The organism is Corallococcus interemptor (genome assembly GCF_003668875.1).
Taxonomy (GTDB): domain Bacteria; phylum Myxococcota; class Myxococcia; order Myxococcales; family Myxococcaceae; genus Corallococcus; species Corallococcus interemptor.
In genome coordinates this window covers 1-56,186 of the sequence record NZ_RAWM01000022.1, presented here as the reverse complement: position 1 = coordinate 56,186, position 56,186 = coordinate 1, and the positions used below count along the sequence as shown (strand labels likewise).

The 56,186-nt window shown below is 71.4% G+C and carries 50 protein-coding genes (1 of these 50 running past the window's edge); 26 read left to right on the top strand and 24 right to left on the bottom strand.

The window, feature by feature from the left end:
* The 6 genes in view from D7X96_RS11215 to D7X96_RS11190 are tightly spaced (at most 8 nt apart) and all read left to right on the top strand, a layout consistent with a single transcriptional unit that may run on beyond the window.
* Positions 1-1,466, top strand: the 3' portion of a protein-coding gene (locus tag D7X96_RS11215) for a hypothetical protein (protein ID WP_121769688.1). It extends 148 nt beyond the left edge of the window; the window shows 1,466 of its 1,614 coding nt (coding positions 149-1,614); the start codon falls outside the window, past its left edge; its stop codon occupies positions 1,464-1,466.
* Positions 1,463-4,735: a tetratricopeptide repeat protein gene (locus tag D7X96_RS11210; protein ID WP_121769687.1), complete on the top strand. Its 3,273-nt coding sequence runs from the start codon at positions 1,463-1,465 to the stop codon at positions 4,733-4,735. Before D7X96_RS11215 ends, D7X96_RS11210 begins: the two co-directional genes overlap by 4 nt.
* Positions 4,726-5,229: a hypothetical protein gene (locus D7X96_RS11205; protein ID WP_233610090.1), complete on the top strand. Its 504-nt coding sequence runs from the start codon at positions 4,726-4,728 to the stop codon at positions 5,227-5,229. The genes D7X96_RS11210 and D7X96_RS11205 overlap by 10 nt, the downstream gene beginning before the upstream one ends.
* The gene (locus tag D7X96_RS11200) at positions 5,226-5,864 is read left to right on the top strand and encodes a hypothetical protein (RefSeq protein ID WP_121769686.1); all 639 of its coding nucleotides are present in this window, start codon (positions 5,226-5,228) and stop codon (positions 5,862-5,864) included. Before D7X96_RS11205 ends, D7X96_RS11200 begins: the two co-directional genes overlap by 4 nt.
* Entirely contained in the window at positions 5,864-7,768 is a 1,905-nt protein-coding gene (locus D7X96_RS11195) for a tetratricopeptide repeat protein (protein WP_121769685.1), read from the top strand. Before D7X96_RS11200 ends, D7X96_RS11195 begins: the two co-directional genes overlap by 1 nt.
* Positions 7,769-7,776: 8 nt before the next feature.
* The gene (locus tag D7X96_RS11190; protein ID WP_147442788.1) at positions 7,777-8,499 is read left to right on the top strand and encodes a laminin G domain-containing protein; all 723 of its coding nucleotides are present in this window, start codon (positions 7,777-7,779) and stop codon (positions 8,497-8,499) included.
* Between the two features lie 8 nt (positions 8,500-8,507).
* Here the strand turns inward: D7X96_RS11190 and D7X96_RS11185 are convergent, their stop codons facing one another.
* Both D7X96_RS11185 and D7X96_RS11180 read right to left on the bottom strand, forming a co-directional pair.
* Positions 8,508-9,311, bottom strand: a complete 804-nt coding sequence (locus D7X96_RS11185; RefSeq protein WP_147468279.1) for a hypothetical protein — start codon at positions 9,309-9,311, stop codon at positions 8,508-8,510.
* Complete coding sequence (locus D7X96_RS11180; protein ID WP_120549424.1) at positions 9,308-10,939, bottom strand: hypothetical protein; 1,632 nt, start codon at positions 10,937-10,939, stop codon at positions 9,308-9,310. Before D7X96_RS11180 ends, D7X96_RS11185 begins: the two co-directional genes overlap by 4 nt.
* A 185-nt stretch (positions 10,940-11,124) precedes the next feature.
* Between D7X96_RS11180 and D7X96_RS11175 the strand changes: the two genes are divergently transcribed.
* Positions 11,125-11,811, top strand: a complete 687-nt coding sequence (locus tag D7X96_RS11175; protein WP_158616271.1) for a hemerythrin domain-containing protein — start codon at positions 11,125-11,127, stop codon at positions 11,809-11,811.
* Here the strand turns inward: D7X96_RS11175 and D7X96_RS11170 are convergent.
* Entirely contained in the window at positions 11,792-12,286 is a 495-nt protein-coding gene (locus tag D7X96_RS11170) for a hemerythrin domain-containing protein (RefSeq protein ID WP_120551054.1), read from the bottom strand. The genes D7X96_RS11175 and D7X96_RS11170 overlap by 20 nt on opposite strands.
* An 11-nt stretch (positions 12,287-12,297) precedes the next feature.
* Entirely contained in the window at positions 12,298-12,942 is a 645-nt protein-coding gene (locus D7X96_RS11165; RefSeq protein WP_120551053.1) for a hypothetical protein, read from the bottom strand.
* Between the two features lie 56 nt (positions 12,943-12,998).
* Here D7X96_RS11165 and D7X96_RS11160 point away from each other — a divergent pair, with 56 nt between their 5' ends.
* Genes D7X96_RS11160 through D7X96_RS11150 form a run of 3 tightly spaced genes read left to right on the top strand, consistent with a single transcriptional unit; the run spans position 12,999 to position 15,476 of the window.
* Positions 12,999-13,841 carry an LEA/WHy family protein gene (locus tag D7X96_RS11160; protein ID WP_199747098.1) on the top strand — a complete coding sequence of 281 codons (843 nt, stop codon included), beginning with the start codon at positions 12,999-13,001 and terminating at the stop codon, positions 13,839-13,841.
* A gap of 14 nt (positions 13,842-13,855) precedes the next feature.
* A complete protein-coding gene (gene aat / locus D7X96_RS11155; RefSeq protein ID WP_121724236.1) occupies positions 13,856-14,542 on the top strand; it encodes a leucyl/phenylalanyl-tRNA--protein transferase in 687 nt (228 codons plus the stop codon).
* A 10-nt stretch (positions 14,543-14,552) separates the two neighbouring features.
* On the top strand, positions 14,553-15,476 hold the full coding sequence (locus D7X96_RS11150; protein WP_121769683.1) for a hypothetical protein: 924 nt from the start codon (positions 14,553-14,555) through the stop codon (positions 15,474-15,476).
* 181 nt (positions 15,477-15,657) lie between these two features.
* Here D7X96_RS11150 and D7X96_RS11145 read toward each other — a convergent pair whose 3' ends face one another.
* Both D7X96_RS11145 and D7X96_RS11140 read right to left on the bottom strand, forming a co-directional pair.
* Positions 15,658-16,659, bottom strand: a complete 1,002-nt coding sequence (locus tag D7X96_RS11145; RefSeq protein WP_121769682.1) for a hypothetical protein — start codon at positions 16,657-16,659, stop codon at positions 15,658-15,660.
* 53 nt (positions 16,660-16,712) lie between these two features.
* Positions 16,713-17,513, bottom strand: a complete 801-nt coding sequence (locus D7X96_RS11140) for a hypothetical protein (protein WP_121769681.1) — start codon at positions 17,511-17,513, stop codon at positions 16,713-16,715.
* 55 nt (positions 17,514-17,568) lie between these two features.
* Here D7X96_RS11140 and D7X96_RS11135 point away from each other — a divergent pair, with 55 nt between their 5' ends.
* Entirely contained in the window at positions 17,569-18,969 is a 1,401-nt protein-coding gene (locus D7X96_RS11135) for a hemolysin family protein (protein ID WP_120551047.1), read from the top strand.
* Positions 18,970-19,002: 33 nt separating this feature from the next.
* Here the strand turns inward: D7X96_RS11135 and D7X96_RS11130 are convergent, their stop codons facing one another.
* Genes D7X96_RS11130 through glgA form a run of 3 tightly spaced genes read right to left on the bottom strand, consistent with a single transcriptional unit; the run spans position 19,003 to position 21,877 of the window.
* A complete protein-coding gene (locus D7X96_RS11130; RefSeq protein ID WP_120551046.1) occupies positions 19,003-19,491 on the bottom strand; it encodes an LEA/WHy family protein in 489 nt (162 codons plus the stop codon).
* Entirely contained in the window at positions 19,491-20,408 is a 918-nt protein-coding gene (locus tag D7X96_RS11125; protein WP_121769680.1) for a serine/threonine protein kinase, read from the bottom strand. Before D7X96_RS11125 ends, D7X96_RS11130 begins: the two co-directional genes overlap by 1 nt.
* Before the next feature lie 35 nt (positions 20,409-20,443).
* Entirely contained in the window at positions 20,444-21,877 is a 1,434-nt protein-coding gene (glgA, locus tag D7X96_RS11120; protein ID WP_121769696.1) for a glycogen synthase GlgA, read from the bottom strand.
* A gap of 71 nt (positions 21,878-21,948) precedes the next feature.
* On the opposite strand from glgA, the gene pdxH reads away from it, so the two are divergent.
* On the top strand, positions 21,949-22,548 hold the full coding sequence (gene pdxH, locus D7X96_RS11115; RefSeq protein ID WP_120551044.1) for a pyridoxamine 5'-phosphate oxidase: 600 nt from the start codon (positions 21,949-21,951) through the stop codon (positions 22,546-22,548).
* A 3-nt stretch (positions 22,549-22,551) separates the two neighbouring features.
* On the opposite strand, the gene D7X96_RS11110 is transcribed toward pdxH, so the two are convergent.
* Together D7X96_RS11110 and D7X96_RS11105 are read right to left on the bottom strand one after the other, a co-directional pair.
* A complete protein-coding gene (locus D7X96_RS11110; protein WP_121769679.1) occupies positions 22,552-24,969 on the bottom strand; it encodes a CapA family protein in 2,418 nt (805 codons plus the stop codon).
* 148 nt (positions 24,970-25,117) lie between these two features.
* Positions 25,118-25,807 carry an SDR family oxidoreductase gene (locus tag D7X96_RS11105; RefSeq protein ID WP_120551042.1) on the bottom strand — a complete coding sequence of 230 codons (690 nt, stop codon included), beginning with the start codon at positions 25,805-25,807 and terminating at the stop codon, positions 25,118-25,120.
* Positions 25,808-25,910: 103 nt separating this feature from the next.
* Between D7X96_RS11105 and hemG the strand changes: the two genes are divergently transcribed.
* The 3 genes from hemG to D7X96_RS11090 all read left to right on the top strand — a co-directional run bounded on the left by hemG (position 25,911) and on the right by D7X96_RS11090 (position 29,389).
* Positions 25,911-27,311, top strand: a complete 1,401-nt coding sequence (gene hemG / locus D7X96_RS11100) for a protoporphyrinogen oxidase (RefSeq protein ID WP_120551041.1) — start codon at positions 25,911-25,913, stop codon at positions 27,309-27,311.
* Between the two features lie 255 nt (positions 27,312-27,566).
* A complete protein-coding gene (locus D7X96_RS11095) occupies positions 27,567-28,625 on the top strand; it encodes a sensor histidine kinase (RefSeq protein ID WP_121769678.1) in 1,059 nt (352 codons plus the stop codon).
* On the top strand, positions 28,622-29,389 hold the full coding sequence (locus tag D7X96_RS11090) for a LytR/AlgR family response regulator transcription factor (protein ID WP_121725027.1): 768 nt from the start codon (positions 28,622-28,624) through the stop codon (positions 29,387-29,389). The genes D7X96_RS11095 and D7X96_RS11090 overlap by 4 nt, the downstream gene beginning before the upstream one ends.
* 28 nt (positions 29,390-29,417) lie before the next feature.
* On the opposite strand, the gene D7X96_RS11085 is transcribed toward D7X96_RS11090, so the two are convergent.
* Positions 29,418-30,884: a hypothetical protein gene (locus D7X96_RS11085; protein ID WP_147468278.1), complete on the bottom strand. Its 1,467-nt coding sequence runs from the start codon at positions 30,882-30,884 to the stop codon at positions 29,418-29,420.
* Between the two features lie 105 nt (positions 30,885-30,989).
* Entirely contained in the window at positions 30,990-32,477 is a 1,488-nt protein-coding gene (locus tag D7X96_RS11080; RefSeq protein ID WP_120551037.1) for a glutamate-cysteine ligase family protein, read from the bottom strand.
* A 163-nt stretch (positions 32,478-32,640) separates the two neighbouring features.
* On the opposite strand from D7X96_RS11080, the gene rlmN reads away from it, so the two are divergent.
* Together rlmN and D7X96_RS11070 are read left to right on the top strand one after the other, a co-directional pair.
* The gene (gene rlmN / locus D7X96_RS11075; protein WP_120551036.1) at positions 32,641-33,717 is read left to right on the top strand and encodes a dual-specificity RNA methyltransferase RlmN; all 1,077 of its coding nucleotides are present in this window, start codon (positions 32,641-32,643) and stop codon (positions 33,715-33,717) included.
* Positions 33,718-33,925: 208 nt separating this feature from the next.
* Positions 33,926-34,312 (top strand): hypothetical protein, encoded by a 387-nt coding sequence (locus D7X96_RS11070; protein WP_120551035.1) that lies wholly within the window; start codon positions 33,926-33,928, stop codon positions 34,310-34,312.
* A 16-nt stretch (positions 34,313-34,328) separates the two neighbouring features.
* Here the strand turns inward: D7X96_RS11070 and D7X96_RS11065 are convergent, their stop codons facing one another.
* Positions 34,329-35,939 carry an adenylate/guanylate cyclase domain-containing protein gene (locus D7X96_RS11065; RefSeq protein WP_120551034.1) on the bottom strand — a complete coding sequence of 537 codons (1,611 nt, stop codon included), beginning with the start codon at positions 35,937-35,939 and terminating at the stop codon, positions 34,329-34,331.
* Between the two features lie 33 nt (positions 35,940-35,972).
* Entirely contained in the window at positions 35,973-36,827 is an 855-nt protein-coding gene (locus D7X96_RS11060; protein ID WP_121725174.1) for a metallophosphoesterase family protein, read from the bottom strand.
* Positions 36,828-36,915: 88 nt separating this feature from the next.
* On the opposite strand from D7X96_RS11060, the gene gluQRS reads away from it, so the two are divergent.
* The 5 genes from gluQRS to D7X96_RS11035 all read left to right on the top strand — a co-directional run bounded on the left by gluQRS (position 36,916) and on the right by D7X96_RS11035 (position 41,228).
* Positions 36,916-37,854: a tRNA glutamyl-Q(34) synthetase GluQRS gene (gene gluQRS, locus D7X96_RS11055; RefSeq protein WP_167510829.1), complete on the top strand. Its 939-nt coding sequence runs from the start codon at positions 36,916-36,918 to the stop codon at positions 37,852-37,854.
* Between the two features lie 161 nt (positions 37,855-38,015).
* Positions 38,016-38,966 (top strand): hypothetical protein, encoded by a 951-nt coding sequence (locus D7X96_RS11050; RefSeq protein ID WP_121769675.1) that lies wholly within the window; start codon positions 38,016-38,018, stop codon positions 38,964-38,966.
* 74 nt (positions 38,967-39,040) lie between these two features.
* Positions 39,041-39,682 carry an AgmX/PglI C-terminal domain-containing protein gene (locus tag D7X96_RS11045; RefSeq protein ID WP_120551030.1) on the top strand — a complete coding sequence of 214 codons (642 nt, stop codon included), beginning with the start codon at positions 39,041-39,043 and terminating at the stop codon, positions 39,680-39,682.
* A gap of 46 nt (positions 39,683-39,728) precedes the next feature.
* Positions 39,729-40,568 carry a GNAT family N-acetyltransferase gene (locus D7X96_RS11040; RefSeq protein WP_121769674.1) on the top strand — a complete coding sequence of 280 codons (840 nt, stop codon included), beginning with the start codon at positions 39,729-39,731 and terminating at the stop codon, positions 40,566-40,568.
* A gap of 33 nt (positions 40,569-40,601) precedes the next feature.
* A complete protein-coding gene (locus tag D7X96_RS11035) occupies positions 40,602-41,228 on the top strand; it encodes a MiaE family protein (RefSeq protein WP_121769673.1) in 627 nt (208 codons plus the stop codon).
* Here the strand turns inward: D7X96_RS11035 and D7X96_RS11030 are convergent.
* Positions 41,225-43,018 (bottom strand): SLC13 family permease, encoded by a 1,794-nt coding sequence (locus D7X96_RS11030; protein ID WP_121724681.1) that lies wholly within the window; start codon positions 43,016-43,018, stop codon positions 41,225-41,227. The two genes, D7X96_RS11035 and D7X96_RS11030, sit on opposite strands and share 4 nt — an antisense overlap.
* A 215-nt stretch (positions 43,019-43,233) precedes the next feature.
* On the opposite strand from D7X96_RS11030, the gene D7X96_RS11025 reads away from it, so the two are divergent.
* The 3 genes from D7X96_RS11025 (at position 43,234) to D7X96_RS11015 (ending at position 47,436) form a co-directional block, all read left to right on the top strand.
* Positions 43,234-45,027, top strand: a complete 1,794-nt coding sequence (locus tag D7X96_RS11025; RefSeq protein WP_121724680.1) for a phosphoenolpyruvate carboxykinase (GTP) — start codon at positions 43,234-43,236, stop codon at positions 45,025-45,027.
* Between the two features lie 139 nt (positions 45,028-45,166).
* The gene (locus tag D7X96_RS11020) at positions 45,167-45,997 is read left to right on the top strand and encodes a tetratricopeptide repeat protein (RefSeq protein ID WP_121769672.1); all 831 of its coding nucleotides are present in this window, start codon (positions 45,167-45,169) and stop codon (positions 45,995-45,997) included.
* Positions 45,997-47,436: an ABC transporter substrate-binding protein gene (locus tag D7X96_RS11015; protein WP_120552250.1), complete on the top strand. Its 1,440-nt coding sequence runs from the start codon at positions 45,997-45,999 to the stop codon at positions 47,434-47,436. The genes D7X96_RS11020 and D7X96_RS11015 overlap by 1 nt, the downstream gene beginning before the upstream one ends.
* Here the strand turns inward: D7X96_RS11015 and D7X96_RS11010 are convergent.
* From D7X96_RS11010 to D7X96_RS10985, 6 genes are all read right to left on the bottom strand, one after another.
* The gene (locus D7X96_RS11010; RefSeq protein WP_121769671.1) at positions 47,414-48,592 is read right to left on the bottom strand and encodes a pyridoxal phosphate-dependent aminotransferase; all 1,179 of its coding nucleotides are present in this window, start codon (positions 48,590-48,592) and stop codon (positions 47,414-47,416) included. The two genes, D7X96_RS11015 and D7X96_RS11010, sit on opposite strands and share 23 nt — an antisense overlap.
* Entirely contained in the window at positions 48,589-48,867 is a 279-nt protein-coding gene (locus D7X96_RS11005) for a hypothetical protein (protein WP_120552248.1), read from the bottom strand. Before D7X96_RS11005 ends, D7X96_RS11010 begins: the two co-directional genes overlap by 4 nt.
* A gap of 115 nt (positions 48,868-48,982) precedes the next feature.
* Positions 48,983-49,678 carry a dethiobiotin synthase gene (bioD, locus tag D7X96_RS11000; protein ID WP_121769670.1) on the bottom strand — a complete coding sequence of 232 codons (696 nt, stop codon included), beginning with the start codon at positions 49,676-49,678 and terminating at the stop codon, positions 48,983-48,985.
* Positions 49,668-50,837, bottom strand: a complete 1,170-nt coding sequence (bioF, locus tag D7X96_RS10995; RefSeq protein ID WP_120552246.1) for an 8-amino-7-oxononanoate synthase — start codon at positions 50,835-50,837, stop codon at positions 49,668-49,670. The genes bioD and bioF overlap by 11 nt, the downstream gene beginning before the upstream one ends.
* Positions 50,834-51,859, bottom strand: a complete 1,026-nt coding sequence (gene bioB, locus D7X96_RS10990) for a biotin synthase BioB (RefSeq protein ID WP_120552245.1) — start codon at positions 51,857-51,859, stop codon at positions 50,834-50,836. Before bioB ends, bioF begins: the two co-directional genes overlap by 4 nt.
* A 174-nt stretch (positions 51,860-52,033) precedes the next feature.
* Entirely contained in the window at positions 52,034-52,303 is a 270-nt protein-coding gene (locus D7X96_RS10985) for a GlsB/YeaQ/YmgE family stress response membrane protein (protein WP_120528245.1), read from the bottom strand.
* A 185-nt stretch (positions 52,304-52,488) separates the two neighbouring features.
* Here D7X96_RS10985 and radA point away from each other — a divergent pair, with 185 nt between their 5' ends.
* Positions 52,489-53,850, top strand: a complete 1,362-nt coding sequence (gene radA / locus D7X96_RS10980) for a DNA repair protein RadA (protein ID WP_120552244.1) — start codon at positions 52,489-52,491, stop codon at positions 53,848-53,850.
* 12 nt (positions 53,851-53,862) lie between these two features.
* Here the strand turns inward: radA and D7X96_RS10975 are convergent, their stop codons facing one another.
* Positions 53,863-54,642: a hypothetical protein gene (locus D7X96_RS10975; RefSeq protein WP_147442947.1), complete on the bottom strand. Its 780-nt coding sequence runs from the start codon at positions 54,640-54,642 to the stop codon at positions 53,863-53,865.
* Between the two features lie 9 nt (positions 54,643-54,651).
* Positions 54,652-56,186, bottom strand: a 1,535-nt coding sequence (locus D7X96_RS10970) for a hypothetical protein (RefSeq protein ID WP_208647296.1), incomplete at its 5' end; no start/stop codon positions are given.

Here is a 56,186-nt window from a genome sequence, read left to right as displayed (position 1 = left end):
ACGCGGGCACCGCCGGCCCCACCGACGCAGGCACCGCCGCCGGTGCGCCCGCGCCCGCCAAGGCCGCCGTCGCGGAGGCGCCTCCGGCGCCGCCGCAGAAGGTGCCGCCGGAGACCTTCGACAGGGCGCTCAAGGCGTACTTCGCCGGCAATCCGCGCAAGGCCGCGGGCCCGCTGTACGCGTGGCTCCAGGCCACGCCCCGCACGGACGACAACTACGCCTGGGGCCAGTACTTCCTCGCCCGCAGCCTCATCGACCTGGGCCTCACGCACGCGGGCGCGACGTACCTGGCCCGCATCGCGCGCGAGCGCTCCAACCCCAACGTGCTGCCGCGCGCTCTGGACGCACTGAAGGGCCTGACGGACCGGCCGCACGACGAGGTGATGATCGACGAGCAGGTCTTCGGCGCGCTCGACCTGGGCTTCCTCCCGGACGAGACGGGCGCCTACGCGCACTACCAGCAGGGCATGGTGGACCTGCGCGTGGGCAACGAGCGCTGGGCCAACACGCACTTCTCCAAGCTGCCGGAGACCAGCGCTGAAGCGAGCCGCGCGAAGTTCGCGCTGCTCGTCACGCGGCTCAAGCAGGTGAAGGACCCGCCGGAGGAGATGGTGAAGGACTTCCTCGGCCTGTCCGAGGACGAGAAGCTCACCCGCGAGGCGCGCAACGAGGCGGCGCTCGCGGTGGCCCGCCTGCGCTACGAGAAGAAGGACTTCCCCGGCGCGCTGGAGGCGTACGGCAAGGTGAAGCTGCCGGACCTGGACCCCGGCCGCGCCAGCCTCTACCTGGAAGAGGCGTGGACCCGCTACAAGCTGGGCGAGCTGCGCACGGCGCTGGGCATCCTCACCACGCTGGACGCGCCGTCCTTCCGCGATGAGTTCATGCCGGACAAGTACCTCTTGCGCGCGCTCATCTTCCGCGACCTGTGCCACTACCTGCCCGCCAAGCGCGCGGCGAAGGAGCTGACGCGCCGGTACGCGGACTCGCTGGAGTCCGTGCGCAACCGCGAGGACCTGAGCCAGGACGCGCGCCTGCGCCGCGCCGCCAACGCGCACGGTGGCACCCAGCGCGCCGCGAAGTTCGTGGCCGTCCTGGACCTGGAGGGCGAGCGCCTGGGCCGCTACGCCGGCAGCTTCGGCGAGCGGCTCTTCGGGCACCTGACGCGCCTGTATGACCTGTCCCACGCGGAGGCCGTGCGCGTGTACGACGCGCGGCTGCAGGACGCCGTGCGCGAGGAGGCGGACACGCTCCTGCGCGCCGCGGAGCAGGTGCGCCTCATGGAGTACGAGGTGGGCCTCAAGCTGTACGAGCGCGTGAAGAAGGGCGCGCAGGTGGTGGCCGCGCAAGAGGAGGAGTTGCTGTCTCCCGCGCAGGTCGCCTTCAAGTTCGACAACGAATACTGGAACGACGAGCTCAAGTCCTACCGGGTCCGCATCGAGAGCCGTTGCATCGAGGAAACCCCATGACCGGCCCGTTCACCGGCCTCATCACCGCAGCGCTGCTCGCCGCCGCGGCCCCCGGCCCCAGCGGCCGCGTGGGGCCCAACACCAACCCCATCGTGTCCAAGGCGAAGGAGCGCGAGGAGCTCATCGCCAAGCTGAAGCGCGACATCTTCAAGGTGGACCGCGCCATCGGCGAGACGGAGAAGCTCATCTCCAAGAGCCGCAACGCCCCGTACCTGCCGGACCTGCAGTTCCGGCTGGCGGAGCTCTACGTGGAGAAGAGCCGCTACGTGTACTACCTCCAGGCGGAGTCCCGGCCGGAGGGCGCCTCGGGCGCCATCGTCTCCCCGGAGACGCGCCTGATGAAGCAGAAGGCGGTGCAGATGTACTACCGCCTGCTGCGCGAGTACCCGGACTTCAAGGACGGGGACCAGGTGACGTTCTATCTGGCGCACGAGCAGCGCGAACTGGGCCAGTTCGACGAGATGCTCAAGACGCTGGGGGACCTGACGCGCAAGTACCCCAACAGCCCGCTGCGCCTGGAGGCCGAACAGATTCTCGGCGACCACTTCTTCGACAAGGCGGACCTGGTCGAAGCGGAGAAGCACTACCAGGCCATCCTGGAGCTGCCGCCGTCGCCGGTGCACGACCTGGCCCGCTACAAGATGGGTTGGATCCGCGTGAACCAGGCCAAGCACGCGGAGGCCGTGACGTTCTTCGAGGCGGCGGCCGCCAGCGCGCCCCTGCCCGGCGTGGACGTGAAGAAGGCGCTCAACGTCAAGCGCGAGGCGCTGCTGGACCTGGTCTACAGCTACACGGAGGCCAAGCCCCCCAAGGGCGCGCTCAACTACTTCGAGAAGCTCAGCGACAGCCGCGCCACGTACGCGCTCGCGCTGGACAAGCTGGGCAACCGCTACTTCATCAAGCAGCAGTACGAGTGGGCCATCCCCGCGCTGCGCAAGCTGATGGAAGTGCAGCCGGACCCGGAGATGGACCTGGAGCGCGGGCAGAAGCTGTACGACTCGCTCAAGGCCGCCAAGGGCAAGGTGATGCCGGAGCCGGAGGACATCCGCTTCCTCGTGCGCGCCGCGGTGCAGAGCAAGACGGACCCGGAGATGACGGAGTCCGACCGCAAGAAGCAGCTCGCGGAGACGGAGGAGATGGCGCGCGACCTGTCCACGCAGGTGCACCTGGCCGCGCAGAAAGCGGACTCGCGCGAGCTGTACCTCAAGGCCGCGGCCGCCTACCGCGAATACCTGGGCCTGTTCCGGCCGGAGCAGTACGTGCGGCCCATCATGAAGAACCGCGCGGACGCGCTCTTCGCCGCCAAGGAGTTCCCGGAGGCCGCGCGCCAGTTCGAGGAGCTGGCCCGCTACGAGGACAAGGCCAAGGACAACAAGGCCGTGGACACCGCCATGTACGGCGCGCTGCTGGCCCACTTCTCCACGCTCAAGCCGGAGGAGGCCCAGAAGCGCAACGCGTTCGAAGTGGCGGACGCGCGTCAGGCGCTGAAGCTGCTGGGCGCGACCTACGTGTCCCGCTACCCGCAGAGCCCGCACGTGCTGGACGTGAAGTTCAACATCGCGCGCGCCTACTACGAGGACGGCGAGTACCCGAAGGCGGCGGAGCTGTTCACCGCGTTCGCGCTGGCGCACCCGCAGTACAAGGACGCGCCGGTGGCCGGCAACCTGGCCCTGGACAGCCTGCGGCAGGTGAACGACTTCAAGAAGCTGGACGAGACGGGCCGCAAGTTCCTCGCGTCCGCGCTGCCGTCCAACTTCCGCGGGGAGGTGCAGAAGATCCTCACGCAGAGCAAGGCCGAGGCCCTGGACGAGCTGGCCCTGCAGAGCGCGCAGGAGACGGGCGACGTCATCGAAGGCCTGATGAAGGTCGCGGACGAGAACAAGAACAGCGACATCGGCGAGAAGGCGCTCTACGGCGCGTTCACCGCCGCGCGTGAGAAGCGCGACCTGCCGCGCGAGCGCGAGCTGGGCGCGAAGCTGGTGCAGTCCTATCCCAAGAGCCAGTACCTGTCGGACGTGCTCCTGACGCTGGGCCGTCACGCGGCGGAGGCCGCTGCCTTCAACGAGGCGGCCGGCTGGTTCGAGCAGGTGGGCCAGAAGCTCACGGGTGACCTGGCGTCGGTGGACGGCTGGATGGCCGGCGCCCGCCTGCGCATCGCGCTGGGTGAGTACAGGGAAGCATCCCGCAACCTGGAGACGGCGTCGGAGGCCGCGGGCGCTCGCAAGGGCGAGGTGCTGTCGCTGCTCGCGGAGACGCGCCTGAAGCAGAAGGACTACTCACGCGCGAAGACGGCGGCGGAGACCGCGCTCAAGCTGGACAAGAACAACGTGGCCGCCGCGGCGGTGCTCGCGGAGGTGCAGGCCACCACCGCGCCCACCGCTCCGCCGGACGCGCTCATCTCCACCCTCACCGCCGCGGTGCAGGGCCCCAACGGCCAGACGGAGGAGGCCGCGAAGGGCCTCTGGTACCTGGGGGAGATCCTCTACCGCGGCTACAAGGACCTGCCCGCGGACAAGGTGGAGGAGAAGGTCGCCGCGCTCCAGGCCATGGAGGGCGTGTACACGCAGGCCGCGTCGCTCGGGTATCCGGAGTGGGCGGTGGCGTCGCTGTGGAAGATCGCCCTGGCATACGGCCACATCGCGGACGTGGTGGACCAGACGCCGGTGCCCGGCGGGCTGTCCGCCGCGGAGACGAAGCAGTTCCAGGACGCGGTGAAGCAGCAGGTGGGCCCGCTCAAGGCCCGCTCCGACGAGGCCTTCAAGGCCTGTCTGTCCCGCGCGGAGTCGCTGGAGGTCTTCAACGCGGCCGTGGTGGGCTGCCGCAACCGCACGGACGTGGCCGCGCTGCCGGTGCCGCAGCCGGCCGCGCCCACGCAGCCCGCGGCGCTGGAGGACCTGCGCAAGAAGGCGGAGAAGGTGCTCACCGCCGAGGCGCTGGAGGCCCTGGGCATGGGCTACCTGGACGCGCACCAGTACGGCATGGCGCAGCTGACCTTCGGGCGCGTGACGGAGCTGCAGGACACGCGCGCCTCCGCGCACGCGGCGCTGGGCTGGGCCATGCTGAACCTGGGCGATGCCATGGGCGCGCGCGCGGCGTACGCCAAGGCGCTGGAGGCGGACCCCACCTACGACAAGGCCCGCCTCAACCTGGCCGCGCTGCGCTGCCGCTTCGGCGACACGGACGGCGCGCGCCGCGAGCTGGCCGTGCTCAAGGACATGGGCACGCTCAACGGTCCGGACGTGGACGCGGGGTGGAAGGCATGCAAGTGACCAGCCCCTTGCGCCGCATCGCCCCGGTGCTGTTCGCGCTCGCCGCCACCGCGTGTGGTGACGAGGGCGGCAGGCTGGAGGGCAGCGTGACGGAGCTCATCGACCTGCGCTACCAGCGCACGGAGGCGGCCCTGGCGGAGGGCACGCTGGCGGTGAGCTTCGTCAACACGCAGGGCAGCGGGCAGGACGTGGTGTTGAAGGTGAGCGCGCGCGTGGCGGACATGCTGCCGGACGCTGAATACGCGGGCTCGCTGGACATCGACCTGGCGGAGGCACTGGAGGACGGCTCGCAGCGGGGCAGCGTGGACCGCAGCGTGCTGGATGAGCCGGTGCGTCCGTTCCCGCCGCTCGTGCGCGGCAACCTCTTCGTGAAGTCCCTTCCGAAAAACCCCGGGGACCGGGTGTCGGGCGAGTTCAACGTCACGTTCACCAACGGCACCGACGTCTACTCCGGCCGGACCATCTTCAGCCGTTTCGAGGCCACTGCTCCATGAAGCGCCACCTGCTCCTCAGCCTGTCCCTCCTGACCGCCGCCTGCGGCCCGAGCTACGGCATGCGCGTGCCGGACGCGCTGGTGAAGAAGCTGCCGTACGAGACCCGCATCGAGCTGCTGGAGGCGGAGAACGACCTGGCGCTGGCCATCGACCGGGTGGACGAGGCGGACAACGAAATCAACCGCGCGCGCGACAACATCCGCCGCGCGAAGTCCCGCCAGGAGGCCGCCGAGGACGAGGAGGACCGCGCCCAGGACGCGTCCTCGCGCGAGGTGGCGCAGCTGGCCATCGCGGAGTCCGAGGCCCGCGTGGAGTACCTGCGCGCGCACCAGCGCCTCAACGTGGGGCTGCGCGAGGTGGAGCAGCTGTCGCTGCGGTGTGCCTTCGCCCGCTTTGAATTGGCGCGGCTGACGGCGGCGCGCAAGGCGAAGGTGCAGGGCAGTGAGCGTCTGGAGCCGAAGGACTTCGAGCAGCAGGTGTCCGAGTGCGAGGCCGCCGTGAAGGAAGAGCGCGCGAACCTCGGGGGGGACACGAAGGAAGCGCAGGCGGCGAAGGAGGCGTGGGAGGCGAAGAAGGCCGCCCTGGCCAAGAAGACCTTCGACGCGCGCGCCAGCCCGTACGTGGAGAACCTGTGATGACGAAAGCCGGAGTCCTTCTCCTCCAGTTGTTGACGGCCCAGGCTCCCGCTCCGGAGGCAGCTCCACCGGAGAAGCCCGCCGCCGCGCGCGCGGACAAGCTGCCGGACGACCCGGACGCGCTCTACAAGCTGGGCACCGCCTTCCTGTCCCAGAACCAGCCGCGCCGCGCGGTGGCGCCGCTGACGAAGCTCGTCGGCCTTACGCCGGACGGCGTGCCGGCGAAGGTGGCGCTCGCGCGCGCGCTGCGGCTGTCGGGTGACGTGCCCAAGGCCAAGGCGGTGCTGGACGCGGCGCTGGCGGCCTTCCCGGAGGAGGCCACGCTGCGCTCGGAGCGCGGCATGCTGGCGCGCATCCAGGACGACACGGACGAGGCGATTACCCAGTACTCCGTGGCCACGGAGCTGTCGCCCAAGGACGCGGAGCTGCGCTTCAACCTGGGCGAGGTGCTCCAGCGCGCGAACCGCACGGATGACGCCATCGAGGCGTACCGAGAAGCGCTGAAGCTGGACGGCGCGCTCCAGGTGGCGCGGGTGAACCTGGGCAAGGCGCTGGCGGAGAAGGGCCTGGCCGCCGAGGCGAAGGAGACGCTGCGCGAGGCCATCCGGCAGAAGGACTCGGACGCGGAGGCGCACTACAACCTGGGCGTCGTGCTGATGCGGGAGAACGACGTCACCGGCGCGTTCGCGGAGTACCAGGCGGCGCTGAAGGCGGATCCGAAGCACGCGCGCGCGCAGAACAACCTGGGCGTGGTGCTGGACGGCCAGGGCAACGCGCGCAAGGCGGCGGAGGCGTTCCAGAAGGCCATCTCGCTGGATCCGAAGTACGCGGAGGCGCACTTCAACCTGGGGCTCGCGTGCTTCCAGCTGGGGGAGAACGCCCGGGCGACGAAGGCCTTCGAGAAGGCGCTGCTGCTGGAGCCCCGCCGCGCGAGCGGTCCGTACACGCAGCTGGGCCAGCTGTACCTGGCGCAGGGCAAGAAGACGCAGGCGGTGTCCGCGTTCCAGAAGGCCATCGAGAAGAGCGCGGACGACGGCAAGAAGACGACGGAGGCCTACCAGGGCCTGGCGCGCGCCTATCTGGAGTTGGGCAAGGTGGACGACGCGGTGGCCACGCTGAAGACGGCGGTGGAGACCTTCCCGGACGAGCCCGGCGTGCGCGCGGGCTACGGCGACGCGCTCAAGGCCAAGGGCGACCTGGACGGCGCCATCGCGCAGTACCAGGCCTGCGTGAAGCTGCAGCCCACGGTGGACAACCGGCTGATGCTGGCGGAGGCGTACGCGAAGAAGCACGTGGGCGCCCAGGCGCGGCCGCTCTACGAGGCCGTGCTCCAGGAGGACCCGAAGCACCGCGCGGCGAAGCTGGGCCTGGCGGACCTGCTGCTTTCCATGGGCGACTACGCGGCGGCGGAGAAGCTGCTGACGCCCGCGGATGGCGAGGAGGCGGACACGGCGGCCCTGGCGCGGCTGGGCATCCTGCACTCGCGGCGCGGCCGGCCGGAGCTGGCGGTGCCGGAGCTGGAGTCGGTGGTGGCGAAGGACCCCGCGCAGCTGGAGGCCCGCGCGGAGCTGGGCTTCCTGTACCTGCGCGGCGGTGACGAGGCCAAGGCGCTCCAGGTGCTGAGCGACGTGCTGGCGGTGGAGCCTCGCAACTCGCTGGGCCTCTTGTACCTGGGGCACACGCTGTACCGGCAGGGCAAGCTGCCGGAGGCGGAGAAGGCGTTCCGGGGTTCGGCGCAGGTGGACGCGGGCGCGGGCGAGCCGCACTTCGCGCTCGCGCAGCTCCTGGAAGCCACCAACCGCAAGGCCGAGGCCAAGAAGGAATACGAGGCCACGGTGAAGCTGCAGCCGGACCACGCTGACGCGAAGTCCGCCCTCCAGAAGCTGGCCGTGGACGTGCCGTGAGGAACATCATGCGAAACCAACCGATGCGTGTGGGACTGTCTGCCCTGTTGCTGCTGGGGCCGGTGACGGCCGGAGCGGTGAGCCAGAAGCTGCGTTACAAGTTCGAGTCGGTGTCCGACCCTGTGACCACCGTGGTGGACGACAGCGGCAAGGGCCACACGGGCACCGTGCAGGCGGCCAACGGCGGCACCGTGACGGTGGAGGCGGCGGGCTACGAGGGCCAGGGCGTGCGCTTCCCCGCCGTCTGTGCCGGGACGACGTGCGCGAAGGCGTTCATCAGCGCGGCGGACTCGGCGGCGCTCAACCCGGGCACGGCGCTGTTCTCCTTCGGGGCGCGCGTGAAGGTGACGCTCGCGGAGCTGAGCGCGGACCACGGCTCCAACCTGGTGCAGAAGGGGCTCTCCTCCACGCCCCAGTGGAAGCTGCAGCTGGACGACGCGGTGACGGGCAAGCCCAGCTGCGTGGTGCGCACCACCGGCGGCGCGGACGCCGTCATCGTCAAGGCGTCCGTGGGCATCGCGGATGGCGTCTGGCACAAGGTGACGTGTCAGCGCACCAGCACCACGTTGACCATCCTCATCGACAACGTGGCCCGTGGCAGCGCGCTGCTCGCCAGCACCTACGACATCAACCCCACGGGCCAGTCCGTCGGCATCGGGGCCAAGAGCGCGGGGAACAACAACGACCAGTTCCACGGCGCCATCGACGAGGTGTACTTCAACCTGGATTGAGCCCGGGGCTATTCGCGGGAGCGCATGAGCGCATCCGGCAGCGGAGGCCCCGCCGGCGTGGGCAGGGGGGACTCCGCGAGCGTCCGGCCGAAGTGGTAGCGCGCCTCCGCGTGGACGCCGAAGGATTCACCTCCGGCGCTTGCCAGCAGCACGAGGTCGTCGTCGGGGCTGGAGCCCGCGGGCAGGCCCAGGGTCCAGGGCACTTCCTTCGTGTCTCCGTCCACGACGATGGGCGACGTGGGGCCTTCGCGGAGGACCGTGCGCGGCGGCACGCGCAGCGAGACCTGCACGGGCGCGGTGAAGCCCGGGCCGCGGTCCAACCGCGCGACGAGCCGCACCGTGTCCGCGCTCGCATCCACCACCCGCCAGGAGACGTGCAGCGGCGCGGGGATGCGCGCCGTGGCGGGGAGCACCGTAGGCTGAGGCGCCGTACTGTCGGCCTCCTGACCTCGCGTGAGAACCGTGGAGGAAGAGGCGGTCACCGTCACCGTGACCTGCGACTTCACCGGGACATGCCGCGAGTCATGAGGCTCACGCGCCGGCAGCTCCCACGTGCCCATTCCGTGGGCGGGGAGCGCCACCGAGCGCGCGGAGGCCAGGAGCGTCGGCGACGACGTGTGGACGGGCTTCTCCCGATGCGCTTGAGGCGGTGGCTCGGAAGGCCTTGGCGGCTTCTTGCGCCGCACGCGGTCCACGCCGGAGGCCATGCTGGCCGAGAGCGCTCCGACGAGTGCCAGCGCCAGCACGGCCCCCGCCACGCGCTTGCGCATCAGGGGGCGCAGAAGGAATCGTCGGCTTCGCGGAAGCTTCATGGGCACAGGGGCTCGTGGCTGGGATACGGGAACGCCGTCGCGGGCTCGGTGGCCGCGTCCACCAGGGTGCTCGGGAAGCCCTTGCACATCAGCGCGTCCAGGAAGTCCGCGAGACACGGTGACGGCCTGCCCGTGTCCACCACGTCCAGGAGCGCGCCCTTCTCATCCCGCGTCCAGGTGTGCCGCGTGTAGCCGCGTGCCCAGGGGGACCGGTTCATCGTGGGCGCTGCGAGCGCGTCGTAGAGGGGCTGGCTCGACGGGGTGCCGTTGGCCGCGCGGTAGAGGATGGCCGCCACCTCGTTCTCGTCCACGGGCTGGAGCAGACCTCCCTCCGCTCGGGGCCGCGTCCAGGGGCTCACCGAGGAGGCCCGCGCGGACAGGTCCACCCAGAACATCGTCCCGCCCTGCCGGTCGAAGTAGCGGGGACTGCGGCGCGCGTCCGCGCTGAACCACGTGGCCCAGCCTTCGCTCCACGCCTGTCCCGGGAAGGTGGGCACGCCCACGTAGTGCGGACCGCCCTCCTCCGGACTCGTCCCCCGGCTGGCCATCACCCAGTGCCCCAGCTCGTGCATCACCATCGCGTCCGACCACCACGCCGCATCCGTGTCCCCCGGCAGCCACACCTGCGACTCCCAGCTCCGCCCCACCGCCGTCACCGGCCACGGCGCGAAGCACGCACCGCAGGACCAGGTCGTCGCGAAGCCCAACCACGCCACCACCGAAAGGCCATCGCGTCCGTCGTAGCGCTCGCGCATCCGGCGCCACGCCGTGCCCAGCACGTCGAACACCGCGGCCGCGCCGGAGCCCTCGGACTCGGCGAGCGTGAACACGGGCTGCTCGGACAGCTCGCGCGTCGTGCGCGACCAGCTCCAGATGCGGGCCGAGTCCCCGGGCACCGTCTTCACGGTCTGCTCACCGGTCAAGCCGGGGTCCGCCACCGCGTAGGCCACCGCGCCATCGCGTCCCCGACCGGCCGCGTACACGACGACGCGGTCATCCTCACCGGGAGACGGCGACACCTTCAGCGTGAAGCGGCCCGCGTCATCCGTCACCTGCGAGTCCAGGACCTTCGAGCCCTGGAACGACACGATGAGGAACCCGCGCGCGGGCACCGGCTCCACGTCCGGCGTCCAGGCGCGGAACTCCGCGTCCGGGAAGCGGCGCGCGTAGCGCACCGTGCCGCTCAGCGTGGGTCCTGGTCTGCCACAGAAGCCACGGCCCGGCGCGGCTTCACAGGCCACGTCACAGGCCCGCACGACCCACCGGCCATTCGTGCACAGCTGCAACGCGCCGGACTCCGTGCACCGCGAGACGCCGTCGACACAGGCCGTCCCCGAGACACAGGCGACCTCGGGCGATTCGACGCAGGTCGTGTCCTCCGCGCAGTCCTCCCGGTGCACGGCGCCGCCTTCACAGCGCTCCAGCACCCGAGGCCCCAGGCACCGTGACGGCGCGGGGAGCTGATCACACGCGAGCGCGGGCCGGATGCTCTCCTCGGGCAGGGACGTGACGCAGGCCGCGCAGGCCGCGCCTTCGCAGTCCACGGCACAGGGCGACAGCTCCGCCCCCGGGTCGCACCCCGCGAGCGCAAGCAGCGCCACGCACCACACCCAGACACCGCGTCCCACCAGGAGGAAACCTCGTTCGAATCAACGCGAGCGAGAAGACACCACGCACACTCCAAACGCAGGCAGAGCCAGGAGGGCGACGGCCCCCCTGCCCGCCCGCCCTACCCGCCTCGCTCCGCGCAAACCTGTCCGACTGCCGGACAGGTCCGGCCGGCGAGTCCGCGATTCATACAGAGGCCATGTCCATGAACGACGCATCCAGCCGTCGCCGCTTCCTGTCCACGGTCGTCCTGCTGGGCGTGGGAGATGCCGTCGCCGCCGCGCCCAGGAACAAGCCCGCGGAGGTGAACGCCACCGAGGACCTGATGCGCGAGCACGGCATCATCCGCCGCACGCTCCTCGTGTACGAGGAGATCGCCCGTCGCCTCGGCATGCCTGAAGAGAAGGCCCCCGTGGAGGTGCTCGCCCAGGCCACCCGGCTCATGCGCCGCTTTGGCGAGGGCTACCACGAGAAGACGGAGGAGACAGAGGTGTTCCCCCGGATGGTGAAGGCAGGCCAGCAGAAGGAGCTCGTGCAGGTGCTGCTCCAGCAACACGCCGCCGGGCGCAAGCTCACCGAGTCCATCCTCGCCGCGACCTCAGGCCGCGACGCACTCACCCAACCCCAGCCCAGGGCCGCGACCGCGCGACAGCTCACGCAGTTCACCCGCATGTACCGGCCGCACGCCGCGCGCGAGGACACGGTGCTGTTCCCCGCGTTCCGCGAGCTCTTCAATGAGAAGCAATTCGGCGAGCTCGGCGAGCGCTTCGAGGAGCAGGAACACAAGGTGCTGGGGAAGGACGGTTTCGAGAACGCGCTCAAGGAGGTGGATCAATTGGAGCGCGCGCTCGACATCCACGACCTCTCCCGGTTCACGCCCCCGGAGAAGTAGGGGCCGTGCGCTCCAGGAACGCGGCCAGCAGGGCCCTCCGCTCGTCCTCGCTCAGCACTCCATCCAGCGCGGGGAACAGGTACGTCTCCTCGCGCAGGGAGTGGTGGTGCTCCAGGTGCTTGAACGTGCTCTCCATGTCGAACACGCGCAGCACCGCGCGGCGGTAGTCCGGTGCGCTCGCGTCCAGCGCGTCCACCGCGTCCTGACACTTCGCCAGCAGCTCCCGCATGCGCTGGTGCTCGCCGGTGAAGAGCTCCGGCGCGGCGCCTCGTATCCTCCCGGCGCGCGGCAGCTCCGGGAGCAGCAGCGCCTCCTCCGCCTCCAGGTGCCGCGTCAATTCCTCGCGATACCGGGTCAGCCGTTCGCGCGCGACGGGCAGGTCCATGCCCATCAGCGCTTCCTGGTGCTGGAGGAACAGCTCCTCCAGATCGCGGTGGAGCGCTCCCAGGCTGACGAAGTCGGTGGGGCCGGACATCGAAAGCCCCTTCAGTGCACCTTGTCGTCGCGCACCTGGGCCTCTCGGGCCACGCGTGGACGCGGCGTCACCATGCGGGCCACTCCGGAGTAGAGCTGTTCCTCCGTGTAGACCTTGCGCACGCGGCGGTGCGACGCGCGCGGGTGGTAGGCCGGGCCCGGACGCTCCAGCCACTGGAGCACCCGCACCTCGCCCGTGTAGGCCAGGTCCGTGAGCAGCGCCTCCGGGCACAGCTTCAGGTAGCGGCGCACCAGCGGCCGCAGGCGGCGCCCGAACTCCGCGCCCAGCTTCGCGTGGCGGCGGCCCGCGTGCAGCGTGCCGTCGAAGCGCAGCGAGATGTGGAAGAGCTCATGCATCAGCGTCTCCAGCCGCGACTTCGCGGTGGAGCCCCGGAAGAAGAGCGGGCGCAGCGTGATGCAGTACAGGATGCGGCGGCCCCGGATGCGCACCACCGGCTTGCGGCGCCCCGCCTTGTCGATGCTCTTGCCCCCCTTGAAGCACAGGGGCTTCACCGTGCCTCGAGACGCCCGGCGGGCCTCTCCGGCGACGACGAGGATGCGGCCCACCTTCACGTGGCTGAACTCGGGCATGCGCGCGGCGATGTCCCGGATGAGGGAGCGCAGGGTCCGGTTGAAGTTGGGACGTCGGGGAGCCACGGTTGGTGGACAGTCTAGCGGAAATCCCCTTGGGCCGAGCCCCTGGCCTCTCCAGAATGTCCTTTGTGAATCGCTCGACCTGCCTGATGGCCCTGGTGTCCGCGCTGTTCGCCCTCAACTCCGGGTGTGCCTCCGCCCCGGTCCGCTCCGGCGGGCCCCCCGCCCTGACGGCCCAGGAGACCACCGTCGTCTCCCAGGGGCTCACCGACGCCGCCGTGCGCTACACCGGACAAATCACCGGCACCGCCACCGGCGTCGTGGAGCGCGCCGACTACGAGCTCGTCGCCGACGGGCAGGTGGTGAAGAAGGGCTCCGCGCAGCTGGGCGTGCCCATCGCCCCCGGCACGCCCGCGGACTTCTCCATCGAGGAGAAGTCCGCCTACGTGAAGAGCCCGGAGGACCTGGCCCGCCTGAGCGCCCAGGGCGGCACGGTGCTCATCGCGCTGCGAGGCACCCTGGTGGTGCGCTCCGGCGAGAGCGAGGACGTCCTCCCCTTCGCCGCCAGCCGCGCCGTGCGCGTACCCCGGCTGCCGGAGGTCATCGTGGAGAGCCTGGACGCCGCCCGCTATTCGCCGGAGGAGGTGCAGATCAACCTGCGGCTGGGTGTGCGAAACCCCAACCCGTTCCCGCTGCGGCTGGACTCGCTGAGCTACCAGGTCTCCATCGCGGACAAGCCGCTGGAGGAGGGCACCACGGCGCAGGCGGACTCGGTGGATGCGTCCGCCACGGGCGTGTACCCGGTGGAGGTCGCGGTGACGGCCCAGTCCTTTGGCCCGGGCGTCAAGGCGCTCATCGGCAAGGGCGTGCTGCCCTACAGCGTGAAGGGCGAGCTGAAGGGCCCCCTGTTGCAGGTCCCCTACTTCCTCAAGGGTGACGTGAAGCTCAACGTGAGCCGCTAGAATGGGGCGCACGCGTGCCCATCTACCTGCTGAGTGACGACGAGCCGGAGCTGTTCCCCCCGCCCTCCAAGGCGGACAAGAGCGGCCTGCTCGCGGTGGGCGGCGACCTGCGGCCGGAGCGGCTGGTGGCCGCGTACTCGCAGGGCATCTTCCCCTGGTACAGCGAGGGGCAGCCCATCCTGTGGCACTCGCCCGACCCGCGCTTCGTGCTGGAACCGGACAAGATTCACGTCGGGCGTTCGCTGCGCAAGGTGATGAACCGGGGCACGTACACGGTGCGCTACGACACCGTGTTCGCGAAGGTCATCGACGCGTGCTCGCGCGTGCACCGGCCCGGGCAGGACGGGACGTGGATCACGGATGCGATGAAACAGGCATACATCCGGCTGCACGAGCTGGGGCTGGCGCATTCCGTGGAGGCGTGGGACGGCGAGGTGCTGGTGGGTGGGTTGTATGGCGTGTCGCTGGGCGCGGCGTACTTCGGGGAGAGCATGTTCGCGCTGGCGCCGGACGCGTCGAAGGTGGCGTTCGCCACGGCGGTGGAGCGCTTCAAGGGCTGGGGGTTCCAGCTCATCGACTGCCAGGTGGAGACGGAGCACCTGGAGCGCTTCGGCGCGGAGTCCTGGCCGCGCAAGCGGTTCCTGGCGGCGCTGGATGAGGCGTTGAAGGAACCCACGAGGCGGGGGCGGTGGACGGAGTAGTCTTCAACGGATGGACGTCCACTACACCTGGATTGGCCCTCCTCCGGCGGACCGCAACCGAGACATCAACGGGGCCAAGGCCCTGGCGACCCGCTGTGCGGGCCAGAGCGTCAAAATCTATTTCTGGTGCCTGGACGCGCAGGTCGCCACGTACGAGCGGGACTTCGCCGCGCACAAGAACGTCACCGTGCGAGGCATGCAGGCGTTCCTGAAGACGGCGGGGACGAAGTCGTATCGCTGGTACTACTGGTACCAGGAGTCGGACGACTGGGCTGTCGCGGCGATGAAGGACATCCTGGACTGGGGCCTGGCGAATGGGACGCCCACGTCGTACCGGGCCTTCGTGAAGGACGCGTGGTCGTTGTTCCTCATGTACACGTGGGGAGGCTACGTGCTGGACGCGGGCGTGGGGCCGCACGGTGGCGGCACGTTCGCCCTGCCGGAGCCCACGGCCTTCATGGCACCGTCGCTGACGCGGGATGACGCGCTGTCCATCCGCCGCTTCCAGTTCTCCCGGCTCGCGGGGTGGCAGGCGCAGGGCGACGTGACGCTCAACGACAGCCGCGCGGACGAGGTCTGCGAGGCGATGCACTACGGCGCGGCGGACGACGGTGAAGCGGAGATGTGTCCCCAGCTGGAGGTGTGGATGCTGGGGAGCCCGCGCTACGCCAAGGGCGCCTGGGCGGCGCTGAAGCAGTACTGCGTGGTGTGGAAGGAGATGCAGCAGAACAACGAACTGGTGAGCGCGACGGCGCCGCAGGTGTTCCGCTACCTCATCGCGGGCTCGGTCTACAACGGCCTGACGCGCACGCAGAAGGGCGCGGTCCAGGCCCCGCACGGTTCATTCTGGTACTGCACGGACAACAAGGACGGCACGGTGGACGTGCCGACCCTGAAGCTGCGCAAGACGTACCACGGCTCCAGCGCGCACTAACCGGACTGCAGCTGAAGCTCGTATCGAGCCTGGACCCCTGACTTCTCGAGGATGAGGTCCAACAACCTGTGTCTCACCAGCGGTGAGACTTTTCGGTTCGACCGGTACGCCCCGTAGAGCGAAAAGCCCCTGGAGGCTGACAGCAGCGTCCAGGGGCCTTGGCTTCACAGCCTGAGCGCGGCTACTTCTTGCACGGCGACAGCGTGCGCTTCGCGTGGATGAGGTCCTCTTCCGTGGGACTTCCGTAGCGGACGGCCTTCGGCGCGGCCTTCAGCTTCTGGTAGTCGTAGGCGTAGAGCACGCCCATTTCCCGGCTCAGGATGAAGCGCGGACCACTGAAGTCCCAGAGCCCTCCGAAGAGCTGGCCTCCTGGCTTGAGCGGCGTCAGCGCCGTGCTCTCCCGCCCCCGCACGAACAACATGGACAGGTCGTCCGTCGCCCAGTTGCACGGGTTGCTGCCGTTCCTGTGCAGATAGGACACCGTCAGGTCGAACGCGCCTTCGCCCTCGTCGCCCGTCACGCCGAAGTACTCCCACAGCCGCGCGCACCCCGGCGACGCGCAGTCCTGCGGCGGGATGTGCTCCGCGTAGTCCGGGGGAATGCCGTCCGTCTCCTTGCCCGTCAGGTTCCGGTTGGGCCGGCGCAGCACGCACCCCGTGGGCTCGTCCTTCTGCCTCAGCGCGATGGGCGTGCCCGCGAGCCTCCCGGGCGGCAGCACTTCACACTCCGTGGCCAGCTCCGCCATCAGGTACGTCTGGCGGTCCTCGTCCGTCCCCATCCGCACCGCCCAGTACGCGATGGGCGTCCCCTTGCACGCCTTCGACTTCTCCTTGCCGAACACCCAGATGGGCGCCTTCGCCGTGTCCAGCGCGCCCAGCTTCTTCGCCTGGTCCATGGGCACCGGCTTCACCCCGGAGCGGCTGCGCGCCCCCGCCTGGAAGAACTTGTCCTTCGAGGACGGGATGATGGCCTGGTGCACCAGCCAGCCCAGCCGGTCGATGCCCACCTGCCCCATGGGCGTCATCGGCAGGAACTCCGGCTTCACCGGGCAGCCCCGGTCCATCTCCGGCAGGTCCACCACCACCGCCGAACCGTCATCATCCGCCTGCGCCCACGCGGCCCCCGGCCCCACCGTCAGCGCCAGCACCAGCGCGAGCCCCGCGCGCTTCACTCCGTTCGTCATTCCGTCGGACCTCCACCCACGGTCATACCGCAAGCAGACGCCCTCCGGCGCGCTCAGCGCGGCTTCTTCGCCCCCGCCTTGCGCTTCACCGGCGCCCCGGCATCCGGAACCCCGGCGTCCGGCACGACGTCCGACACCGTCGCATCCAGTGCCTCCTGCGCCGCGGGGTCCACCTGCTTCGGCGGCGCCTCCACCTCCGTGCGGTCCTCCAGCGGCACGCGGCCCACGGAGCGGTTGAACAGCTCCCACAGCGCCTTGCGGTGCCCCTCGGGGTCCGTCTTCCCGGACAGCACCAGCCCCGCGCCGCTGTAGCGCACCGTCAGCCCGGGCGGCATTCCGGCCGTGAAGTCCTCCAGCTGGGCCTGGAGCTGCGGCACCGCGAACGTCACCTCCAGCTCCTTCGCCAGGTACGCGTGCGTCTTGAAGTACGTGCGCAGCGCCAGCCGGCACGCGGTGTCGTTCACCGTCACCGAGAGGCTGCGCTCCGCGCCCTCCGTGGCCTTCAGGTCCGGGCACGCCTTCTTCGCCGCCGCGAGCTGTGCCCCGGAATCCTGCGATTCGATGGGCCCCACCATCACCCGCCATACGGCAAAGCGCCCTTCGGCATACAAGAGCACCCGCGCGATGCCGGTGGCGTGGGGCGTCAGCAGCAGCTCGCCGCTCTGGGACAGCGCCTCCGCCGTCACCACGCCGGGCGCGTCCGACTCCGCCCAGTCCACCGCCGCGAGCTTCTGGAAGGTCTCCTTGCCGGGCTCCAACGTCAGGGCCTGGTCCACCGGCCAGGCCAGGGCCGCCGGGGGCGCCGCCAGCGCGCCCAGCAGTCCGCCAATGACGTACATCCGACGTCCCCGCATGGTGCCTCCCGCCAGGGTGGTATGCCCCTCTAGCACGGGATAAGAACCTCCCCCTATGCCTACCTGGACCCTCTGGGTCGCCTGCTTGGCCCTCTGCTTCATGAGGGCCCTGGTCGCCGCCGCGGAGTCCGCGCTGTACGGGACGTCCGACCTGCGCGCCCAGGAGCTCGCGGAGGAGAGCAAGAGTGTCGCCGCCCGCCGGGTGCTCCGTCACAAGACGGACCGCGAACCCGCCGCCACCGCCCTGCGCCTGGGCATGGTGCTGTCCGGTTTCCTCGCCGCCGCCATTGGCGCCTTCGTTCCGCCGCGCCTCCTGGACTTCAGCCAGTACGCCGAGGCCGCCTGGGTGCCCATCGCCACGGTGTGCGCGGGCGCCCTCTTCGTGGGCGTGCTCGCCAGCCTCATGGAGGTGACGCTGCGCGGCCTGGCCAACGGCAACCCGGAGCGCTGGGCCCTGCGCCTGTCGGGCCTGGTGTCCCTGCTGGTGGTGGTGCTCTACCCGCCCATGCGCATCATGCTGGGCCTGCTCAACCTGGGCGCCCGCACCATGGGCCGCACCCTGCGCTTCGAGCCGCCGCCGCCGCCCCTGGAGGAGCTGGAGAAGCTGCTGGCCGCGCAGGCCGCGCGCAACGAGGTGGACAAGAGCGCCCCGCAGCTCATCCGCTCCATCTTCGAGCTGTCCGACAAGCGCTGCCGCGACGTGATGGTCAACCGCACGGACGTCATCTCCGTGGACATCACCACCCCGCCGGACGAGGTGCTGCGCATCCTGGCGGAGGAGAACCACTCGCGCATCCCGGTCTACAAGGACGACGTGGACCACATCGTCGGCGTGCTGCACGCGCGCGACCTCATCCCGCTGCTCCAGCACCCGGAGCTCATCGTCCTGCAGGACGTCATCCGCCCCGCCCACTTCGTGCCGTGGATGAAGCCCGTGGGCGACCTCTTGCGCGACATGCAGAAGCGGAAGATCCACATGGCCATGGTCGTCGACGAGTACGGCGGCTTCATGGGCGTCGTCACGCTGGAGGACATCCTCCGCGAAATCGTGGGCGACATCGGCGACGAGTTCGAGGTGGAGGAGAAGCTCGTCGAGAAGATGGCCGACGGCACCTCGCTGGTGGACGCCGCCATGGAGGTGGATCAGTTCACCAAGCTCTTCGGCTTCCCGCTGCCGGAGGGCGACTTCGACACGCTGGGCGGCTACCTGTCGTCGCTGGCGGGCCACCTGCCGGACGTGGGCGAGCGCTTCACCTACAACGGCTGGCAGTTCGTCGTGGCCACCAAGGAGGGCGCCCGCATCGACCGCGTGCGGATGTCCCGCCTCAAGAGCAGCGCGCCGGGCACCGGCGACGGCGCGGGCCCCAGGGACGGCGTCCCCGCGTCGAAGGACGACGGCCAGGGCCCGCCGCGGCAGGCCGCGGACTCCGGGTCGGCCCCGGACGTGAAGGGCTGACGAACGTCTCCGAGCCCAGGGAGCCCAGGGAGCTCAGGGCGCCGGGCTGGACTCGCCGCCCGGCATCCAGGCGATCTCCAGCGTGCGCGCGTCGCGGAAGGGCGCGCGCCGCTCGGAGCCTCCGAAGCGCAGCACCACGCCGCCCTCCAGCCGCACCGCGTGCGAGCCGCCTTCCAGCCGGCCGCCGCCGCGCGCCACCGCCAGTGGGAAATAGACCTCCAGGGGGACCTGGGCCCTGCCGTCCAGGGGCACGCCCACCACCTGTTCTCCGGTGGCCACGCGCCGCCCGTCCACGCGCAGGTCGAAGTCCACGCGGGTGAGCGTGGCGGCGTCCGGGGACGGGTTCTGGACCTGGAGCTTCAGCGTGAGCGCCCCGCTGCCATCGCGCGTGAAGGCCATGTCCAGCGCCTCCACCCGCACCGCCTCGTCGTAGGCGCCCGGGCGGAAGGGCACCACGCCCAGGCAGCCGGACAGGCAACAGGCCCAGGCCAGCCCGAGCACCACCGCCCGGCGCGAGCGCATCAGCCGCCCAAGAGAGGCTGCAGCGCCTCCACCGTCAGGGGCCAGCCCGCGCGGCGCGCCAGCACCTCCAGCGCCTTGATGAACTCCGCCGCGGTCTGGAAGCGGCGGGCCCGGTCCGCGAACAGCGCCTTGCGCGCCACCCGCGCCGCGTAGTCCGGCAGGTCCGGCGCCAGCGAGGAGAGCAGCGGCACGCGCGCGTCGCGCACCTGGTGCATGAGCTGCGCTTCGTTGTCGCCGGTGAAGAGGCGCCGTCCGCCCCACAGCTCCCAGAGGATGACGCCCACCGCGTACAGGTCCGTGCGCGCGTCCACCGCCTGCCCCAGCACCTGCTCCGGGCTCATGTACGGCAGCGTGCCGCGCAGCGCGCCGGAGTCGCCGCGGATCATCCCCTCCACCTCCGCCACGCCGAAGTCGGTAAGCTTCACGTCGCCCTGGACGCCGAGCAGCACGTTGGCGGGGTTCACGTCGCGGTGGACGATGGTGGCGCCGTTCTCCCCCACCTTGGCGCGGTGGATGTAGTCCAGCGCCTTGAGGATGCACCACGCGATGTAGCAGGCGGACTCCGGCGGCATGGCGGCGCCGGCCTTGATGAGCAGCTCCTGCATGTAGCCCAGCGTCCGGCCACTCACGAGCTCCTGCACCATGAGGTAGTCCGGCCCGGCGCGGAACAGCCGGAACGTCCGCACGATGTGCGCGTTGCGCAGGCGCACCGTCAGCTTCGCCTCGTCGACGAAGGCCTTCACATACGCGGGGTCGTTGCGGAAGGACGGGTGCAGCCGCTTGATGACCACTTCGTCGGGCTCGCCCGGGGAGCGCTGCGTCGTCTCACGGGGACGCGCCTGATACACCTCGGCCATGCCGCCGACCGCCAGCCGGCCGACCACTTCGTAGCCACCCAGGTCCGGAGCTTCCGCCACGGGGCAAGTTTAGCGCGGATCCAGAAGCCGCCCCACTATTCCTCCACCAGGGTGTGGAAGAGGGCGTCGTACTTCCGGGCGGACGCGGTCCAGGAGAAGTCCTTGCCCATGCCCCGCACCTGGAAGTCCCCCAGCCGTGTGGGGTCCGCGTACAGGGAGAGCGCCCGGCGGATGGCGGCCAGCAGCGCCGCGCGGTGGAAGGACTCGAAGAGGATGCCGTTGCCGTCCAGCCCCCCCTCCACCGTGTCCACCAGCCCGCCCGTGGCCCGCACGATGGGCACCGTGCCGTATCTCAGCGAATACATCTGGTTCAGGCCGCACGGCTCGTAGCGGCTGGGCATGAGGAAGAAGTCCGACCCGGCCTCCACCAGGTGTGACAACTCCGGGTCGAACCCGACGTGCACGCCCACCTGCTTCGGGTAGCGCTCCCGCAGGGCCTTCAGCCCCTCCTCCAGGGTCGGGTCGCCGTTGCCTACCGCCACGAACTTCAGGTCCGCCTGGAGCGCCGCGGGCAGCGTCTCCAGGAGCAGGTCCACGCCCTTCTGCCACGCCAGCCGGCTGACGATGCCGAACACCGGCGCGTTGCCCCCGGTGGACAGGCCGAAGCGCTCCAGGAGGGCGCGCTTGCACATGGCCTTGCCCGTCATGTCGTCCGGGCCGTAGCGCGCCGGCAGGAAGGCGTCCGTCTGGGGGTTCCACTCGTGCGCGTCGATGCCGTTGATGATGCCGGTGAGCGCGTGCGAGCGGCGGCGCAAGAGGCCATCCAGCCCGTAGCCCTGCTCCGGCGTCTGGATTTCACGCGCGTAGGTGGGCGACACGGTGGTGAGCGCCTCGGAGTAGACGAGCCCCGCCTTGAGGAAGTTGACGTGGTCGTAGAACTCCACGCCCTCCGGGGTGAAGAGGTCCCACGGCAGCCCCAGGTCCTCCATGGTCCGCTTGGGGAACTGCCCCTGGTAGGCCAGGTTGTGGATGGTGAAGACGCACTTCGCGCGGGCCAGCGGCGTGCCCTGGAAGCCCCGGCGCAGCGCCACCGGGACGAGTCCCGTCTGCCAGTCGTGCAGGTGGATGATGTCCGGGAAGAAGCGCAGGCGCTGCGCGGCCTGGAGCGCGCCCACGCACAGGTAGGCGAAGCGGCGGGGGTTGTCCGGGAACTCGCCGCCCGCGTCGCCATAGAGCCCCTTGCGGCCGCCGTAGAAGGCCTCGTTCTCCAGGAAGAGGACCTCCAGGCGTTCAGAGAGGCGCGCGGACAGGATGGGGCCGCCCGTCTCACCGAAGGGGAAGCGCAGCACCAGGGACTGCCCGGTGGGCAGCAAGTGTCCGGTGTTGCGCACGTCCTGGTAGCGGGGCGTGACGATCTTCACGTCGTGCCCCAGCCCGGCGAGCGCCGTGGGCAGGGCCCCGGCCACGTCGCCCAGTCCCCCCGTCTTCGAGAAGGGGGTGACCTCCGAGGCGATGAAGAGGATCTTCATGAGTCCCGCCATTGCGTGCGAGTCCCGACAGGGAGTCAACCGCGAACGTGCGCGGCGGGGCGCGGTTTCCTATGGTGCGCCGCGTGACGACGATCCCACCCGACCCCATCCAGCGCTTCGCGGACCTCTTCGCCCAGGCGAAGGCCGCCATCCCCGTGGACCCCAACGCCATGGTCGTGGCGTCCGTGGACGACCAGGGGCGCCCCAGCTCGCGCGTGGTCCTGCTCAAGGACTTCGATGCGCGCGGCTTCGTCTTCTTCACCAACTTCCACAGCAGGAAAGGCCAGCAGCTGCGGGCGCACCCGTACGCGGCGCTGTGCTTCCACTGGCAGCCCCTGGAGCAGCAGGTGCGCATCGAGGGCCGCGTGGAGCAGGTGAGCGACGCGGAAGCCGACGCGTACTTCCAGAGCCGCGCGCGCGGCAGCCAGATTGGCGCGTGGGCCAGCCTCCAGAGTGAGGAGCTGCCCTCGCGCGAGCTGCTGGAGCAGCGCGTGGCGGAGGTGGAGGCGCGCTTCCAGGGCCGGGCGGTGGAGCGTCCGCCGCACTGGAGCGGCTTCCGCGTGGTGCCGGACCGCATCGAGTTCTGGCACGCCCGCCCCAGCCGGCTGCACGAGCGCAACGTGTACCTGCGCGACGGCGCGGGCTGGAAGACGCAGCTGCTGTATCCCTGAGCTTCAGGGCACGCGGTGCTCGCGGAAGGTGACGCGCAGCGTGTACGTGCCCGCCGGGGCCTCCACCCGCACGAAGTCCCGCGCGTGCGGCGTGGCCAGCGTCAGCGTGCCGCCCGTGGCCTGCTTCTCCCAGGCCACCAGCGCCAGGTCGTCCACCGCCGTCACGCCCTGGCCGGACTTCGGGGGCGCGGTGTTGAGCGTGAGGTCCAGGGCCCAGGGCGCGTTCCACAGGTCCGGCTTCGGCGGGTCGGCGGGGAAATGCAGGTCCTCCGCCACCAGCGTCCAGTCGTAGGTGCCGCCCTCGTGGCGCAGCAGCGTCTGCTCGCCGAAGAGCGTGTAGGACTCCACGGGCAGGTACTGCACCTTCGCAAAGAACGCTCCGCCGCCCTGCCCCTTCAGCCACGCCACCGCCGTGAGGTCGCGGTTGGGCGGCCCCTCCGCGAAGCCCGGCGGACGGAAGCGGTTGACCAGCTTCACCGCCGCGCTCCTGGAATCGCCGGCCGCGCGCCGCTGGCAGAGCGCCGCCGCGCCCCGGTGCGGCCCGTCCTGGCACACGTAGCCGGCGTTGGGCCCCACGCTCCAGCGCGCCAACTCATTGGCGTCGTCGTCCACGTCGTGGTCCTCGAAGTCGCCGTGCAAGAGCACGTCGCGGCCGGCCTTGAGCTTCACGCTGCCCGCGTCCGCGCCCGTGAGCGTCGCCACCGCCACGGACTCGCCCTGATGGCGCAGGGGCCGCAGGTCCACCGTGGCGCGGCCGTTGGCCTCCACCGTCACCGGCACGTCCACGGTGCGCTCGCTCACCTTCGCGTGCGTGTCCTCCGCAAGCAGCTCGCCCCAGGAGGGCTGGGGCACCAGCTCCACCCCGCCCTCGCGGGACAGCTCCGCCAGGTTGCGCAGGAAGCTGTCCGCCAGGTCGCCCGCGACGGGCCGGGGGCGGTAGTCCTCGATGTAGACGGGCACCGCGCGGGCCCGGTCCACGCGCGCGCCCGTGGCCTCCACCTCCGCCATCAGGCCCACCATCGTCTCCATGCGGTCCTGGTCGAAGGCGAAGTTGCCCAGCGACTGCGCCATCAACACGCCTTCGTGGCGCGCGAAGCCCTGCGGGATGTGCGGGTGGTGCGCGATGACCAGCCCCGCGCCCGCGTCCACCAGGTCGCGCATGCGCTGCGCCGTGGGCGTGGAGGGCCGGACGCTGTACTCGACGCCGGTGTGCAGCACCGCCACCGGCACGCGCCCCTGCGCCTTCTCCGAGGCCAGCAGCGCGGAGGCCCGCGTCAGGTTGCGCGCGTCCGCCGCGCCGCCTTGATTCGGGCCCGCGACGTACTGCTGCTCATGCGCGCTGCCGGTGATGGAGCACATGGAGACCAGGCTGTAGCCCCCGCCCGGAAGCGACACGCGCGCCGGCACGAAGGCCTGGTCCTCGTTCTGCCCCGCGCCGCTGTAGGCCATGCCCGTCGCGGCCACGTGCGTGAGCGTGTCCGCCAGCCCCGGCGCCAGGTAGTCGTAGACGTGGTTGTTGCCCAGGCTCACGTAGTCCACGCCCAGCCACGGCAGCGCGGGCAGTGAGCCCGGCAGCGTGAAGAAGGCGTAGGCCTTCTCGTCGTGGGGCGATACCGGGTGGTCCGTCACCGGCGTCTCCAGGTTCACGGCGCGGAAGTCCGCCGCCTGGAAGTAGGGCCGCACGTGGGTGAAGACGGCCTTCGTGCCCGGCAGCGGATCCGACACGCGGATGAGCGCCGCCGGGTCATCCTTGGGCATCTGGTTGCGCGGCGTGGTGTCGTCCGGATCCAGGAAGCGCCGGCCCAGGGACACGTCGCCCGCGAAGAGCATCCGCACGCCGTCCTTCGGAGACAGGCGCACCGGCGGCAGCGTCACGCGCGTCTCGGTCAGGCTCCGGCGCAGCTCCACCGCCACCACCGCCGGGCGGAAGGCCTCCGCCTCCACGGTGAGCATCCGGTTGTGTCGCGGCAGCACGGGGAACCTGAAGTGTCCGGCCGCGTCCGTGCGCGCCTGCGCGTCACCGGCCTTCACCACCGCGTCCGCCACCGGCGTGCCCGCCGTGGAGACCAGCGAGCCCTCCAGCGCGATGCCGGTGCAGGCGTAGTCATGGCGCGCGGTGCGCTCGGCTTCAGGCAGCGAGGCGTCCGTCGGGGGCTCCGGCGCGCACTCCGTCAGCACCGGGGATTCCTCGTCCGGCGGGGGCGGCTCCTCCGCCGTCTCGTCGGGAGGTGGCTCCTCGCCCGGTGGAGGCTTGGGTGGGGGCTGCTCCTCGTCGGCCGGGTCGTCCGGAGGCGTCACCGGCGTCGTGGGCTCGTCGCCCGGCGTCACCGCGTCCTGCCCCTGCTTCGGCGGGGACGCGCTCGGACCGCACGCCACGAGACACGCCGCCACCCACGCCACGGACCACCGCCGCCACGCCATCCCACCCTCCCCCGCGGACTGCCTCGCGAGGAGATGGGGACGACGGCAGGCAGGCGCCAGCGACGGGCTCGCCCCCCGGGGCTGCCTGCCTGCCCCTGGGGGCCGGGCCGTGTTCAGCGAAGAACAGCGGCCCTGTCCCCGCCGGCCACTACCAGGGCACTTCCGCGCCCTCGTAGTCGAAGAACCGGCCGGAGTGCTCCAGCGAGATGCTGTCGATGACCCGCAGCATCCCGCGCACGGACTCCTCCGGCGGCAGCGGCGCGTCCTGGCCGCCCATGTCCGTCTGCACCCAACCCGGATGCAGCAGCACGCACGCCAGGCCCTCGCGGCGCAGGTCGTTGGACATGGAGCGCACGCCCATGTTCAGCGCGGCCTTGGACATGCGGTAGGCGTACGCGCCGCCCTCCGTGTTGCTGGAGAGCGACCCCATGCGCGACGTGACGTGCGCCACCTTGCGCCCCGTGCCGTGGCGCAGCGCGGGCAACAGCGCGGAGGTGATGCGCAGCGGCCCGAGCGCGTTCACTTCAATCGTGCGCGCCAGGTCCTCGTAGTCCAGCTCATGCAGCCCCGACCACTGGCCGGCCACGCCCGCGTTGTTGATGAGCACGTCCACCGGCTCGCGGCAGATGCGCTCCGCGAAGGCCTGGACGCTCTCCGGGCGGGTGACGTCCAGTGGGTGGATCCTCAGGCGGCTGCCCGCCTCCAACAGCAGCGGCTCCAGCCGGCGCGCCAGCTCTGGAGCACGCACCCCCGCATCCACCGTTTCTCCGCGCCGCAGCAGCTGCTGGACGAATTCGAAACCGATGCCACGGCTTGCTCCCGTGATGACATAGCGCATGCCTTTATTAACGCGCCGGTCGGCGTCCCTTGGCAAAGCTCTTGCCTTCGCACTAAGGCGCCCGGGGTTGCTCAGCTCAGGACAAGCTCGGGAGTAGGACGTCATGACGGTCGCGGTCATTGGGGGAGGAATCACCGGCCTGGCCCTGGCCTACCAATTGCGGGCTCGCGGTACGGCTGCCGTGGTGCTGGAGTCAACGTCACGCGTGGGTGGAAACGTGCAGACCCATGCGCGTCAGGGGTACCTGTTGGAGACCGGGCCCAACAGTTTCCTGGACCGGGAGGCGACAACCCGTGAACTGGCGGATGCGCTGGGAGTGTCAGCCCGGATTCGTCCGGCGGACGCGGCGGCAAAAAAACGTTACGTCTTCACGCGCGGTGCACTGCGGGCCCTGCCCACATCGCCTCCGGCGTTTCTGAAATCCGACATCCTGCCCCTCGCGTCCCGCCTGCGGGTGGTGGGCGAGCTGTTCAGCGGACGCAACCCCACGGGTTCGGACGAGTCCCTGGCCCAGCTGGGGCGGCGCCACCTGGGACGTGAGGCGACGGCGGTGCTACTCGACGCGATGCAGACGGGCACCTACGCGGGTGACCCGGAGCAGCTGAGCGCGGAGGCCACGTTCCCGCAGCTGGTGAAGTTCGAGCGCGAGCACCGCAGCCTCATCCTGGGCGCCATCCGGGCGCAGCGCGCGGCGCGTCAGGCGAAGGCCCCGGGCGCGGTGGAGCCCGGCCCCCGGCTCAGCGGACAGATGAGCACGTTCGACGGCGGCCTGGGCGTGCTGGTGGACGCGCTGGCGAAGGCACTGGGCGACGCGGTGCGCACGGACGCGAAGGTGGAGGGGCTGGAGCGCGCGGCGGACGGCTGGAAGGTGCGGTTCACGCATGGAGGCCAGCCCCAGGAGCTGAGCGCGTCGCACGTGGTGCTGGCGGTGCCCGCGCACGTGGCGGCGGCGCTCGTGCGCCCGCTGGACGCGCAGCTGGCGGACGTGGCGGACCGCATCCCGTACGCGCCCATTGCCGTCGTGCACCTGGGCTTCGCGCCGGGGAGCGTGCCGAAGCCGGACGGGTTCGGGTTCCTGGTGCCGGCGGTGGAGCGCACGGCGATGCTGGGCACCATCCACGTGTCCACCACGTTCCCCTTCCGCGTGGAGGGCGGGCGCGTGCTGCTCACGTGCCTGATGGGCGGCGCGCGCAGGCCGGAGGTCGTCGACCGGGACGAGGACGCGCTGGCGGCGCTCGCTCGCGAGGAGCTGAAGACGATGACGGGGCTCACCGCGGCGCCGGAGCTGACGCAGGTGTATCGCTGGCCGCGCGGGATTCCGCAGTACACCGTGGGCCATCTGGAGCGCGTGGCGGCGATGGAGGAGCGGCTGAAGCGCTGGCCCGGCCTGCACCTCACCGGCAACGCGTACCGGGGCGTGGGCGTCAACGACTGCATCCGGGAGGCGTCGCGGCTGGCCCAGGCGCTGGGAGGGCCGGCGGCACCTGCCACCCGGAGCGCCTGAGCGACCGCTCACCCAGTGACTCCGACGGCCGGGGGCAACCCTCCCCGAAGGGGCCCTGGGTCACGGGCAGAGTGCGTGGTCATGTTTCACGGACACTGGAGAAAGCCCCCATGTTCTCACTGCGCTCGCCGCTCCTGTTCGTGCTCGCCGTCCTCTTCTTCCCAGCGGTGCTCGCCGGGACACTCGTCCTGGACCTCGTCCCCGCGCCCGTCCCCCAGCGCTAGGACGCGGGACGGTGTAGCGTCCCGCTTCCGCATGCCGGAGACGCCGTCGGAAGGCTCCATCGTTCGCGCCACGCTGCGCGCGCTCGTCGCGCCGTGGCGGCTGGTCCCCATCGTCCTGGTGTCCATTCCGCTGCTCGCGGCGCAGGTGCGCTGGAGCCTGGATCCGCGCGCGTTCTGGATTGGCCTCCTGTTGTGCCTCTTGTGCGTCGCGGTGGCGCCCGTGTCGTACCGGGTGCTGTTCCCGGAGGGGCTGGACCTGAGCCATGGCGGCATCCGCCTGCTGCTCTACGCGGCGGTGGGCAGCGGCGTGGTGCTGTCCGTGGGCTACGCCCTGCCGCGCGTCATGCTGATGCAGCCCACGTTCCTGTCGGAGCCGTACAACCTGGCCATCTGCGGCGGCCTGTTCCTCGTGGCGGGCTGGGGGCTGGGGCGGGACATCGGCTTTGAGGAGACGCTGGCCCGCGAGCGCGCCCGCGCCACCCGCTTCGCCTGGGAGGCCGAGCAGGCGCAGCTCCTGGCGCTGCGCAGCCACCTGGATCCGCACTTCCTCTTCAACACGCTCAACGCCATCGCGGAGTGGTGCCGCGAGGACGGCGTCGTCGCCGAGGCCGCCGTGCTGCGGTTGTCCACGATGCTGCGCTCGGTGCTCGCGGGCGTGCGCAGCGTCAGCTGGCCGCTGTCGCAGGAGCTGGAGCTGATGCGCACGCTCTTCGACCTGCACCTCCTGCGAGACCCGGACCTGTTCCAGCTGCGCGTGGACGTGGCGGACGGGCTGGGGGACGTGCCCGTGCCGCCGCTGGTGCTCCTGCCCCTGGCGGAGAACGCGGTGAAGCACGGCCCGGCGGCCGGCCACCGGGGACCGCTGAGCCTGGAGGTGGCGGCGCGCGGGGAGGCGGTGGTGGTGTCCATCGACAACCCGGGCGCGTCCAGGGGGCCGCGCGAGGGCAGCGTGGGCCTGCCCACCGTGGAGCGGCGGCTGGCGCTGGCCTACGGCGGCCACGCCCTGCTGTCCCTGGAGAGCGCCGGCGGGCGCACCCGTGTCACCGTCACCCTGCCCCGCCAGGGCCCCCAACCCGGAGTCCTCACGTGAGAGAGCCCCTGCGCGTCCTCATCGCCGACGATGAACTGCTGGCCCGCAAGCGCCTGTCACGCCTGCTGGCCGCGCTGCCGGACGTGAGCGTGTGCGGTGAAGCGGTGGATGGGGACTCGGTGCTCGCGGCGGTGCGCGCGGGCGGCGTGGACGTGGTGCTGCTGGACATCCACATGCCGGGCCTGAGCGGCCTGGACGCCATGGGGCTGCTGCCGGAGGGCGGGCCGCACGTCATCTTCTGCACCGCCCACGCGGAGCACGCGGTGAACGCCTTCGAGCACGGCGCGGTGGACTACGTGCTGAAGCCCGTGGAGGCGGCGCGGCTGCAGAAGGCGCTGGAGCGCGCGCGGGCGCGGCTGCCGGCGCGGGTGAAGGCGCCCACCGCGGCGGCGCCGGCGGCGGAGAAGCAGCCACTGGCGCGGCTGCCCATCCCGACGCGGCAGGGGCTGGTGCTGGTGTCGCCGGACGCCATCTCGCACGCGTCGCTGGAGGACGAGCTGGTGACGGTGTTCACCGCGCAGGGCGACTTCCTCACCGACTTCACGCTCAACGAGCTGGCGGACAAGCTGCCCCCGGAGCACTTCCACCGGGTGCACCGCCGCGCGCTGCTCAACCTGTCCCACGTGACGCGGCTGGAGCCGCTGGAGACGGGCGGCTACCTGGCGCGCACGGCGCGGGGCCACGCGGTGGAGGTGAGCCGCCAGTCCGCGCGCGAGCTGCGCCGCATGCTGGGCCTGCGCAAGGGCGCGGAGGACGAGGGCTGAGGACGCCCCCCGCGCTTGAAGCGGGCCTTCAGTTCCAGACGAACAGGCGGTGCACCTGCGCCGCGTCGTCGCCCAGCGTGTCCAGCAGGGCCTGCTTCGCGGGGCCGGGCAGCTCCGCGCCACCGCGCGCGCAGCGAGCCGCGTCCTCCACGCCGAAGGAGGGCGCGCCGCAGTACGCCTCCTGCCAGCGCGTCAGGAGCGACGCGAAGAAGTCATGCTCGTAGCCGCGCAGCTGCGCGTCCAGCCAGTTCTCCCTGTCGGGCCGCTCGAACTTCTGGGGCCGCACGCCGCCAGGCTCGAAGGTGATGTTGTGCTCGTAGCCGGAGGCCTCGATGGAGTTCTCCGCCTTCACCGCCAGCGGCGCGTGGCGCTCCTGGAGGACGCCCTGGGCCACCACCGCGAAGTGGTACTCCACGCCCCGGCGCTGCGCGTGGTAGTCGAAGGAGCGCGACACGTCGCGGTACTTCGTCACCTCCACCGTCGTCTTGTACTCGACCGTCTTCTTCTGGTGGACGAGGCGCTTCTTCATCACGCCCTTCTCCTCGTAGGACTCCTCCACCGTGTACGGCACCTCCGCCGTCGCGGTGCGGTCCTCGTGGTCCGTGTACGGCACGCGCTCCGTCCACGGCGCCGTCAGCTTCACCGGCTCGCTGATGCGCCGCTCGCTCATGCTCCCGGCGATGGTCAGCGGCGCGTGGCGCTGGGACTCCTCCGAGTACCAGGGCGAGGCCTCGAACGCGCCCGCCAGCCGCGTCGTCAGGTACTGCACGACGTCATTGCTGATGCCATCCACGGACACCTGCCACGTGGGCACGCCCAGCGCCTCCGGGAACAGCCCGGCGCGGGGCGCGGACTGCTGGTAGTGCACGCAGTAGCGAGACACCAGCTCCGTCCAGTGCTGCGCGCCGCCGGACAGCGACTGCTTCAGCTTCGCGCACGTCGCCGCGCCGCTCTGCGCCACGGCCTCCTCCATGTCGCGGCGGATGGGCGCCATCTCGGAATGGGCCAGCAGCGTGCGCTTGCGGTCCAGGTGCGACTCCGCCGTCAGCGCGTGGCCCCGCTTCGCCTGTTCGACGATGAGCTGGCGCAGGTGCTGGTGCGTGCCCGCCATCTCCTCCAGCAGCGAGCTCTCCATGCCGCCATCCAGCTTGGAGTTCCACTTCACCCGGTAGGAGAGGAACTGCTCCAGGTTGCCCTCGGCGTCCTCGTCCCGCCCCTCCACGCGTGCCTGGCGGGCCTGGGTGAGCAGCTGCGACAGGCCGCGCCAGCGCAGGTCCTCCAGCGACGCGCGGTACTCCGGGTTGTTGGGCTCGTCCTGGACGAGCTTCAGGTAGACCTCGGCCGCCTCGACGAAGCGGCCCTTCTCCGCCAGGTCATTGGCCTTGCCCCGGGTGGTCGAGCACGCGGTCAGTACACCCGCGCACAGGAGCGCGGGCACGAGGAAGGACCTCCGGCGGGCGCCGGAGCGGAACGAAGCGAAGAGGGAGGCAATCACGGGAACGGCACCCTTCAGCACGAGGCCCAAGGCCCCGCAGGCTGACCTTCAGGATGGCCGGATTATTCACCGCGACCGCCCCGTCCCGACAAGACCCCCATCCTGTCAGCGGTCCACCGGCCAGGTGTGCACCGGCAGCCCCTCCTCGGACAGCTCCAGGTAGCGCTCCAGCATCGCCGCCAGCGCGTCCTGCCGGGGCATGTGCGCCTCCAGCCGCTCCAGCACCGCCCGCTGCCAGCGGGCCCCGGTCTGCTTCAACGCCACGCGCTGGGCGATGACGTCCAGCAGCCCGTCCGCCTCCGCGGCCTCCACCCCGGCCGCCACCAGTCCTCGCCGCGCCACGGGCAAGAGCTGCTTCACCAGCTCCACCGCCGGCAGCACCCGGGGGCTGGGCGCGGCCTCCGCCGGCCACAGCAGCGTCGCGTTCAGGCCGTACCGCGCCGCCTGCTTGAAGTTGCGCCGCGCCTGCCAGAAGGGCAGCGCCGGGAGCAGCGCGTCCACCCGCTCCGCCAGCCCCAGCGTCAGCCCCAGCATGAACGCGCCGTTGGCCACCATGTCCACGGACGTGGGGCCCGACGGCAGCGCGCGGAATTCGATGCGCACGTGGCCTTCGCCCTGCGGATCATAGACGGCCCGGTTCCACGCCCAGACCGTCCCCTGGTGCAGCCGCAGCTCCTCCAGCTTCGGCAGGCCCCCGGCGGCCACCACCTCCAGCGGGGACTCGTGGCCCATCACCGGCAGCAGCGCCGGATGGAGCGCCACGGCCTCCGCGAACAATTCATGCGGGCCCTCGCGCACCCAGCCGTGCCCGAACGTCACGCGCGGGTGCAGGTGCGCGGCCTCGTCGCTGTCGCTGCGGTCGTCGGTGGCCTGCTGGAAGAGCGCCACGCGCGTCTCCTCCCACAGCCGCTTGCCCAGGAACACCGGCGAGTTTCCGCACGCGGCCAGCACCGGCCCCGTGGCCAGCTGCGCGGCGTTGTACACGCGCGCGAAGTCCTGGGGAGACACGCGCAGGTGGAACTGGAGCGACGTGTTCGCCCCCTCCAGCGTCACGTCCTCCCAGGTGAGGTTGAGCGTGTCGTCGCCCGCGATGGCCACCTGGAAGGGCCCGTCGCGGCGCTTGCGGATGGCCGTGGCCAGCGCCCGGTAGCGCGGCTGCGGCGTGAGCGCGTTCTTGCCCAGGTCCGCCTGCCGCAGCGTGGGGAGGATGCCCACCGCCGCCACGCGCGCGCCCTCCGTGGCCGCCGCGCGCTTCAGCTCCGCCAGCACGTCGTCCAGCTGGGCCTGGAGCCCGGTGAACGGCCGCCCCGCGAGCCGCGAGGGGCGCAGGTTCATCTCCATGTTGAAGCGGTTGAGCTCCAGCGTCAGCCGGTCATCCTCCGACTTCGCCAGCACCTGCTGGTTCACCGGCAGCGGCGAGCCCGCGCTGTCCACCAGCGCCACCTCCAGCTCCGCGCCCATCGTCACGGGCCCCACGCCGAAGCCGGGGCGCTTGAGCACCTGGCGCAGCGCCTCCAGGCTCTCCGCGAGCCTCGCCACGAAGCGCGTGTGCTCCTCCGGGGTGAACTCCTCCTGCTGGATGGCCAGTCCCATAGGCCCTCCACGATTGGCACGGCGCGGCGTGCTCGCACGCGAGGTGTCACCCGCTGGACGCCCCCACGTCCCCGGGCAGCCCCCAGCGCGCGCTCCCCTGGCCGCCCCCCAGGCCGGCGGACCCGGGTGCGCCGGGGCCGGGTGTGTTATCCCAGGTCCCGTCATGCCGGACGCCACCGTCAACCTCTACGACCTGCCCCGCCCCGCGCTGGATGCGCGGCTCGCCGGCTGGGGCTTCAGCCCCCAGTACCGCGAGCGCGTGTGGACGGGCCTGTACCGCGACGGCGTCAGCGCGCCAGGCGACGTGACGGGGCTGCGCCCGGACCTCCAGGCCGTGCTCCAGGAGCGCGCGCACCTGGGCCACCTCGCCACGCACCACGAGAGCTTCAGCAGCGACGGGCTCACCCACAAGCTGCTGCTGCGCCTGCACGACGCGCAGACCATCGAGACGGTCCTGATGCGCTTCAAGGGCCGCGCCACCGTGTGCGTGAGCACGCAGGCCGGGTGCGCCATGGGCTGCGTCTTCTGCGCCACCGGGCAGATGGGCCTGTCGCGCCACCTGACGCCGGGCGAAATCGTGGGCCAGGTGCTCCACGTCACGCGCATCCTGCGCGCGCAGGGGGAAGCGCTGCGCAACATCGTGCTCATGGGCATGGGCGAGCCCCTGCACAACTACGAGCACACCATGTCCGCGGTGGACATCCTCGTGGACCCCAAGGGCCTGGCGCTGGCGCCGCGCTTCATCACCCTGTCCACCGTGGGCGTGGTGCCCGGCATCCTCCGGCTCGCGGACGAAGCCCGCCCGGTGCAGCTGGCGGTGAGCCTCCACGGCGCCACGGACGCGGAGCGCGCCGCGCTGGTGCCCGCCGGCCGCCGCTGGCCGCTGAACGAGCTGATGGACGCGTGCCGCTACTACGTGGCCAAGCGCAAGCGCCGCATCTTCTTCGAGTGGACGCTCATCTCCGGCCGCAACGACACCGCGGAGCACGCGCACCACCTGGGGCAGTTGCTCCAGGGGATGGACGCGCACGTGAACGTCATCCCGCTCAACCCCACGGTGGGCTACGACGGCGGCCCCAGCGTCCCCGACGCGGTGCGCGCGTTCCAGGACGTGCTCACGACGTACGGCGTGCCCAGCACGGTGCGCCAGAGGCGCGGCATCGACATCGACGCGGGCTGTGGCCAGCTCAAGGCCGCCGTGGAGCGCAAGCCCCGCCGCTCCCTCCCCGTCGCCTCCTGAGCAGCCCCCACGCGCGGGGTCGCGCGGCACACCACCCGACCCGCCGTGTCACCCCGCGGCGCTAGTGTCCGCCACGCCGATGCGCGCACATCACGAGGTGTGCGCTGCACGCGGATGTCCGGGGGCCCTTGCGTGGCATGGGCTCGTGGGCACATTCTTCAAGACGGCTTCCACGCAACCCCAACGGCTTCTCTGGCGGAGGTGGGCAATGCTTTCCATCCAGGAGCACGGCACGGTGGAAGAGGCGAGCAGCAACCTGCTCGACTTCATCCTGATCCCCGACAACTGGCTCGAGCAGGCGCCTCCGCAGCCGGAGGGCTCCGCCAGCTGGCCAGCGCAGGACACGCAGTACCAGCGGCGCGTGGGCCCGCTGCGCATCTGCGCGTCGGTGGACGTGGCGCCGTCCCTGGACGTGACGCTCCACATCGCCTTCCGCGCGCCGGGGCTCACGCCCATCAAGGCGGCGGACCACCTGGAGAGCTTCCTCAAGCAGCGCCTGCCGCTGACGCCCAACAGCGAGTGGCAGGTGGAGGTGGACGAGCGCCGGTGGATCCACTTCTCCCGCCGCTACGCGGGCACGCACCTGCTGGCCTGACGGCTATGGACGACGCTTACGGCATCAGCCGGTAGTGCTTGAGCGGCTGGGCCACGTTCTTCACCGGCGTTTCCGTGAGGGGGCCAAACTGGAGCTTGCGCACGAAGGGCTCCTGGGACTGCTTCAGCGCTTCGTGCACGCTCTCCATCACCAGCGTCTCGCGGAAGCCCGCCAGTGACTGCAGGCGCGCGGCCTGGTTCATGCCACTGGAGAAGGCCGTGTAGTTGCGGTTGGGCCCGAAGAGGCCGCAGTTCGCGGAGGCCAGGTTCACGCCCACCGCCACGCCCAGCCCCGGCAGCTTCACCCGCCGGCACAGCGCGGCCACCTCTTCACGTCCGCTCAGCTCCGCGGTGAAGGCCTGGATGTCCTGCGCGGCGCGCACGGCGGCCTCCGCGCGGCGCACGCGGTCCGTCTGGAAGAAGGGCGGACCGAAGAGGCCGATGACGCAGTCACCGACCATCTTGTCGAAGACGCCGCCGTGCGCCCAGATGCGGTCCACGGCGCGCGCGCTCCACTCGTCCACGAAGCGGCCGATGTTGCGCGGGTTGTCGAAGCCCTGCTCGCAGATGCGGGTGAAGCCGTTGATGTCCGCGAACAGGATGCCCACCTCCTGCTCCTGCGCGCGCAGGTGCCGCGCGTAGTCGGGGTCCTCCAGCAGCGCGTCGATGGCGCCCGTGGGGAAGAACTGCGACAGGTGGATGCGCTCGCGGTTGTAGTCCAGCAGGCGCTGGCTCAGCGTGGAGGCCAGCACGCGGATGAGGTCCATCGCGTACGCGGAGAAGCCCTCGTTGCTCCAGACGACAATCTTGCCCAGGGGCTCGCTGCGCGTGGCCGCGGAGATGAGCACCGCCTCCGTGGTGCGCCCGTCGAACAGGCGCTTGAGCACGCCCGCGTCTCCATGCAGCAGCCGCGTGCCGTGCTGGTGCAGCAGCGACTCCAGCGGGGCGCCAGGCTGCTCTCCGCTCTCGTACTCCAGCTGCCCGTGGCGGTACGTGCGGTAGTGCAGCACGTGCGGCTGCACGGCGTCGCGGTACAGCAGCAGGAAGCCCGGCAGCCGCACCCGCTGCGCCAGCGTGCGCACCGCGTGGTCCATGCCCGCCTCGAAGACGGGGTTGGCCAGGTGCTCGTTGCACTGGAGGATGAGCTGGTGCTTCTCCGACGCGGTGTGGACCAGCATCAGCACCGTGTCCAGCTCCTCCGCCACCACGTCCAGCGCGCGCAGGCGCTTCGCGGTGGTGCCCACGTCGCCGGGAGGCCCCGCGTAGAGCACGCCCAGCGTGCCCACCGGTGAGCCCGCCACGTCCAGCGTCTGGGTGAGCAGCGTGCCCGTGTCGTGGACGCTCTGGCCCATGGGCCCCGCCAGCAGGCCACCGGCGAAGACGCCGCCCCAGTCGCCCTCGCTCCAGGTCTGCTCCACCAGCTCCTCGTCGCGCGTGGTGACGGCGATGCCGCGCGCGCCCAGGTGCTGCAGCAGCGTGGGGAAGCAGCGCCGGAAGCACTGGGTGAGCGTCTCGCGCTCCCGGAGGCTCTCCTCCAGCAGGTCGTCCGTGACACGTCCCAGCTGGCGCAGGAAGCGGTACTCCTCCAGGGACAACTCAACAGGTGGGGACGAGGGCGCCGGGGTCATGTGCGCCCCTTGTACCGCCGCCCGGGGGAACTGTCACAGCGCGGGCACGTGCTTCGTCCCGCCCACGACGACGCCGTCCTGGACCTCGATGAGCCAGTAGCCCTCCTTCCCCGCCTGGGTGGAGGAGCCCGCGCCGAACAGGTGGGGCCGGTCCGCCGTGGCCGGGTGGTGGTAGCGCTGGTGGATGTGGCCATGGAGCACCGCGAAGCGCGGGCCCGGCAACAGCTTCAGGAGCGCGTCCGCGTCATGCAGGCCGTGGTGCCAGCCGTCCGCGTGGTTCGCCAAGCTGCGCGGCGCGTGGTGCACCACCACCAGGATGGCGCGGCCGTCCAGCCGGGCGTCCTTCAGCAGGGCCGCCAGGCCTTCGAGCTGCGCGGGCCCCACGGTGCCGTAGGACAGGCCCGGCGTGGGCAGCGGGCGCGCGGAGCACAGCCCCACCACGGCGGCGCCCTCCCCCACCAGCCGCACGAAGGGGAACGCGCCCTCGCGGCGGTACTCGGGCAGGTCGCTTTCGAGCAGGTCCCCGAAGTGCCGGGCGAAGCGTCCGTCCCGCGCGGCGCCCGGGGTGAAGACGTCGTGGTTGCCGGGGATGACGGTGCAGCGTTTGGGCGTGGGGGACAGCGGTGACAGCGCGGCGCGGGCGGCGCGGAACTCGCCCTCCAGGGCGTAGGCGGTGAGGTCACCGGAGAGGATGAAGTGGTCCACGCCGTGCGCTCCCGCTTCCTTCGCGATGGTGGACAGCGTGCTCTGCGCGTTGCGGTAGGCCTTCGCCCGGCCTCCCGCCGTCAGCTCCACGAGCGCCACCCAGCGGCGCCAGCCCAGCTTGTGCAGCGGCAGGGCGAAGTAGTCCTCGGTGATGTGGACGTCGGAGCAGTGCAAGAAGCGCATGGAGGCAGTCACACCCCAAGCAACGGAGGGAAGCAACGGGGCATTCTCTCCCTGCCTCCCGGGCGGGGACGTTATGGTTCCCGCCACGATGCGAGGACGCTTCGCCCCCAGCCCCACCGGCCGCATGCACCTGGGCAACGTGAGAAGCGCGCTCCTGGGCTGGCTCCAGGCCCGGGCCGCGGGCGGCGCGTTCCTCCTGCGCATCGAGGACCTGGACCGCGCGAGGTGCCGCCCCCAGTACCTCCAGGACCTCTACGAGGACCTGCGCTGGCTGGGCCTGGACTGGGACGAAACGCCGCTCATCCAGAGCGAGCGCGACGGCGTCTACCGCGAGGCCCAGGACAAACTCGAGCGCGAGGGGCTCATCTATCCGTGCTTCTGCACGCGCGCGGAGATCGCCCGCGCCGCGAGCGCCCCCCATGGCCTGTCCGACGAGGGCCCGCGCTATCCCGGCACCTGCGCGCACCTCACCGCCGCGCAGGTTGCGGAGCGCGCCCGCACGCGCGCCCCCGCGTACCGCTTCCGCGCGAGCGAAGGCGAGGTGCGCTTCGTGGACGAGCTGATGGGCCCCTACGCCCAGGACGTGCAGGCGCTGGTGGGGGACTTCGTGGTGCGCCGCAACGACGGCGTGGCCAGCTACCAGCTGGCGGTGGTGGTGGACGACGCAGCCAGCCGCATCACCCACGTGCTGCGCGGAGATGACCTGCTGCCCTCCACGCCCCGGCAGCTCCAGCTCTACGAGGCGCTGGGCCTCTCCGCGCCCGCGTTCCTCCACGTGCCGCTGGTGATGGGCGAGGACGGCAAGCGCCTGGCGAAGCGCGACGGGGCGTTCGCGCTCGCGGAGCTGCGGGCGCGCGGCCGGCCTCCCGAGCACGTCCTGGGCCTGCTCGCCGCCTGGAGCGGGCTGGGCGACGGCAGCCCGGTGACCCTGCCCGCGCTCGTCGCGCGCTACCGCACGGACGCGCTCCCTCGCGAGCCGGTGGTGGCGCGCGAGGCACTGCTCCTCGACGCGCTCGGCCTGCGCTGAGGCCACCCGGCCTTCCGCCCCGCCCTTCAGGACGGGGCGGCCGTGGGGCGGTGGAACGACGCGGCGTGCCCGGTGCACACCTTCACCCAGACACGTCCGTCCGGTGCCGCGCGGTCAAGAGCGCGGCCCGGGCGACTCACGGGAAGCGAGGGTGAAGTCCAATGGCAGCCATTGTCGAGAGCGAACGCGCCGGCATCATCCCAGCGGTGCCGGGCAGTGCGTACAAGCTGAGCTGGGGTGCCATCTTCGGTGGCACCTTCGTGGCGCTGGGCGTCTGGATATTGCTCTACACGCTGGGGCTGGCGCTGGGCCTGTCGTCGGTGAATCCCTCCGACGTGGGGAGCGCGAAGTCCGCGGGCATCTTCACGGGCATCTGGAGCGTCATCGTCCCGCTCGTCGCGCTCTTCGTGGGCGGCATGGTGGCCGCTCGCAGCGCGGGCATCGTGGACAAGGGAGGAGGCGCGCTGCACGGCGCGGTGCTCTGGGGGCTGACGACGCTCCTGGGGGTCTTCCTGGTGGGCATGCTGGTGTCCAACGTGCTGGGCGCGGTGTTCAACGTGGGCAAGGCGGCGGTGGGCGCGGGCGGCAGCGCCGTGTCGAGCGCCGTCTCGGGAGGCGGCGGCGCGGCGAAGGCGTTCGGCCTGGACGCCAACGACGCGCTCGGGCCGGTGAACCAGAAGCTCCGGCAGGAGGGCAAGCCCACCATCACCGCGAACCAGCTGGAGGCCGCGACCAAGGACATCGTCACCGAGGGCGTGCGCCAGGGCCGCATGGACCGCGAGCTGCTGGTGAGCAACATCGCGCAGAACACCAACCTGTCCCGCCAGGACGCGGAAGGCGTGGCCGACCGCGTGCAGCAGCAGGTGGACCAGGCCAAGGCCAAGGCCGGCGAGGTGGGCCAGCAGGCCCAGCAGGGCGCGCTGAAGGTGGCGGACACCTCCGGCCGCGTCTTCTGGGGCATCTTCGCGGGGCTGCTGCTGGGGCTCATTGCCTCGGTGGTGGGCGCCACGCTGGGCGTCAGCCGCAAGCAGCGCATCCGGGCCGAGGGCGCGGTGGTGCCCCCGACGACGCCCACGACGACGACCACGTCCCGGCGCGAGGTGTATCCGTAGCCTCGGGCGCTCGCGTGCATCCCCGCTTCACGGTCCCCCGTGAGGCGGGTATGACACGCGGGCACCTTTGGCCCATGGCGTCCCCGAACCGCACCCTCGTCCGCTGGCTCCTCATCCCCGGTCTGAGCCTGGGCCTGTTCCTGCTGTTCACGCTGGGGGCCGCCTGGGTGACGCGCTTCATGGAAGCGCCCCCGGCGCCGGAGCCCCCCGCGCCGCCGCCGGTCCTCCCAAGGCGGGAGGCCGCGCCCATCGCGCCGGAGCTCCCCCGGGCCACCGCCCCCGCGCCGCGGCCCACGGCTCCGGTGCGTGAGCCGCCCCGGGCACCGCCCCCGCGCGAGGACTTCGACGCCCCCGACCCGCGCCGCGTGCCGGTGGTGGAGCCGGTGGTGGAGCGCACCTCCGGCCGCATCGACCCGGAGGACCTGCGCCTGGCCGTCCAGGCGGTGACTCCGCTCGTGCAGCAATGTTTCCAGGACGCCGCACAACGCAACCGGGGCGCACAGGAAGTGAAGCTGCGCTTCACGGTGGAGGGCGAGGGCTCCGAGGGGAAGATGAACCGGGGCGTGCTCGTCTCCAGCACCATCCCGGACCCCATGGTGCAGGCGTGCGTGCTGGACTCGCTCCTGGACGCGCGCTTCCCGGCGCCCCGCCTGGGCGGTTCCGCGACGGTGCTCTACCCATTCCGTTTCACCGTGCCTGGGGACGCTGGCCCGTGAGGTCGGGTTGCGCGTAAGGTTCAGGCCCCCTTCCTCCCCCGCGCGCATGCCCGTCACCGTCGAACAGCTCGCGCCTTCCCACTCGGACGCCCTGCGCGCGCTGCTGGCGAAGGACCCCGTCCACAACCTCTACCTCCTGGGGTTGCTGGAGGAGTTCGGCATCGCGGCGCCGGAGCGCCAGGCGGCCTTCGCCTTCCACGGCCGCTTCGACAGCGGCGTCCTCACCGCGGCCGTCTTCGTGGGCGGCGAGGGCGGGCTGGTGGTGCCCAGCGCCAGCGACGCCAGCGCCACCGGCGTCATCGCGGACGCGCTCGCCCCCAGCCTCAAGCTGCGCGCCACCGTGGGGGACAAGGCCTCCGTGGACGCGCTGGTGCGAAGCCTCTGCGAGGGCAAGCCGCGCCTGTCGCGCACGCAGAAGCTGTTCAGCGTCTCCGCGGACGACCTGGGCCCCTTCACCAACCCCACCCTGCGCCTGGCCCGGGAAGAGGACGTGCCCCGGCTCTTGCCCCTGGCCCAGGGCTACGTGCGCGAAATCCTGGAGCGCGACCCGCTGGCGGAGGACCCCGCGCACTACGAGGCCCGCGTCCTCCAGCGCGTGCGCCAGCGCCGCACCTACGTGCTGGAGGAGGGCGGCGAGCTGGTGTTCAAGGTGGACATCGGCTGCCGCTCGCAGTTCGGCGCGGAGCTGGAGGGCATGTACACGCCCCCGTCCCGCCGCCGCCAGGGCCACGCCACGCTGTGCCTGGGGCAGATTTCGCGGCACCTGTTGTCCTCGCTGCCCCGGCTGGCCATGCGCGTGGACGAGCGCGACGAGAGCACCGCCCGCATCGCTCGCAAGGTGGGCTACCACGCGGGCCGCACGCAGCGGCTCGTGCTGGTGGAGTAGCCGCCAGCGGATGCCCTACAGTCCGCCGCCGCAATGAGCAGCCGCCCCACGCCCTCCCGCCGTCCCCTCTCCGGAGCGGGCCCCGTCATCCTCCACGCGCCCACCGACCCCGGCTGGCTGCCGCTGGCGCTCGCGAACTTCGACGCGGTGCTGGTGGACCACGCCCACTGCGAGAAGAAGGCCGCCGCCAACGCGCTGTCCATGCTCCAGGCCTACCCGGACCTGCCCGGCCTGCCGTCGCAGATGGCCCGCCTGGCCCGCGAGGAGAGCGCGCACCTGGCCCGCGTGCTGGACCTGATGGCCGCGCGCGGCCTCACCCTCACCAAGGACGCCGGGGACCCGTACGCGCAGGGCCTGCAGAAGCACGTGCGCACGCCCGCCCCGGAGCGGCGCGTGGACCGCCTGCTCGTGGCCGCCATCATCGAAGCGCGCTCGTGCGAGCGCCTCTCCCTGCTCGCGGAGGGGCTCACCGACCCGGCGCTCGCCCGCTTCTACGGAGAGCTGGCCCAGTCGGAGGACGGCCACCAGTCCCTCTTCCACCGCCTGGCCGTGACGGCCTCCAACGGGGACGAGGCCGCCGTGGACGCGCGCCTGCAGTACCTGCTGGAGCAGGAGTCGCGGGTGCTCGCGGACGTGGGGCTGCGCGCCGCCATCCACTAGAACGGCCACACCACGGGCACGGCGAAGACGAGGAACACCACCAGCACCGCGGTCAGCGGCGTGCCCAGCCGGAAGAAGTCGGTGAAGCGGTAGTGCCCGGGCCCGTAGACGAGCACGCAGCTGGGCTCCAGCGGCGTGATGAACGAACAGCTGGCCGCCAGCGTGACGCCCATGGCGAAGGGGCGCGCGTCCACGCCCAGCTGCGTCGCCGCGTTGAGCGCCACCGGCAGCACCACCAGCGCCGCGGCCTGGTTGCTCATGGGCGCGGACAGCACGATGGTCAGCACCATCAACAGCGCCAGCACCGCGCGGGGCCCGCCGAACGCGCCCAGCCGGGCCACGTGGTCGCCAATGAACTTCCCCGCGCCGCTCACCTCCATGGCCAGCCCCAGCGCCATCATGGAGCCGATGAGCAGCACCACCCGCCAGTCCACGCGGAACGCGGTGCGCGCGTCCACGCACCCGGTGGCGATCATCAGCAGCATCCCGGTGAGCCCCGCCAGCGACAGCGGCACCCAGCCCAGCGAGCCCGCCGCCAGCGAGCCCAGGAAGAGGACCACCGCGAGCAGCGCCTTCGCGTAGCGCGGCGGCTCGTACTCGTGGCCCTCCAGCACCATCAGCGTGTGGCCCGGGGCCAGCTCCGCCACCTTCTGCCGGGGGCCTCGCAGCAGCAGCACGTCCCCCACGGACAGGGGCAGCGTGGACAGCGAGTGCTCCTCCCGGTCGCGCCCCAACAGCTGCATCTTCGTGAGCCGCTGGATGCCGGGCCGGCGGTGCAGCCCCAGCGCCACCAGGCCGAAGCGCTCCACGAACAGCGTCTCCCGCAGGCTGCGCCCCACCAGCGCGCTGCCGGGCGGCACGCCCACCTCCGCGAGCATCGACTCCGGCCCCTCCAATTCCGCGTCCGACAGCCGCACGTCCGGCCTCAGCGCCAGGCCCTGCAGGTCCTTCACGCGCAGGATGTCCTCGCGCCGCCCCTCCACCAGCAGCCGCTCCTGGCCCGTCAGCACGTAGGACGGCTTCGCGTTGAGCGTCTCGCCGTCCTGCACCACCCCAATCACGCGCAGGCCCAGCCCTTCCGTGAGCTCCGCCAGGGGCTTGCCCACGTAGCGCGAGTCCGCCGGCAGCACCGCCTCCGTGAGGTAGTCGCGCAGCGTGAAGCCCTCCGTGCCCGGCTTGCCCTCGCGCGAGGGCAGCAGCCGCCGCCCCAACAGCACCACCACGGTGATGCCAATCAGCACCGCCGGCAGCCCCACCGGCGCCAGCTCCGCCACGCCAATGGGCGCCATCCCCTGCCGCTTCAGCGCCGCGGACACCACCAGGTTCGTGGACGTGCCGAACAGGAGCACCGTGCCGCCCAGCATGGACGCGTACGCCAGCGGCAGCAGCACCTTGCTGCGCGGCACCTTCGCCCGCGCCGCGGCGCCAATGGCCACCGGCAGGAAGGCCGCCGTCGTCACCGTGTTGGAGATGAACGAGGAGAACACCGCCACCACGCCCATCATCGCCAGCACGAACACCTGAGGACCGAAGCGCGCGAAGAACGCCATCCGCTGCCCCACCATCTGCACCACGCCCGTGGAGGCGAGCCCCTCCGTCATCGCCAGCAGGGTGAAGATGAAGATGACGGTGTCGTTGCTGAAGCCCTCGAACGCCTGCGCGGGCGTCAGCACCCCGGACAGCGCCAGCAGGCACACCACCACCAGCGAGGTGAACTCGATGGGGATGGAATCCATGGAAAACAGGACCAGGGCGACGACGATGATGGCCAGGACGAGGGCGATGGTCATGGAGAGGGCCGTTTGCCCCCTCAACCTGGGCACGCCGCGCTGCGCCGCCAGCGTGTGCCGCACCGCGCCGTTTTCTGATGGGCGCCCGGGGGCTGATAAGTGGAATTAGGCCAAAGCGGTCGAAAGTCCGGTTGACTGCCGGACGTCAGTTGATTTTGGGCCCCCGGTCCAGAAGGTTTCGTGTTCCTTCCGCGAGATACCCCGAGGAGACCTCCATGGCTTCGACGCAAGCGGCCGCCGCCACCGAGCAGGCGCCCACGAAGAACCCCACGCTCTTGGCGTGGGTGGCCAAGATGGCCGCGATGACCCAGCCGGACCGCATCGTCTGGTGCGACGGCTCGGAGGCGGAGAAGCAGCGCCTCACCGAGCAGGCGGTGAAGGACGGCACGCTCATCCCGCTCAACCCGCAGAAGCGCCCCGGCTGCTACCTGCACCGCTCCAACCCCAACGACGTGGCGCGCGTCGAGCACCTCACGTTCATCTGCACGCCCAACAAGACGGACGCGGGCCCCACCAACAACTGGATGGAGCCGGAGGCCGCCTACACGAAGCTCTCCCAGCTGTTCGAAGGCTGCATGAAGGGCCGCACGATGTACGTGGTGCCCTACGCCATGGGTCCGCTGGGCGGCGCCTCCACGAAGATTGGCGTGGAGCTGACGGACAGCGACTACGTGGTCCTCAACATGCGGATCATGACCCGCATGGGGAAGGCCGCGCTGGACATGCTGGGCGACAGCGACGACTTCAACCGCGGCCTGCACTCCACGGGCGACGTGAACCCGGACCGCCGCTACATCTGCCACTTCCCCCAGGACAACACCATCTGGAGCTTCGGCTCCGGCTATGGCGGCAACGTGCTGCTCGGGAAGAAGTGTCTGGCGCTGCGCATCGGCAGCTACCTGGGCCGCGAGGAGGGCTGGCTCGCCGAGCACATGCTCATCCTGGGCGTCACCTCCCCCAAGGGTGAGACGACCTACATCGCGGCGGCCTTCCCGTCCGCGTGCGGCAAGACGAACTTCGCCATGATGATCCCGCCCAAGGAGTACGCGGGCTGGAAGATTGAAACCGTCGGCGACGACATCGCCTGGATGCGCCCGGGTCCGGATGGCCGCCTGTACGCCATCAACCCGGAGGCCGGCTACTTCGGCGTGGTGCCGGGCACCAACTACAAGACCAACCCCAACGCCATGGAGACCATCTCCAAGGACACGCTCTTCACGAACGTGGCGCTCACGCCCGACGGCGACGTCTGGTGGGAGGGCAAGGACGGCGAGGTCCCCGAGGAGCTCATCGACTGGCAGGGCAAGCCCTGGAAGAAGGGCAGCACGGAGAAGGCGGCGCACCCGAACAGCCGCTTCACCGCGCCCATGAGCAACAACCCGGTGCTGTCCGGCAAGGCGAACGACCCCCAGGGCGTTCCCATCAGCGCCATCATCTTCGGCGGCCGCCGCTCCAACACCGTCCCGCTGGTGCTCCAGGCCTTCAACTGGACCCACGGCGTGTTCCTGGGCGCCACCATGGGCTCGGAGACGACGGCCGCGGCCACCGGCAAGGTGGGCGTCGTGCGCCGCGACCCCATGGCCATGCTGCCCTTCTGCGGCTACCACATGGGTGACTACCTCCAGCACTGGCTGGACATGCAGAAGTCCATCCCGCAGCTGCCGAAGATCTTCCAGGTCAACTGGTTCCGCCAGGACAAGAACGGCAAGTTCATCTGGCCGGGCTTCGGCGAGAACATGCGCGTCCTGGAGTGGATCGTGAACCGCGTGCAGGGCCGCGTCCCCACGCAGGAGACGCTGCTGGGCTGGGTGCCGCGCCAGGACCAGGGCCTCAACCTCAACGGCCTGGACCTGCCCGCGGAGGCCATCCAGGAGGCCACCTCCATCAAGGAGGACGAGTGGAAGACCGAGCTCAAGAGCCAGGAGGTCTTCTTCGAGCAGCTGGGCACCAAGGCCCCCGAGGCCCTGATGCTCCAGCGCAAGCTGCTCATCGCGCGCCTGGACGGCTAGCCGCCGTCTGACGGCTGAGAAGTCCCGCTCCGGGGCTGCTTCCTCCCCTGTCGCGACAGGGGTGGGGGTGGCCCCGGCGCTTTTTTGTGGGGGCCAGTGCTTCGACGGCCGGAATGTTCGGCGCTAGGCTCACCGCCCCATGAGACTGGTTTTCGTGTTGTCGCTGGCGCTGGCGCTGGCCCCGGGGTCCGCCCTGGCGCAGCGGGGTGGCTCCAAGGTCAACGTGCAGGCGCTGTTGAAGGAGGGCAAACGCCTCTACGACGCCGGCAAGTACCGCGAGGCGGCGGAGGCGCTGAAGCAGGCCAATGAGGCCCAGCCGCACCCGCGGCTCGTCTACAACATCGCCGTGGCGCTGGAGTACGCGGGCGAGCCCCGCGAGGCGATGAGCTTCTACCGGCAGTACGTCACGTCCTCCAGCGAGGACACCGACCCCGCGCTCCTGAAGAACAGCAACCGCGCCATCGACCGGCTGCGCGTGCAGCTGGACCGCGAGGACCAGGCGCAGGCCGCGGCGGACGCGGACAGGAAGCGCCTGGAGGCGGAGGCGGACGCCGCGCGCCAGCAGGCGGAGGCGGAGCAGGCCGCGGCCCGGCGCGCGCAGGATGAGAGCGAGCGCCAGCGGCAGGCGGAGCTGGACCGGACCCTCAAGTCCTACCGCAACCAGCGCATCGCGGCGTTCGCCACGGGCGGCGTGGCGGTGCTGGGCGTGGGCGCGGGCGTGCTCTTCGGGCTGCAGGCGCGCGACCAGCGCGAGCAGTTCGACAACGCCACCACGCTCGCGGAGAAGCAGCGGCTGTCGGACAGCACCAAGAGCAAGGCGCTGCTCGCGGACATCGGTTTCGGCGTGGGGCTCGCGGGGGCCATCACCGCCATCATCCTGTATCCCAAGGAAGGCCCCCCCGCGACGGGCGAGGTCCGCGTGACGCTCGCACCGCGCGGCGCCGGGGTCGGCATGGAGGGTCGTTTCTGATGCGCGCGCTGGGAATGATGACGTTCGGCATGGCGCTGCTTGCGTCCGGGTGCAGCTTCACCACGGCGGGCGGCCTGTCCGAATGCACGACGAGCAGTGACTGCGGCACCAACAGCGTCTGCACCTCCGGCTTCTGCCTGCCGCAGCCCGCCGGGTGCGACCAGGTGGTGGGCGCCACGTCCGCGGCGAACCCCATCGTGCTGGGCGCGGCGCTGCCGCTCACCAACGCGAGCGGCAACGCGGAGATTGAACAGCAGCGCTTCAACGGCCTGAAGCTGGCGCTGGACGAGGTGAACCAGGCGCAGGGCGTGGGCGGCCGCCAGTTCGTCATGTACGTCTGCGACACCGGGGCGGACTCGGACCGCGCGGTGACGCAGGCCAGCTGGATGGTGAACGACAAGGGCGTGGTGGCGATGTTCAGCGCGGGCAGCGCGCAGACGCTCGCCATCAGTGAAGTGACGACGCCCAAGAACGTGCTGCTCATGAGCCACACGGCCACGAGCTCCGCGTTCACCACGCTGTCGGACAAGAACGGCGGCAGCGTGGGGCTGGTCTGGCGCACCACGCCCTCGGACGTGCTCCAGGGCCGCGTCATCGCGAACGTCATCCAGGGCGTCACGCCCATCAACGACCCGGGCGTGACGTTCACCCCGCCGGCGAAGGTGGGCGTGGCGTACGTCTCCGACTCGTACGGCACGGGCCTGTTCGACGCCATCCAGAACCGCATCCCCAACAAGGACAACGTCGCGGGCGCGCAGTACAGCCGCAACGAGGCCGTGAGCGGCGCGGTGACCCGGCTGGTGTCCTTCGACCCGGACATGACGGTGCTGGCGGGCTTCCCCGAGGACAACTCGCGCCTCTTGCTGGAGGCCATGGACAAGGGCGTGGGCACGGCGCACGGCAACCGGTGGTTCCTCACCGACGCCAGCAAGGACCGCACGCTGCTCACCTCCCGCAAGGAGGTCGAGACGGAGCTTTCAGGCACGTACGGCACGGCGCCGGCTTCCGCGCGTCCCAACGACGCCACGTACAAGCTCTTCGCGGACCGCTTCATCACGGCCTACAGCACGGACCCCGGGCAGTACTCCTTCACCGCGCACGCGTACGACGCCATGTACCTGGTGGCGCTGGGCTCGGCGTACGCGGTGGGCAACGACGCGGGCAACCCGCAGCCGGTGACGGGCCCGCGCATCGCGGAGGGCCTCACGAAGCTGACGCCCGCGGCCGGCCAGACGGCGCCGAGCTACCCGCTGGGCTCCACGCAGTTCACCGCGGCGCGCGAGGCGCTGCGCGCGGGCAACGTCATCGACGTGAAGGGCGCCAGCGGCGAGCTGAACTTCAACAACGAGACCGGCGAGGCGCCCTCCCCCTACGAGCTGTTCAAGGTCACGGGCACCACCTTCCGGACGGTGCAGCTCATCGACCCGCCGACGGACTGAGCACGCGCACCAGCGGAGCCAGGGCGGCGGTGAAGACCTCGGGCGTCGGCAGCAGCGACAGCACGAGGTACGCACCGCCGCCGAAGTCGTAGAAGTACCCCGGCTGCACGCGCACCCCCTCCTCCAGGAGCCGCAGGCAGGTGGCCTCCTCGCCGGGGTGATGGGGGATGCGCAAGAGCGCGCTCCAGCCGCCGTGCGCGGGCACCACGTCCCACGCGGCGTCCGCCGGACGCGCCTGGAGCAGCCGCTCCCGGTTGCCCCTCACCCGCTCCATCAAGGCCTGCTGGAAGCGCGGCGCGTGCTCGAGCAGCGCCGGCAGCGCGAGCTGCACGGGCGTGCCCACCGACAGCGCCGCGTCCGCCACGTCCTCCAGCCGGGCCAGGGCCTCGTCGCGCGCGTGCGCGGGGCCGCCCACGTGCAGCCACGCCAGCTTCAGGCCGGGCAGGCCCGCGACCTTGGACAGGCCGGACAGCGAGAACGTCAGGCACGGCAGCCTCCGCCCCGCCACGGACGTCACGCGCCCTGCTTCCTCGTCCCACGCGAAGCCGGAGAACACCTCGTCGCAGAGGAGCGCCAGCCCGTGGCGCGCGCACACGTCCGCGAGCGCGTGGAGCTCGTCCTCGTGGAGGAAGTGGCCGGTGGGGTTGCCGGGGTTCACCACCACCACCGCGCGCGTGCGGGCGTCCACGGCGGCCTCCACGAGGCCCGCGTCCAGGCCGAAGCCGTGCACGGCGGGCAGGCGGTAGGAACGCGTCTGGACGGCCTCCAGGCGCGCCAGGACGTCCACCAGCGGGTAACCCGGCGCGGGGACGAGGACGTTGTCCCCCGGGTCGCACAGGAGCTTCAGCAGCCACCCGTAGGCCTCGCTGGTGCTGGCGGAGAGGACGACGTGCGCGGCGTCCACGCGCGTGCCTTGCCGGGACAGGTGCGCGGCCACGGACGCGCGCGCCGCGGGCAGGCCGAAGGGCTCCGGCGCGTAGTGGAACGGCCCGGGGAGGGCCCCGAGGTCCACGTCCGGTGGGGGCAGCCCCACGCGGGTGGGGTTGGTCTCCGCCAGGTCCCAGAGGGGCAGCCCGCGCGCGTGGCGCCCGGCGGCGGCCTGGGAGAGCGGGTTGGGGGTGCGCGGGAAGGCGGTGCGGAGCGAGAAGCGGCTCACAGCCCCGTCTGGAGCATGGCGCTGGCCACGCGGCGGATCAGCTCGCGGCGCAGCTCCAGGCGGCAGTGCTCGATGGCCTTCTCGTGCGGCCTGGGCAGCTCGGGGTTCCGGGTGCGGATCGCGGTGCGCAGGACCAGCTCGACCTTCGTCGGCTCAATCTGGAACAGCCGCGGACCGTCCTTCTGGAGGAAGTAGGACAGCCCGCGCTGTTCGATGAGCTTCTGGAAGAAGCGCCGGACGTCCGCGAGGAGCGTGATGTCGATGATGTCCGCCATTCGTGCCGGCTTTCTCGCGCGGAAAAAACAGCACGTCCAGATCACGGCCACCACCACGCGAAAACTTGCGCGGCCTGTAGCACGCGCCTTTCCGCCGAACGCGCCGGAGGCCGATTTATCGGGCCCGCGCGCGTTCGGGCACCAGCGGCGCCAGCGCGCGCCGGAACGCGATCCGGCGCTTTCTTGCATCCTCCACATACGGCACGGGCCCCAGCACCTCCACCCCGTGGCGGGCCTCCAGGTAGCGCCGGTTGTCCCGCTCCGCCAGGTCACGTCCGGGCACGCCGCGCGACAGCACCACCGCGCGCACGGACACGCTGCGCGCCGCCAGCGCCTCCAGCGACAGCGCCACATGATTGAGCGTGCCCAGCCCCGCGCGCGCCACCAGCACCACCGGCAGGCGGAACGCCTGGATGAGGTCCACCACGTCGCGCTTCGAATCCACCGGGACGAACAGCCCCCCTGCCCCCTCCACCACCACCGAACCGCCCTTCAGCCGCTTCCACGCCTCCAGCGTCACGCGGAAGTCCGGCTCCCTCCCCAGCCGCGACGCCGCGATGCCCGGGGCCAGCGGCGCCTTGAAGCGGTGGGGACACACGGCGTCCACCGGCAGCGAGCTGCCCGCGGCCTCGCGCATGGCCAGCGCGTCCGCCGGGGCCTTCAGGGAGGCACAGCCGCTCTCGTAGGGCTTGAAGCCCTGGGGCGCGTGTCCCGCGTCCTCCAGGAGCGACAACAGCGCGCACGACACCTGCGTCTTGCCCACGCCGGTGTCCGTGCCGGTGACGAAGAAGCGCAACGGCTCAGGGGCCACGGGAGACTCCCACCCGGCGCAGGGCCTCCAGCGCCAGGTCGATATGGCCCGTCGTATGGGCCGCGGAGAGACAGAAGCGGAGCCGGCTGGTGCCGTCCGGCACGGTGGGCGGGCGGATGGCCTTCACCAGCAGGCCCGCCTCGCGAAGGCGCCTCGCCGCGTCCAGCGCGCGCGAGGGCTCGCCCAGGATGACCGGGAAGATGGCGCTCCGGGGCTCCGCTGGCAGTCCCAGCGCGCGCAGGCCGTCCGTGAAGCGGTGGATGTGGCCCCACAGCCGCTCGCGCGGCGCCGGGTCGTGCTCCACCAGGTCCACCGCGCACTCGGCGGCGGCGCACAGGGCGGCGGGCAGCGCGGTGGAATAGACGAACGGCCGGGCGCGGCTCACCAGCAGGTCCGCCACCGCGCGCGACGTGGCCACGTACGCGCCCAGCCCGCCCAGCGCCTTGCTCAGCGTGCCCATGCGCAGGTCCACCCGGTCCTCCACGCCCAGCGCCTCGCACAGCCCCGCGCCACGCGCGCCCAGGACGCCGGTGGCGTGCGCCTCGTCCACCATCAGGGCGGCGCCGTGGGCCTCGCACGCGGCCACCAGCTCGCGCAGCGGGGCCACGTCCCCGTCCATGGAGAACACGCTGTCGGTGACGACCAGCTTGCGCCGCGCGGGCGTCTGCTCCAGCGCGCGGGTGAGCGCGGCCACGTCCGCGTGCGGGTAGACGACGACGCGCGCGCGGGACAGCCGGCAGCCATCCACCAGCGAGGCGTGGTTGAGGGCGTCGGAGAACACCGCGTCACCGGGGCCCACCAGCGCGGGCAGGATGCCGGTGTTGGCCGCGTAGCCGGAGTTGAAGAGGCGCACCGCCTCCGCGCGCTCGAAGCGGGCAAGGCGCGCCTCCAGCAATTGGTGCGGCACCATGTCCCCCACCACCAGGCGGCTGGCGCCGGTGCCCACGCCGTAGCGCTCCAGCGCGGACGCGGCGGCGGCGCGCACGGCGGGCGACGCCGCGAGCCCCAGGTAGTCATTGGAGGAGAAGTTCACCAGCCGCTCGTCCCCCACGCGCACCTCCGCGCCCTGGGGTGAGTCGAGCGGCTCCAGCACGCGGCGGAGGCCCTTCGCCGACAGGGCCTCCAGGTCCTCGCGCGCCCACTGCGTGGCGGGCCTCACCGGTCCTGCCGGGGCTCCAGGGGGCGGATGCCCGCCTTCTCCAAGAGCGCCATGTCCTGGGTGTACTCGGGGTTGCCGGTGGTGAGCAGCTTCTCCCCGAAGAAGAGCGAGTTGGCGCCCGCCATCATGCAGAGCAGCTGCGCCTCTTCGTTCATCTGCATGCGGCCCGCGGACAGGCGCACCATGGCCTGGGGCATGAGCAGACGCGCGGTGGCGATGGTGCGCACCATGTCCACCGTCTCCACGCGGTGCTGCTCCGCCAGGGGCGTCCCCTCCACGGGCACGAGCGCGTTGATGGGCACCGACTCCGGGTGCACCTCCTGGTTGGCCAGCGTGCGCAGCAGGTTGCAGCGGTCGTCCACGGACTCGCCCATGCCGATGATGCCGCCGCAGCACACGGAGATGCCCGCGTCGCGCACCCGGTTGAGCGTCTTCAGCCGGTCGTCATAGGTGCGGGTGGAGATGATGTCTCCATAGTGCTCCGGGGACGTGTCCAGGTTGTGGTTGTACGCGGACAGGCCCGCCTCGCGCAGGCGCTTCGCCTGGCTGTCGGTGAGCATGCCCAGCGTGGCGCACGCCTCCATCCCCAGGGCCCGCACGCCCTTGACCATCTCCAGCACGCTGTCGAACTGCGGGCCGTCCTTCACCTCACGCCACGCGGCGCCCATGCAGAAGCGGGTGGCCCCGGCCTGACGGGCCTGCGACGCGGCGGCCAGCACGTCCGGCACCGCCATCAGCTTCTCCGCCTTCACGCCCGTCTTGTAGCGCGCCGCCTGCGGGCAGTACGCGCAGTCCTCCGGACACCCGCCCGTCTTGATGGAGAGCAGCGAACAGAGCTGCACCTTGTTCTCCACGAACACCTGCCGGTGCACCGTCTGCGCCTTGTGCACCAGGTCCAGGAGCGGCAACTGGTACAGCGCCTTCACCTCCGCGAGCGACCAGTCATGACGCACCGTCACCCCTTCCGGGGCGGGGGCGGCGTGGTGGGCGTGGCCGTGGAAGGACTCGGAGGTGTCGGACATGCGCGGGCTCCTGGGGGAGGCGTCAGGAGGCCGACGGTGCGTGGCCCGAAGGCCATTGTCAACGCCCTTGGGAAACAGGGTTGACGAGTGCCCGCAAAGACAGAAGGGACGTCCGTGCATGACACGGACGCCCCTGGCTGTCTCCCGCCTCATCGGTCGAGGAGCCCTGCCTGACTAGACGTGGACGCGACGGCCGCGGCCGGCGAGCCCCACGAGGAACAGCACGACCAGCGCGCCCAGGACGGAGAACAGCAGGCCCGTGGGGTGCAGGTCGAACATCCGGCCGTCACGCGAGAACAGCGAACCGACGAAACCGCCCACGAACGAACCGGCGATGCCCAGCAGCGTGGTGGCGATGAGCCCCATCGACTGGTTGCCCGGCATGATGGCACGAGCGATCAGACCCGCGACCAGACCAATCACCAGAAACGCGATAATCCCCATGGCACTCTCCCTGTGTGGGGGGCGCGCTGTTTCGCGTCGCCCGTGGACCAGAAACTGGGTTGCCCCTCCCTGTAGGGCAACTCGCTACCTGATCCACGACAGCCTGCCTGCCTGCTCCCCTGGCATGGCGCGCGCATGCGCATGGGCGACGAAACGTCAGGGGTCTGGGGTAGACACTCCAACCCATGGCGAAGGCGAAGACGCACTACACCTGTCAGGCCTGCGGCTACCAGACGGCGAAGTGGCTCGGGAAGTGTCCGGACTGCGGGGCCTGGAGCTCGCTCCTGGAGGAGACCGAAGCGAAGGTGGACGACAAGCGCCCGGCGTGGGGCGCGTCCGGGGGCGCCTCCAAGCCGGTGAAGCTGCAGGACGTGACGGCGGAGACGGAGGTGCGCCGGCGCACGGGCATCACGGAGTTCGACCGGGTCCTGGGCGGCGGCGTGGTGGGCGGCTCGCTGGTGCTGCTGGGCGGAGACCCGGGCATCGGCAAGTCCACGCTGCTGTTGGCGGCGCTGGACAAGCTGTCGCGGCACGGGCCGGTGCTCTACGTGTCGGGTGAAGAGAGCCTGCGGCAGACGAAGATGCGCGCGGAGCGGCTGCGGGTGGAGGGGGACGCCATCCACCTGTTCGCGGAGACGGACGCGGACCGGGTGCTCCAGGCGGCGGAGGCGCTCAAGCCCCAGGCGCTGGTGGTGGACTCCATCCAGACCATGTACCTGCCGGAGCTGGGCAACGCGCCGGGCAGCATCACCCAGGTGCGCGAGGTGGCGGGCCGGCTGATGGCGTTCGCCAAGCGCAGCGGGGTGCCCACGTTCCTGGTGGGGCACGTGACGAAGGAGGGCTCCATCGCGGGCCCGCGCGTGCTGGAGCACATGGTGGACACGGTCCTCTACTTCGAGGGCGAGCGCGGCCACCCGTTCCGCCTGTTGCGCGCGCACAAGAACCGCTTCGGCAGCACCAACGAGATTGGCGTCTTCGAGATGAAGGGCGCGGGGCTGGTGGAGGTGGCGGACCCGTCCGCGCTGTTCCTCTCCGAGCGTCCCCAGGGCAAGTCCGGCAGCGTGGTGACGAGCACGCTCAACGGCACGCGGCCGCTCCTGGTGGAGGTGCAGGCGCTGGTGGCGCCCACGGGCTACGGCACGGCGCGGCGCACGGCGATTGGCGTGGACGGCAACCGCGTGGCGCTCCTGGCGGCGGTGCTGGAGAAGAAGGAGGAGATTCCGCTGGTGGGCTGCGACCTGTTCGTCAACGTGGCGGGCGGCATGCAGTTGAGCGAACCGGCGTGCGACCTGGCGGTGTGCGCGGCGCTGGTGAGCAGCCTGCAGAACCGGCCGTTGGACGCGAAGACGCTGGTGCTGGGAGAGGTGGGGCTCGCGGGCGAGGTGCGCGCGGTGGGCCAGGTGGAGCCGAGGCTCGCGGAGGCCGCGAAGATGGGCTTCCAGCGGGTGGTGCTGCCGGCGGGCAGCGCGCGGCGGGTGGAGGCGACGAAGCTCGAGGTGGTGGGCGTGGAGACCCTGAGCGAGGCGCTGGCGGCGATGTTCGACTGACGTCCGGTGCCGTCAGTGCTTGTGCAGCATCCAGGACACGTCCGGCACGCGCGTGGGCTTCGTGAGGGTGGGCAGGTCGAAGAAGGCGTCGCGGCCCAGGGTGGCGATGAGCTGTCCTTCCGCGGCGTCGCCCTCCGGCGTCATGGCCTGGGTGGGGAGCTCGTAGGGCTGGACGAGGACGAGCCCGCCGTCGAGGGACTGGCGCTGGGGCGCGGGGATGGCGTCCAGGCGCGGTCCGAAGAGGTCCACGAAGGGGGCGCCGAAGACGTTGCGCCAGTAGAGGCCGGAGAGGCCCTCGCTGTAGTCGCGCACGTTGAAGACGCGCGTGGAACCGAAGCCGTCCTCGTTGGGCACCAGGCGCCAGTTCTTGCGCTCGAAGTCGTCACCAAGCCCGGACTGGGCGAGGGGGGAGCCCAGCAGCTGCATGATTTCGACGACCTGACGCAGGTGGGCTTCGCGCCACCCCACCTTCCGGGCCTCCGTGACGGAAGTCATCCAGCTGAAGGAGCCGACGAAGGGATACTTCCCGCGGCGCTCGGGGGCGAAATGGAGGAAGTCCCGATCCGTCTTCGCCCCGATGAAGAAGCGACTGGACTCATCGTAGTGGGCCGCGAGCACATCCAGGTCAAAAGCACCGGGCTCGAACTGCGTATCCACGCCGACGCCCCCGCAGCGCACGGGTTGGAACCAGCGGCCCCCCGAAAAGAACCGCTGGACCAGTTCGCGAACGACGCTCGTGGGTGGAACCCCGGGAGGCAGCGCGAAATCGGTGCTCAGGTATCGAATGGCCATGAAGCGCTCTTACGGGAAGGGCCTGACGGCTGCCTGACCTTCCTTGACAAGGTCGTTCAGTTCCTCGGTCAGGGGCCCGGTCAGCCGCGTCGCCCCCTCGGGATGTTTAGCGGAACGGATCCAGAGTTCGATGGAGCCACCGTACTTCTGGACGTACTGAATCATGGCCTTCAGGTTCCCCGTGAGCGCCAACTCCGCACGGCCCTTCACCTCCACGAAGTCGTAGGGACTGCCCCAGACCAGGTCCCCCTTGTGTCCCGTCACGGCATCCGGGACGAACCCCTGTGCCTTGCTGCCCGGCGGCGGCAGCAGGAGGTCCGTGTTCTTCGGCAGCTTCCGGCTCTGGAGCACGGACTGTTCGAACGCACTGCCCGCGCCCTTGTTCTGGATGACCGTCCGGTAGAGCCGCTCCCACTCCGGATCCACGGCGTAGCTGAAGCGCGGATACTTGCCCGGGTGACGGAACTGATAGTCCACCCACGCCTGCGCCAGGTGTTCCGCGCTGCCCGGCACCAGCCGCGCTCCCTCCGCCGTCGCCCGTGAGCCCACCAGGGCCACGCGCTTGCCCCGGGCCAGCACCCGCCCCGCTTCCGCGAGCGGCGCCTCCAGCCGCTTCGCCAGCGCCCGCAGCCGCTCCACGTCCTCCGCGGACACCGCCTCACCCCGTCCCGCCGCGCGCAGCACCCGACGCAGCTCCTGCGCCTCCTGCGGCGACAGGTGCTGCACCACCCGCTGCAACACCTGCACCTCGCGCAGGCTCCGGCCCGTGAGCAGCGCGACACGCTCCGCGCCCTGCGCTCCTTCCGACAACAGCCGCCCCGACACCACCGGCAGCGCCACGCTCACCGCGCAGAGCAGCCGCTCGCCGTCCGTCAGCGGGTATCCCAGGAGGCTCCGTCCCAGCACCACGCCACTGATGTCCCCCACCTCACCGGTGACGGGCAGCAGCCCCAGGGCAATCTCCAGCACCACCTCCTCCGGCGGAATGGCCGGAGGCTCACGGGCCGGGTCCCAGGCCGGAGGCGCGAAGCGGCCCGCCTCCACCGCCGACGCCAGGAGGCTGTCGCGCGCCAGCAGGTAGACCGCCACCTCGCTGGGGCTCTTGCGCGGGAAGTCCGGGTCCTCCGTGTGCGCGTAGGCCCAGTCCAGCACCGCGTCCAGCAACGCCAGCTGCGTCTCCTCGTAGAGCGCGCTCTCCGTGAGCAGCCCGTCGCTCCCGAGCCGCCGGAAGTGCGCGTCCGCCAGCACCTGACGGCGCGCCTCCGCCCAGCGGTGGAACTCCTCCAGCTTCGCCTCCGCCCGCGCGGAGCGCCTGCCGTCCTCGAGCAGGGCCTGCGCGTGCTTGGCCTTCAGCCGCAGGTACACCTCCAGCGGCGCGTCCTTCGCGAGCTCCTCCTCCGTCCGCGCGGACGCCCACAGCATCAGGTCATTGAGCGCGGCGTGGCCCACCTGACGCTCCGTCTCCGTCACGGCGGGCTGCTTCAGGGCGGCCTTCTTCTCGCGGATGAACGCGAGGTAGCGCCCCAATTCCACTCCCCCCACCG

Bases quoted from the DNA above. Each gene is read 5' to 3' on its own strand.
- D7X96_RS11025 (WP_121724680.1), top strand. From the start codon at position 43,234: ATGGCTTCGACGCAAGCGGCCGCCGCCACCGAGCAGGCGCCCACGAAG.
- rlmN (WP_120551036.1), top strand. From the start codon at position 32,641: ATGCCGGACGCCACCGTCAACCTCTACGACCTGCCCCGCCCCGCGCTG.
- D7X96_RS11145 (WP_121769682.1), bottom strand. From the start codon at position 16,659: ATGACGAACGGAGTGAAGCGCGCGGGGCTCGCGCTGGTGCTGGCGCTG.
- D7X96_RS11095 (WP_121769678.1), top strand. From the start codon at position 27,567: ATGCCGGAGACGCCGTCGGAAGGCTCCATCGTTCGCGCCACGCTGCGC.
- D7X96_RS11040 (WP_121769674.1), top strand. From the start codon at position 39,729: ATGCCCGTCACCGTCGAACAGCTCGCGCCTTCCCACTCGGACGCCCTG.
- D7X96_RS11185 (WP_147468279.1), bottom strand. From the start codon at position 9,311: ATGAAGCTTCCGCGAAGCCGACGATTCCTTCTGCGCCCCCTGATGCGC.
- D7X96_RS11060 (WP_121725174.1), bottom strand. From the start codon at position 36,827: ATGCGCTTCTTGCACTGCTCCGACGTCCACATCACCGAGGACTACTTC.
- D7X96_RS11080 (WP_120551037.1), bottom strand. From the start codon at position 32,477: ATGGGACTGGCCATCCAGCAGGAGGAGTTCACCCCGGAGGAGCACACG.
- hemG (WP_120551041.1), top strand. From the start codon at position 25,911: ATGACGGTCGCGGTCATTGGGGGAGGAATCACCGGCCTGGCCCTGGCC.
- glgA (WP_121769696.1), bottom strand. From the start codon at position 21,877: ATGAAGATCCTCTTCATCGCCTCGGAGGTCACCCCCTTCTCGAAGACG.
- D7X96_RS11005 (WP_120552248.1), bottom strand. From the start codon at position 48,867: ATGGCGGACATCATCGACATCACGCTCCTCGCGGACGTCCGGCGCTTC.
- D7X96_RS11070 (WP_120551035.1), top strand. From the start codon at position 33,926: ATGCTTTCCATCCAGGAGCACGGCACGGTGGAAGAGGCGAGCAGCAAC.
- D7X96_RS11035 (WP_121769673.1), top strand. From the start codon at position 40,602: ATGAGCAGCCGCCCCACGCCCTCCCGCCGTCCCCTCTCCGGAGCGGGC.
- D7X96_RS11135 (WP_120551047.1), top strand. From the start codon at position 17,569: ATGCCTACCTGGACCCTCTGGGTCGCCTGCTTGGCCCTCTGCTTCATG.
- D7X96_RS11130 (WP_120551046.1), bottom strand. From the start codon at position 19,491: ATGCGCTCGCGCCGGGCGGTGGTGCTCGGGCTGGCCTGGGCCTGTTGC.
- D7X96_RS11015 (WP_120552250.1), top strand. From the start codon at position 45,997: ATGCGCGCGCTGGGAATGATGACGTTCGGCATGGCGCTGCTTGCGTCC.
- D7X96_RS11205 (WP_233610090.1), top strand. From the start codon at position 4,726: ATGCAAGTGACCAGCCCCTTGCGCCGCATCGCCCCGGTGCTGTTCGCG.
- D7X96_RS11020 (WP_121769672.1), top strand. From the start codon at position 45,167: ATGAGACTGGTTTTCGTGTTGTCGCTGGCGCTGGCGCTGGCCCCGGGG.
- D7X96_RS11065 (WP_120551034.1), bottom strand. From the start codon at position 35,939: ATGACCCCGGCGCCCTCGTCCCCACCTGTTGAGTTGTCCCTGGAGGAG.
- D7X96_RS11140 (WP_121769681.1), bottom strand. From the start codon at position 17,513: ATGCGGGGACGTCGGATGTACGTCATTGGCGGACTGCTGGGCGCGCTG.
- D7X96_RS10985 (WP_120528245.1), bottom strand. From the start codon at position 52,303: ATGGGGATTATCGCGTTTCTGGTGATTGGTCTGGTCGCGGGTCTGATC.
- D7X96_RS11045 (WP_120551030.1), top strand. From the start codon at position 39,041: ATGGCGTCCCCGAACCGCACCCTCGTCCGCTGGCTCCTCATCCCCGGT.
- D7X96_RS11160 (WP_199747098.1), top strand. From the start codon at position 12,999: ATGTCCTTTGTGAATCGCTCGACCTGCCTGATGGCCCTGGTGTCCGCG.
- D7X96_RS11030 (WP_121724681.1), bottom strand. From the start codon at position 43,018: ATGACCATCGCCCTCGTCCTGGCCATCATCGTCGTCGCCCTGGTCCTG.
- D7X96_RS11190 (WP_147442788.1), top strand. From the start codon at position 7,777: ATGCGAAACCAACCGATGCGTGTGGGACTGTCTGCCCTGTTGCTGCTG.
- D7X96_RS11210 (WP_121769687.1), top strand. From the start codon at position 1,463: ATGACCGGCCCGTTCACCGGCCTCATCACCGCAGCGCTGCTCGCCGCC.
- D7X96_RS11050 (WP_121769675.1), top strand. From the start codon at position 38,016: ATGGCAGCCATTGTCGAGAGCGAACGCGCCGGCATCATCCCAGCGGTG.
- D7X96_RS11110 (WP_121769679.1), bottom strand. From the start codon at position 24,969: ATGGCGTGGCGGCGGTGGTCCGTGGCGTGGGTGGCGGCGTGTCTCGTG.
- D7X96_RS11150 (WP_121769683.1), top strand. From the start codon at position 14,553: ATGGACGTCCACTACACCTGGATTGGCCCTCCTCCGGCGGACCGCAAC.
- bioB (WP_120552245.1), bottom strand. From the start codon at position 51,859: ATGTCCGACACCTCCGAGTCCTTCCACGGCCACGCCCACCACGCCGCC.
- gluQRS (WP_167510829.1), top strand. From the start codon at position 36,916: ATGCGAGGACGCTTCGCCCCCAGCCCCACCGGCCGCATGCACCTGGGC.
- D7X96_RS11175 (WP_158616271.1), top strand. From the start codon at position 11,125: ATGAACGACGCATCCAGCCGTCGCCGCTTCCTGTCCACGGTCGTCCTG.
- D7X96_RS10975 (WP_147442947.1), bottom strand. From the start codon at position 54,642: ATGGCCATTCGATACCTGAGCACCGATTTCGCGCTGCCTCCCGGGGTT.
- D7X96_RS11200 (WP_121769686.1), top strand. From the start codon at position 5,226: ATGAAGCGCCACCTGCTCCTCAGCCTGTCCCTCCTGACCGCCGCCTGC.
- radA (WP_120552244.1), top strand. From the start codon at position 52,489: ATGGCGAAGGCGAAGACGCACTACACCTGTCAGGCCTGCGGCTACCAG.
- D7X96_RS11170 (WP_120551054.1), bottom strand. From the start codon at position 12,286: ATGTCCGGCCCCACCGACTTCGTCAGCCTGGGAGCGCTCCACCGCGAT.
- D7X96_RS11105 (WP_120551042.1), bottom strand. From the start codon at position 25,807: ATGCGCTATGTCATCACGGGAGCAAGCCGTGGCATCGGTTTCGAATTC.
- pdxH (WP_120551044.1), top strand. From the start codon at position 21,949: ATGGTGCGCCGCGTGACGACGATCCCACCCGACCCCATCCAGCGCTTC.
- D7X96_RS11195 (WP_121769685.1), top strand. From the start codon at position 5,864: ATGACGAAAGCCGGAGTCCTTCTCCTCCAGTTGTTGACGGCCCAGGCT.